Annotated in this window: 44 protein-coding genes and 2 pseudogenes (1 of these 46 running past the window's edge); 13 read left to right on the forward strand and 33 right to left on the reverse strand. The window is 32.3% G+C overall.

Annotated features, from left to right (window positions below; all coding sequences use genetic code 11):
- Positions 1 to 383: 383 nt before the first annotated feature.
- The 3 genes from P8H50_RS05290 (at position 384) to P8H50_RS05300 (ending at position 2,664) form a co-directional block, all read left to right on the forward strand.
- On the forward strand, positions 384 to 938 hold the full coding sequence (locus tag P8H50_RS05290; protein WP_300206351.1) for an NUDIX domain-containing protein: 555 nt from the start codon (positions 384 to 386) through the stop codon (positions 936 to 938).
- A gap of 18 nt (positions 939 to 956) precedes the next feature.
- Entirely contained in the window at positions 957 to 1,253 is a 297-nt protein-coding gene (locus tag P8H50_RS05295) for a hypothetical protein (RefSeq protein ID WP_300206353.1), read from the forward strand.
- Between the two features lie 211 nt (positions 1,254 to 1,464).
- Positions 1,465 to 2,664: a multidrug effflux MFS transporter gene (locus P8H50_RS05300; protein ID WP_300206355.1), complete on the forward strand. Its 1,200-nt coding sequence runs from the start codon at positions 1,465 to 1,467 to the stop codon at positions 2,662 to 2,664.
- Positions 2,665 to 2,710: 46 nt separating this feature from the next.
- Here P8H50_RS05300 and P8H50_RS05305 read toward each other — a convergent pair whose 3' ends face one another.
- Positions 2,711 to 3,676 (reverse strand): proline iminopeptidase-family hydrolase, encoded by a 966-nt coding sequence (locus tag P8H50_RS05305; RefSeq protein WP_366900956.1) that lies wholly within the window; start codon positions 3,674 to 3,676, stop codon positions 2,711 to 2,713.
- A 216-nt stretch (positions 3,677 to 3,892) separates the two neighbouring features.
- Here P8H50_RS05305 and P8H50_RS05310 point away from each other — a divergent pair, with 216 nt between their 5' ends.
- From P8H50_RS05310 to msrA, 3 genes are all read left to right on the forward strand, one after another.
- On the forward strand, positions 3,893 to 4,048 hold the full coding sequence (locus tag P8H50_RS05310; RefSeq protein ID WP_300206357.1) for a hypothetical protein: 156 nt from the start codon (positions 3,893 to 3,895) through the stop codon (positions 4,046 to 4,048).
- Positions 4,049 to 4,194: 146 nt separating this feature from the next.
- Positions 4,195 to 4,656 (forward strand): peptide-methionine (R)-S-oxide reductase MsrB, encoded by a 462-nt coding sequence (gene msrB, locus P8H50_RS05315; RefSeq protein ID WP_300206359.1) that lies wholly within the window; start codon positions 4,195 to 4,197, stop codon positions 4,654 to 4,656.
- Entirely contained in the window at positions 4,646 to 5,185 is a 540-nt protein-coding gene (gene msrA / locus P8H50_RS05320) for a peptide-methionine (S)-S-oxide reductase MsrA (protein WP_300206361.1), read from the forward strand. Before msrB ends, msrA begins: the two co-directional genes overlap by 11 nt.
- 13 nt (positions 5,186 to 5,198) lie before the next feature.
- Here msrA and P8H50_RS05325 read toward each other — a convergent pair.
- The 6 genes and pseudogenes from P8H50_RS05325 to P8H50_RS05350 all read right to left on the reverse strand — a co-directional run bounded on the left by P8H50_RS05325 (position 5,199) and on the right by P8H50_RS05350 (position 12,700).
- Positions 5,199 to 5,937 (reverse strand): annotated as a pseudogene (locus P8H50_RS05325) (acyl-CoA desaturase).
- A gap of 57 nt (positions 5,938 to 5,994) precedes the next feature.
- Positions 5,995 to 6,567, reverse strand: coding sequence for a Crp/Fnr family transcriptional regulator (locus P8H50_RS05330; protein ID WP_300206363.1), 573 nt, complete (start codon positions 6,565 to 6,567; stop codon positions 5,995 to 5,997).
- Positions 6,568 to 6,605: 38 nt separating this feature from the next.
- Entirely contained in the window at positions 6,606 to 8,321 is a 1,716-nt protein-coding gene (locus P8H50_RS05335) for a serine hydrolase (RefSeq protein WP_300206365.1), read from the reverse strand.
- 207 nt (positions 8,322 to 8,528) lie between these two features.
- Positions 8,529 to 9,353: an alpha/beta hydrolase gene (locus tag P8H50_RS05340; RefSeq protein ID WP_300206367.1), complete on the reverse strand. Its 825-nt coding sequence runs from the start codon at positions 9,351 to 9,353 to the stop codon at positions 8,529 to 8,531.
- Positions 9,354 to 9,414: 61 nt separating this feature from the next.
- Positions 9,415 to 11,322 (reverse strand): acetate--CoA ligase, encoded by a 1,908-nt coding sequence (gene acs, locus P8H50_RS05345; RefSeq protein ID WP_300206369.1) that lies wholly within the window; start codon positions 11,320 to 11,322, stop codon positions 9,415 to 9,417.
- 1 nt (position 11,323) lies between these two features.
- Positions 11,324 to 12,700, reverse strand: coding sequence for an alanine/glycine:cation symporter family protein (locus P8H50_RS05350; RefSeq protein WP_300206371.1), 1,377 nt, complete (start codon positions 12,698 to 12,700; stop codon positions 11,324 to 11,326).
- A 188-nt stretch (positions 12,701 to 12,888) separates the two neighbouring features.
- Here P8H50_RS05350 and P8H50_RS05355 point away from each other — a divergent pair, with 188 nt between their 5' ends.
- Positions 12,889 to 15,213: a T9SS type A sorting domain-containing protein gene (locus tag P8H50_RS05355; RefSeq protein ID WP_300206373.1), complete on the forward strand. Its 2,325-nt coding sequence runs from the start codon at positions 12,889 to 12,891 to the stop codon at positions 15,211 to 15,213.
- Positions 15,214 to 15,300: 87 nt separating this feature from the next.
- Here P8H50_RS05355 and P8H50_RS05360 read toward each other — a convergent pair whose 3' ends face one another.
- Together P8H50_RS05360 and P8H50_RS05365 are read right to left on the reverse strand one after the other, a co-directional pair.
- Entirely contained in the window at positions 15,301 to 16,251 is a 951-nt protein-coding gene (locus P8H50_RS05360; RefSeq protein WP_300206375.1) for a phosphoribosylaminoimidazolesuccinocarboxamide synthase, read from the reverse strand.
- A gap of 100 nt (positions 16,252 to 16,351) precedes the next feature.
- A complete protein-coding gene (locus tag P8H50_RS05365) occupies positions 16,352 to 17,308 on the reverse strand; it encodes a PhoH family protein (protein WP_300206377.1) in 957 nt (318 codons plus the stop codon).
- 132 nt (positions 17,309 to 17,440) lie between these two features.
- Between P8H50_RS05365 and P8H50_RS05370 the strand changes: the two genes are divergently transcribed.
- From P8H50_RS05370 to dnaN, 5 genes and pseudogenes are all read left to right on the forward strand, one after another.
- Positions 17,441 to 18,274 (forward strand): SAM-dependent chlorinase/fluorinase, encoded by an 834-nt coding sequence (locus P8H50_RS05370; protein WP_300206379.1) that lies wholly within the window; start codon positions 17,441 to 17,443, stop codon positions 18,272 to 18,274.
- Positions 18,275 to 18,324: 50 nt separating this feature from the next.
- Positions 18,325 to 18,617: pseudogene (locus P8H50_RS05375) on the forward strand (antibiotic biosynthesis monooxygenase family protein).
- Positions 18,618 to 18,672: 55 nt separating this feature from the next.
- The gene (locus tag P8H50_RS05380) at positions 18,673 to 19,467 is read left to right on the forward strand and encodes an SDR family oxidoreductase (protein WP_300206381.1); all 795 of its coding nucleotides are present in this window, start codon (positions 18,673 to 18,675) and stop codon (positions 19,465 to 19,467) included.
- 13 nt (positions 19,468 to 19,480) lie between these two features.
- On the forward strand, positions 19,481 to 21,874 hold the full coding sequence (gene gldG / locus P8H50_RS05385) for a gliding motility-associated ABC transporter substrate-binding protein GldG (RefSeq protein WP_300206383.1): 2,394 nt from the start codon (positions 19,481 to 19,483) through the stop codon (positions 21,872 to 21,874).
- 213 nt (positions 21,875 to 22,087) lie between these two features.
- A complete protein-coding gene (gene dnaN, locus P8H50_RS05390) occupies positions 22,088 to 23,206 on the forward strand; it encodes a DNA polymerase III subunit beta (protein WP_300206385.1) in 1,119 nt (372 codons plus the stop codon).
- Between the two features lie 150 nt (positions 23,207 to 23,356).
- On the opposite strand, the gene P8H50_RS05395 is transcribed toward dnaN, so the two are convergent.
- The 11 genes from P8H50_RS05395 to P8H50_RS05445 all read right to left on the reverse strand — a co-directional run bounded on the left by P8H50_RS05395 (position 23,357) and on the right by P8H50_RS05445 (position 31,399).
- On the reverse strand, positions 23,357 to 23,695 hold the full coding sequence (locus P8H50_RS05395; protein WP_300206387.1) for a DUF4870 domain-containing protein: 339 nt from the start codon (positions 23,693 to 23,695) through the stop codon (positions 23,357 to 23,359).
- A 102-nt stretch (positions 23,696 to 23,797) separates the two neighbouring features.
- The gene (locus tag P8H50_RS05400) at positions 23,798 to 24,214 is read right to left on the reverse strand and encodes a DUF6691 family protein (RefSeq protein WP_300206389.1); all 417 of its coding nucleotides are present in this window, start codon (positions 24,212 to 24,214) and stop codon (positions 23,798 to 23,800) included.
- A gap of 1 nt (position 24,215) precedes the next feature.
- Positions 24,216 to 24,761 (reverse strand): YeeE/YedE thiosulfate transporter family protein, encoded by a 546-nt coding sequence (locus P8H50_RS05405; RefSeq protein WP_300206392.1) that lies wholly within the window; start codon positions 24,759 to 24,761, stop codon positions 24,216 to 24,218.
- A 112-nt stretch (positions 24,762 to 24,873) separates the two neighbouring features.
- Positions 24,874 to 24,996, reverse strand: a complete 123-nt coding sequence (locus P8H50_RS05410) for a hypothetical protein (RefSeq protein WP_300206394.1) — start codon at positions 24,994 to 24,996, stop codon at positions 24,874 to 24,876.
- A 130-nt stretch (positions 24,997 to 25,126) separates the two neighbouring features.
- Positions 25,127 to 26,389, reverse strand: a complete 1,263-nt coding sequence (locus P8H50_RS05415) for an FAD/NAD(P)-binding oxidoreductase (protein WP_300206396.1) — start codon at positions 26,387 to 26,389, stop codon at positions 25,127 to 25,129.
- Positions 26,390 to 26,533: 144 nt separating this feature from the next.
- Positions 26,534 to 27,136 (reverse strand): methyltransferase domain-containing protein, encoded by a 603-nt coding sequence (locus tag P8H50_RS05420; protein WP_300206398.1) that lies wholly within the window; start codon positions 27,134 to 27,136, stop codon positions 26,534 to 26,536.
- Positions 27,136 to 27,432, reverse strand: coding sequence for a thioredoxin (gene trxA, locus P8H50_RS05425; RefSeq protein WP_300206400.1), 297 nt, complete (start codon positions 27,430 to 27,432; stop codon positions 27,136 to 27,138). The genes P8H50_RS05420 and trxA overlap by 1 nt, the downstream gene beginning before the upstream one ends.
- A 95-nt stretch (positions 27,433 to 27,527) precedes the next feature.
- Complete coding sequence (locus P8H50_RS05430) at positions 27,528 to 28,940, reverse strand: MBL fold metallo-hydrolase (RefSeq protein WP_300206402.1); 1,413 nt, start codon at positions 28,938 to 28,940, stop codon at positions 27,528 to 27,530.
- Positions 28,941 to 29,072: 132 nt separating this feature from the next.
- Positions 29,073 to 29,873: a sulfite exporter TauE/SafE family protein gene (locus P8H50_RS05435; protein ID WP_300206404.1), complete on the reverse strand. Its 801-nt coding sequence runs from the start codon at positions 29,871 to 29,873 to the stop codon at positions 29,073 to 29,075.
- Between the two features lie 63 nt (positions 29,874 to 29,936).
- Positions 29,937 to 30,569, reverse strand: a complete 633-nt coding sequence (locus tag P8H50_RS05440; RefSeq protein ID WP_300206406.1) for a Crp/Fnr family transcriptional regulator — start codon at positions 30,567 to 30,569, stop codon at positions 29,937 to 29,939.
- A 74-nt stretch (positions 30,570 to 30,643) separates the two neighbouring features.
- Positions 30,644 to 31,399: a M90 family metallopeptidase gene (locus P8H50_RS05445; protein WP_300206408.1), complete on the reverse strand. Its 756-nt coding sequence runs from the start codon at positions 31,397 to 31,399 to the stop codon at positions 30,644 to 30,646.
- A gap of 89 nt (positions 31,400 to 31,488) precedes the next feature.
- Here P8H50_RS05445 and P8H50_RS05450 point away from each other — a divergent pair, with 89 nt between their 5' ends.
- Positions 31,489 to 32,148 (forward strand): HAD family phosphatase, encoded by a 660-nt coding sequence (locus tag P8H50_RS05450; RefSeq protein WP_300206410.1) that lies wholly within the window; start codon positions 31,489 to 31,491, stop codon positions 32,146 to 32,148.
- Positions 32,149 to 32,153: 5 nt separating this feature from the next.
- On the opposite strand, the gene P8H50_RS05455 is transcribed toward P8H50_RS05450, so the two are convergent.
- From P8H50_RS05455 to P8H50_RS05515, 13 genes are all read right to left on the reverse strand, one after another.
- Positions 32,154 to 34,274 carry a thioredoxin domain-containing protein gene (locus P8H50_RS05455; protein ID WP_300206412.1) on the reverse strand — a complete coding sequence of 707 codons (2,121 nt, stop codon included), beginning with the start codon at positions 34,272 to 34,274 and terminating at the stop codon, positions 32,154 to 32,156.
- A gap of 137 nt (positions 34,275 to 34,411) precedes the next feature.
- Positions 34,412 to 36,286, reverse strand: a complete 1,875-nt coding sequence (locus P8H50_RS05460; protein WP_300206414.1) for a T9SS type A sorting domain-containing protein — start codon at positions 36,284 to 36,286, stop codon at positions 34,412 to 34,414.
- Between the two features lie 160 nt (positions 36,287 to 36,446).
- Entirely contained in the window at positions 36,447 to 39,737 is a 3,291-nt protein-coding gene (locus tag P8H50_RS05465; protein WP_300206416.1) for a VCBS repeat-containing protein, read from the reverse strand.
- A 58-nt stretch (positions 39,738 to 39,795) separates the two neighbouring features.
- Complete coding sequence (locus P8H50_RS05470) at positions 39,796 to 40,704, reverse strand: glycosyl hydrolase family 17 protein (protein WP_300206418.1); 909 nt, start codon at positions 40,702 to 40,704, stop codon at positions 39,796 to 39,798.
- A gap of 25 nt (positions 40,705 to 40,729) precedes the next feature.
- On the reverse strand, positions 40,730 to 43,087 hold the full coding sequence (locus P8H50_RS05475; RefSeq protein ID WP_300206420.1) for an MFS transporter: 2,358 nt from the start codon (positions 43,085 to 43,087) through the stop codon (positions 40,730 to 40,732).
- A 13-nt stretch (positions 43,088 to 43,100) separates the two neighbouring features.
- A complete protein-coding gene (locus P8H50_RS05480; protein ID WP_300206422.1) occupies positions 43,101 to 44,591 on the reverse strand; it encodes a glycoside hydrolase family 30 protein in 1,491 nt (496 codons plus the stop codon).
- Positions 44,592 to 44,635: 44 nt separating this feature from the next.
- Positions 44,636 to 45,904, reverse strand: coding sequence for a glycosyl hydrolase family 17 (locus P8H50_RS05485; RefSeq protein ID WP_300206425.1), 1,269 nt, complete (start codon positions 45,902 to 45,904; stop codon positions 44,636 to 44,638).
- A gap of 16 nt (positions 45,905 to 45,920) precedes the next feature.
- Positions 45,921 to 49,337, reverse strand: coding sequence for a hypothetical protein (locus P8H50_RS05490; protein WP_300206427.1), 3,417 nt, complete (start codon positions 49,335 to 49,337; stop codon positions 45,921 to 45,923).
- A gap of 63 nt (positions 49,338 to 49,400) precedes the next feature.
- The gene (locus tag P8H50_RS05495) at positions 49,401 to 50,243 is read right to left on the reverse strand and encodes a PKD domain-containing protein (RefSeq protein WP_300206429.1); all 843 of its coding nucleotides are present in this window, start codon (positions 50,241 to 50,243) and stop codon (positions 49,401 to 49,403) included.
- Between the two features lie 14 nt (positions 50,244 to 50,257).
- The gene (locus tag P8H50_RS05500) at positions 50,258 to 51,091 is read right to left on the reverse strand and encodes a glycoside hydrolase family 16 protein (protein ID WP_300206431.1); all 834 of its coding nucleotides are present in this window, start codon (positions 51,089 to 51,091) and stop codon (positions 50,258 to 50,260) included.
- A gap of 17 nt (positions 51,092 to 51,108) precedes the next feature.
- Positions 51,109 to 52,527 carry an Ig-like domain-containing protein gene (locus P8H50_RS05505; RefSeq protein WP_300206433.1) on the reverse strand — a complete coding sequence of 473 codons (1,419 nt, stop codon included), beginning with the start codon at positions 52,525 to 52,527 and terminating at the stop codon, positions 51,109 to 51,111.
- 12 nt (positions 52,528 to 52,539) lie between these two features.
- A complete protein-coding gene (locus P8H50_RS05510; RefSeq protein WP_300206435.1) occupies positions 52,540 to 55,725 on the reverse strand; it encodes a glycoside hydrolase family 2 TIM barrel-domain containing protein in 3,186 nt (1,061 codons plus the stop codon).
- Positions 55,726 to 55,986: 261 nt separating this feature from the next.
- On the reverse strand, positions 55,987 to 57,671 hold the 3' portion of the coding sequence (locus tag P8H50_RS05515; protein WP_300206437.1) for a LuxR C-terminal-related transcriptional regulator. Its footprint extends 1,138 nt past the window's final position; the window shows 1,685 of its 2,823 coding nt (coding positions 1,139-2,823); its start codon lies off the right edge, out of view; its stop codon occupies positions 55,987 to 55,989.

Genomic DNA, 57,671 nt, shown 5'->3' on the forward strand with positions numbered 1-57,671 from the left:
CGAAAGAAAATTAAGAAAACGAAAAATGACAAAAAATAGCACTTTGAAAGCTAGAAAAAAACAGTATCAAAATTTTTAACTAAATTAGCAGAAACCTCTCTTAAATTTTGAGCGAAAAAGTTCATTTTTATTTGACTACATACACTTAAAAACAAACAATCTGTAGAACGCTTTTTACGTATAGATATTTTTAATATTCAAAATAAAATTCCAGCAACACTTCTTAAAATACCATACGAGATTGTTAACCGAATAAACAGAAATAAGCTACTAAAAAACAACAAAAAGCTGGTAAATAGCATAAATCTAGACGACTATAGTCTAAAAGAATGCTCTAAAGACACTTTAGATTTTTTCTGTGTTTTAACAAAGTAATTTTACAAATGCAAGACGAATTAATAGACATAGTTACTAAATCTGGAGATCCAACAGGTCAATCGGCTTTAAAATCAAAAATCCACTCTAAAGGCTTTTATCATAACACAGTACACATTTGGTTTTACACAAGAGATGGTGAAATTCTACTCCAACAACGTGCAGCAACAAAAGCAATTTACCCATTACTTTGGAATGTAAGCGTAGCTGGACATATAGATGCAGGAGAAACTATAAAAGATGGTGCAATTAGAGAAATTAAAGAAGAAATTGGTTTAACTATTTCTAAAAAAAAATTGCACAAAATTGGTGTTTTCGAATGTTTTCAAACGTATCCTAATGGCATAATAGACAACGAGTTTCACCACACATTCATAGTTGAATTAAAAGAACTTATTTACAACTTGACACCTCAAGAAGAAGAAGTAGAAGCCTTAAAACTAGTAAACATGAATCATTTTCACGAATTGTTAGATAATTCTGAAACTAATAATCATTTTGTAGCCTCAAATAAACCTTATTATGAGAAAGTTATTGATGCAATTTTGCATGAAATAACTTAATTTTTCTAAATTCGTTTCATGGAATTAATAGTATTTGCACTTGTACCTGTAGCTATTGTTATTTTTTATATCTATTTAAAAGATAAATATGAAAAAGAACCTAAACGACTCTTATTAATTTCATTCTTACTTGGTGCTATTGTTAGTATTATTATAACAACACTTTTGTATGGTGTATTTGACCTTGCTTTACCATTAACAGATAGCTTGAGCGTTTCCCAACAATTTGTACATGTAATATTTTTAAGTAAACCGCTAATTATCGTTGCTTATATCGCCTGTATTTCCAATCTCTCTACCAATAAAATTATTTAGATTACCAATTAAATGCAAACATAAGTTACCTGCATAATTTTTAATGGTATCTCTTGTTAACCATAAATTTCTTCCATTTTGGTAAAGGTTTATTTCTAACTTTAACGTTACTAGATTTCTATTAAACAATTTTATTACTGTCTCTGTAAGCATTATCAATATTTAGTTATTATCGAGTAAAAATAGATATTAATTGGTTTACTTTTGCACGATGCAAAACAATCAATCTGTAAGATTAGAATTTATAGTTTTAATGGCGTCTTTAATGTCTATAGTTGCCTTAGCTATCGATGCCATATTACCTGCAATGTCCACTATTGGTATTAGTATTAATAGTTTAGACAGTAACAGCAATCAGCTTTTAATAACTATGATTTTTTTAGGTTTAGGATCTGGCCAATTACTATTTGGTCCACTTTCTGATAGTTTTGGGAGAAAACCAATGGTGTATATTGGACTGTCAGTTTTTGCTGTAGCTAGTATTATTTGTGTCCTTTCTCCTTCTCTTGAATGGATGATTTTTGGACGCATTTTACAAGGTATTGGTTTGGCTGCACCACGAACCATAGCTATTGCTATAATAAGAGATATGTATAAAGGTGATTACATGGCTAAAATTATGTCTTTTGTAACTACTTTCTTTATTTTAGTTCCTGTTGTTGCACCTGTAATGGGAAAATTTATTTTAAACCATTACAATTGGAGAGGCATTTTTTATGCTCAGTTAGTTATTGCGTTCGTTGTATGTATTTGGTTTTGGAAACGACAGCCTGAGACTTTAAAACCTGAACATAAAGTAAAATTTACAAAATTTGTTTTTATAAATGGTTTGAAAGAATTACTTAAATATAAAGTTTCTATTGCTTTCACCATAGTCTCTGGATTTATCTCAGGAGCTTTTATAGTATATTTAAGTGCATCGCAAATTATCTTTGAAAATCAATATGGCTTAGTGAATGAGTTTCCTTATATATTTGCAGGTCTTGCTGCTGGAGTTGGACTCTCTACTTTTTTAAATGGTTCTTTTGTAATGCGTTTTGGTATGTGGCGTTTAGCATTTTTTGCTATTCTGGTTTTCTTCTTAAATTCATTTTGCTATGTACTTTTCTTTTGGAACTCTGAAAATCCGTCATTACCAATCTTATTAGTATTTATGGCTATTCAATTTTTTACAATAGGTTTTATTTTTGGAAATTTAAGAGCCATTGCCATGGAACCTATTGGTCATATAGCAGGTATTGGTGCTGCAATAACAGGATTTATTTCTACAGTAATGGCTGTGCCAATTGCAAATTATATTGGAAGCTTTGTGAATGAGACTGCTTTACCTCTATTTATTGGATTTAGTATCTTTGGATTCTTGTCGCTCAGTATCTTTTTTTATATGAAGCGTGATGTAAAGATTGTATAAATAATGTTATTGGTTAATTCAATCTACTTTTTTAAAAACACCTATTTTATTTATTAAAAGTCCCATCATCTACACTTTTAATAAAGTCTATTAAACCGTTAAAAAACACTTTTTGATCATCAAACTGAGATAAATGACTACCATTTGGGCACAATAAAAAATCACCATTTTTAACCTCTGTACTTATCCACTCCATATGTTTAGGATCCATTGTATCATGAGTGGCTCCAATGGTTAATGTTGGTACAGTAATCTCTTTTAATCTGTCTTTTACATCCCAATTTTTAAGCCTTGCATCTCCTTTAATACCAAATTCACTTGGTCCTTGCATTGTGACATAAACTTCTGGATTTACGTGTTTAAAACTTCTGTTTATTGGTTCTGGCCACTCTTCTATTGGCATCCTAAGCACGTGTTCTGTATAATAATTATTTACAATAAGCTCCATATATCTTGGATTGGAATAATCTTCGGCATCTTCATATTTTAAAATTTCTTTTAAAACTTCTTGATTCATTTTTGGTGCCAAAACCGTATCACTATACTCTTGGTATTCTGGAATAGAAGCCACCATATTAGAAATAATTAAGCCTTTTAAATGCTCTTGATATTTTAAAGCATATTGCATGCCTAAAATACCTCCCCAACTTTGCCCATAGAGATAAAAATTATCCTTATTTAAGCCTAAAGCTATGCGCACTTGCTCTACTTCTTCAACAAAACGGTCCAATTCCCAAAGGCTTAAATCTTTTGGTTGGTCGCTGTAATACGAACCTAACTGATCGTAATAATAATATTCTATGTTTTCCTGCGGAAAGTAGCCATCAAAGCATTCGTAAATTTCATGAGTCATTCCTGGTCCACCATGTAATAACAATACTTTCATGGTAGGATTATTACCAACGCGCTTGGTCCAAACCTTGAATTCTCCTTTTGGTGTGGTAATAGGAATCATTTTTATACCACCAAGAAATTGGTCTTTCTCTTGTGGTTTTAGATAGTTTTCTTGCAAAATACGCTATGCTGGAGCATCTATTCCGTGAGAATGATTTTGTTTACAACTAAAACATAAAAGTATTAATAAACCGAGTATTATTTTAGCTTTCATAAATAAAGTAATTTAGATTACTAAGTTAATTAAATTATTTCAAACGAATAGCTATAACATTTTAGCAACAATCTATTATTAATCAAGTTATAACTAAATGATTTTCTATAACTTAGTAGTATGAAGAATACTATAGCAGAACGTATTTTAGATTTTTTAAAAAGTTTCCCTCCTTTTGACGCCTTAACTTACCAGCAGCTGTTTAGTATAGCGTCGCAAGTACTAAATCGTTCCATTCTAAGTTTGTGGTTATTTTCACGAGTGCTTTGGTTTTAATTATTTATGACTGCCTTATAAAGTTAATGAAAAATCTATTGACTTGATTAAGTATTTTTTTAGATATTTACACAAGTAAGGCTTTAGAGAAAGTTTCGACCAAGGTTTAAAGCGAACACTAATTTAATATAGAAAGAAACTACAATATGCTTAACTGGAAACATATTATAAATTATACCGTAAAAGGTAATCCTACTCCAGATAAAAGAGTAGAAAAAACTGAAAATGAGTGGAAAACTTTACTAACTCCAGAACAATTTAGAATTACAAGACTTAAAGGTACCGAAAGGCCTCATAGTGGTGCACTTTGTAGTATTCACGATGAAGGTAAATACAATTGTGTATGTTGTAACGCGCAGTTGTTTGACTCTACTATTAAGTTTAGTTCTGGTACAGGATGGCCAAGTTTTACACAGCCTATTAAAGAAAATGCTATTAAGTACACAAAAGATTCTACTTTTGGTATGGTTCGTGTCGAAGTACTATGTAATACGTGCGATGCGCATTTAGGACATGTTTTTCCAGATGGTCCAGAACCTAGTGGTTTACGCTATTGTGTAAATTCTGAAGCGATGCAATTAGAGAAAGGCATAACAAATGATAGTTAAAAACTTACAACTAGCAACCATTGGTGGTGGCTGTTTTTGGTGTACAGAAGCTGTATTTCAAGATGTTAGAGGTGTAGAAAAAGTGGTCTCTGGTTATTCTGGCGGAAACGTTCCTGGATATCCAACCTATCGTGAGATTTGCTCTGGTCTTACAGGTCATGCAGAAGTAATACAGATTACCTTTAATGCTAATGTGATAAGTTATGAAGACATTTTAGTGATTTTTATGACCACACACGATCCTACAACTTTAAACCAACAAGGTGCAGATAGAGGCACACAATACCGTTCGGTTATTTTTTATCATGATGATAAACAAAAAGAGCTAGCAGAACTTGTTATTAACGAACTTGGGCCTTACTACAAAAATACTATAGTTACAGAAATAAGCGCTTTAGATACTTTTTACGAAGCTGAGCAGGAGCATCAAGATTTCTATAGAAATAATGAAACTATGGGTTATTGCACTTTTGTAATTGAACCCAAATTAGCAAAACTAAGAAAACTGCATGCAGATAAACTTAAATAATTAAAAGACGCTCTTATTTAGCTATACTCTTTTTAAGCTTAATTATCTTTAATTTATCTAATACTAGCATAATACAATAAGTAATATCAAGCTCATGCCATTTTACACCAAAATTAGCTCTTCCGCTGTGTGTATGGTGGTTGTTATGATAACCTTCTCCCATCATTAAAAAAATCGAATGGTAAAAGATTTTTAGATGTGTCGCTCACTTTAAAATTAACATAGCCATAAATATGTGCAAACCAATTAATAATTACTCCATGAATTGGTGCCATAAAAAAAGCAATTGGTAATAAAAGCCATTGCCACCATGCTGTTGCAAAGCTTATAAAAAACACAATGTAAAATACTGCCCAAGATAATCGAGAAAATTTAGAGCTAGCAAATGTGTCGAAACTTTTCCATTGTGGTACATTTTTGGTAAACTTATCTGCTACTGCTATTCGTTTTTTATTAATGTCTTGGTAAATATTTTTTGTGCGCCACATCATAGAAAATAAATTCGCATCGTATTTGGGTGAATGTGGATCTTGATCTGTATCTGCATACGCATGATGCATTCTATGCATTACACCATAACCATAAGCACTTAAATAATTTGAACCTTGAAAAACCCAAGTCAGGAAGAAACAAATACGCTCTGTAAGTTTAGACATTGTAAAGGTTTGATGTGCTGCATAACGGTGTAAAAAGAAAGTTTGAAAAAACAAACCTGTATACCATAAAACAATAATAAAAATAACAATACTCATAGACTAGCTTTTTTTGTAAAGGTCTAAAAAGGGTGTGCTTTTTACAATGAACCTAGGTTAAGAAATTCGTTTTCTTATTCTACTTAAAGCTTGTGGTGTAACACCAATGTAGGAGGCAATGTATTTTAGTGGAATTTCTTTTATTAGTTTTGGTCGTTGTGTAAATAAATTAAGATAACGTGTCTCTGCAGATTCGTTTAAAAGCGATTGTTCTCTTTTAGATTTGATAAGAAATAAACGCTCTGAAGACATACGTCCAATTTGATTACCAACTTTGGTTTTCTGGTAAACCTCTTGTAAATCTTCATATGAAATTCTCCATACAGAGATATTTGTTAGTGCTTGTAATTGGTATAAAAATGGTTTTCTGGTAAGAAAAGAATCGTAAGCACTTACAAATTCATTTTTAAAACAAAAGCCAAAAGTAATGTCTTTTTCTTCCTCCTCCTTTGGAATTACAAAACGTGCAATACCACTATCTATAAACGAAATGTAATTTTCGGTTTCGCCTAAATCTAGAATTATGGTTTTCTTTTTAAAAATTTTATTTTCTAATTTAGAAGAGAACAGCTGCCAATCTTTATCAGAAATGGCAACTGTTTGTTCTATGTACTCTCTTATGTGTATCATATTCGCTTATCCTTTACAAATATCGCGAATTAATTTAACTATTCTACGCGTTGACCTGGTATTACTTGACCATTTTGAAATAAAGTTAAACTCTCAATTTCTCCTTTACTATTAGCATTAAACTCTACTCTTGCTTCTACTACTTTTAAGTAGAACTTGTTGTTGTCTGATGGAAAAATCTCGAATTGAGGCTGACCTGTAGCTTGCAATAATAATTTACCATCTTTAGTTGTAATTACTATATGAAACGTAGGAGCTAATTCGTATTTACCAACATAAGTATCAAGCATTTCTTGAGAGACTTCAACGACCTCTTCTTTAACCTCAGCATTAAGTTTTTTTAATACTTGTCTCGCATTTTCGTTAGCAGGATTTAATGCTAAAGATTTTTTATAGTTTGAAATTGCTAATTCTTGGTTTCCTCTATCTAAATAAGCTTCTCCTAACGAATCGTATGGATTTGAAGCGTTTGGATGCTCAGCTACATTTAACTTAAAAATTTCTAATGCAATGTCCTTTTTGCCATCTGCCATATACTGATAACCAAGAGTGTTTAGTTCTTCTTCTTTAAAATTATAATCGTTAGGTTTTTCTGCTTTTGTCTTTTTATAAAAAATAATCGCCTCTTCTATCCCTTGGTCTTTAATAGTTTTTGCAATAATTGGCGCTATAGATGGTAAAATTGGTTGCAAAGGATACGTTGGCATCATTATTTTTATTCCTACTGGATCTATACTTTCGTTATTATTAGACAAAACAATAACACCTTTGTTTTCTGCTTTATTTAAAGCAATCATGGCAGTGTAACCTCCAGTTGCTCCATTATGTAATAAAAATTTACCATTTTCAACATGCCATGCTAAAGCCATTTCTGATCTTTGCGTTTCATTTTTATACGCTGTTTTATGTGCTAAAGACATGGCGTTATGCAATTTAGAATCTATTTTGTCGCTATTTAAATTAGCTTGAACATACTTGAGCATATCATTAACTGTAGAACGAATACCTCCTGCTCCACCAAGTGAAATAATATCCCAATTATCGGTTTCAGAAAGTCCTGCATGTCCTTTTGCTAAACGACTTTTCATAGCGTCTGTAAAAACGAGTCTGGTGTCATTCATTTGCAAAGGATTTGCAATATGCTCTATTATTAATTCCTCATACGTTTTACCACTTTGAAGCTCTAAAATATGACCAAGCAAACCCATTCCTAAATTAGAATATTCACTTTTTTCGCCAATATTATATGTTAGTTGGCAACTGTTTAAAAAAGCATATAATTGTTCTGTGGTATAGTCTGCATATGGATTTTTAGGATTTTCTGGAGCAAAATTATATGGCATTCTAGGTAATGCAGAAGTGTGAGTAGCCAGATGTTTTAAGGTAATTTTCTTTCCATTACGTGTTGGCAATTTAACAGACTTTGGTAAATATTTTGAGGCAGGATCGTCTAAACTCATCTCTCCACTATTTACTTTTAGTGCTAAAAGTGTGGCAGTAAATGTTTTAGAGATAGAACCGATTTCGAAAACCGATTGCTCATTTACTTTTGTACCATTCTCTAAAGCTGTTTTACCATAACTAAAAAGTTCTATTGTATCTACATCAACATAACCAACTGCTACTCCAACATTCACTTGGTTATCGATCCTTGCCTTAATGTGTTCTTTTATTGCAATAGAAATTTTACTGTTTTGAGCTTTAACTTGAACGCTAAAAATTAACGTTAATACAATAAGTAGTATTTTTTTCATTTTTGTAATTATTTCGGTTTAATTTATTTAAATGTAAGTAAAAATTAAGATGTAACCTTTTTTAAGCGACTATTAACATCATTAGTATTTAGTTTGACGCAATAGCTGATCTAAACTAAAAACAGTTTTACACACAATAATTCGTTAGTATCCATTTTTGTTACAAAAGTATTTTCAAAAAAATAAGTTAACAATTATAATTTAAGCTTAATGTTCTTTGATAAAATTTAAAATTTCATTGTAACGTTTTGTCCAAGGAATGAAATACTGCTTCATCATTGGTACATGTTTTTTGTTTAGTATAATTGAAGTAACTTTTGGTTGAAAACCTTTTAACTTTTCTATAAACTTAGCATTTTGATTTTTAATTGAAGCATATGTTTTTTCGCCTACATATATAAGAAAGGGTGGTGTAGTTTTGTCTATAAAATATACAGGAGATGCTTTCTTCCATTCTTCAGGCTTTGTAGTCCAGGTTGTAATAAAATTGTGCTCTTTTGTTGGAGGATGTTTTTGTAAATAAGCATACATGTCTAATCCTGCAGCATCATTTAAAATGACACCTTTAACTACTTTTTTTTGCTCTAGATACTTTGGATTAGTACTAATTAAAGCTATTAAATGTCCACCTGCAGAATGTCCCATTAAAAATATTTGCTCAGGATCTCCTCTATAATTTTTTATATTCTCTACTGTCCATTCTACTGCTTTAGCTATTTCAGTAGCCATAGTACTATAATTTGCATTGGGACTTAAAGTATAAGATGGTATTACAGTTACAACATCTTTTTTAGAAAAATTACGCCCTAAAAAACCATAAATATTTTTATTGCCTTCTGCCCAATAGCCTCCATGAACAAAAATTATTACAGGTAATTTGTCTGCTTTTATAGTTCTTGGTTGGAAGACATTTAGTTTAAGTGAATCTTTAGTCTGTGCGTTTACAAAATATGGTACGTCTTTAAATTTTCTTGAAGCACAACTTGAAAAAACAATAAGTATAAGCCCTATAACACAAATTTTTTTTATCATAATAATTATAATGTACTTCGCTTATTGTTAAACATTCAAGATTTATTTAGTTTAAAATTAATTACAGGGCATTATCCATAATATCTTGTACACATTCAGGATTTAGAAGCGTACTAATGTCTCCTAAATTACTGGTATCTTTTTCTGCTATTTTACGTAATATACGTCGCATAATTTTTCCGCTTCGCGTTTTAGGTAAACCTTCTGTAAACTGAATCTTATCTAATTTAGCTATTGGTCCTATTTGCTCTGTAATAATCTGATTAATTTCTTTACGTAAATTTCCTTGATCTCTACCTTCTCCTGTTTCTTTTAAAGTTACATAACCATATAATGCGTTACCTTTTATATCATGTGGAAAACCAACAATAGCACTTTCTGCAACTGCTGGATGCTCATTAATAGCATCTTCAATTGGAGCTGTTCCTAAGTTATGACCAGACACAATAATAACATCGTCTACACGACCTGTTATTCTATAATAGCCAACTTCGTCACGAAGTGCGCCATCACCTGTAAAATACTTATTATCAAAAGCCGAAAAATAAGTGTCTTTATAACGTTGGTGATTGCCCCAAATTGTTCTTGCAATACTAGGCCAAGGAAATTTTATACACAAACGACCATCCACTTGATTGCCTTTTATTTCTTCTCCGTGCTCATCCATTAATGCAGGTTGAATTCCAATAAAAGGAAGCGTTGCATAGGTTGGTTTTGTTGGCGTTGCAAATGCTATTGGTGTAATCATGATACCACCAGTTTCAGTTTGCCACCAGGTATCTACAATTGGTGCTTTTTTCTTACCAACATTATCATCGTACCAATGCCAAGCTTCTTCATTTATAGGTTCTCCAACAGTTCCTAGAACTTTTATTGAGGATAAATCGTGTTTTTCTAAATGCTCTACACCTTCTTTTGCTAGAGCTCTAATAGCAGTTGGTGCTGTATAAAATTGATTTACTTTATGCTTCTCTACAATTTCCCAAAAGCGTCCAAAATCTGGATAACTTGGTACACCTTCAAACATAACAGTTGTGGCTCCATTACATAAGGGTCCATAAACGATATAACTGTGACCTGTAATCCAACCTATATCTGCTGTACACCAGTACACGTCTTGTTCTCTGTACTGAAAAACATTTTTAAAGGTGTAGGCTGTGTACACCATATAACCTGCTGTGGTATGTACCATGCCTTTTGGCTTTCCTGTAGAACCTGAAGTGTATAATATAAATAATGGATCTTCTGCATCCATAATTTCTGGTACACAGTCATGATACGCATCATCTAATAAAGGTTGTAACCACTGGTCACGACCATCTTTCATATTTATATCTGAATGAATACGCTTAGCTACTAAAACATTTTCAACACAGTCGCACTCTTCTAAGGCTTCATCTACAATACCTTTTAAATCTATAGTTTTTGCACCACGATACGAACCATCACTTGTAATCACCATTTTACAATCACTATCATTAATTCTGGTTGCTAAAGCTGTTGCTGAAAAACCTGCAAATACAACAGAATGTATAGCTCCAATTCTAGCGCATGCCAATACAGAAACTGCTAATTCAGGAATCATAGGCAAATAAATACAAACTCTATCACCTTTACCTACTCCATTTTCTTTAAGTACGTTTGCAAATCTACAAACACGTTCATGTAACTCTCTGTAGGTGATATGAAGCGCCTTTTCATCTGGATTATTAGGCTCAAAAATAATAGCTGTTTTATCTCCTCTGGTATATAAATGTCTATCTATACAGTTTTCAGTTATATTTAATTTAGCACCTTCAAACCACTTGACTTCTGGTTTTGAAAAATCCCAACTTAATACCTTGTTCCATTTTTTTCGCCATATAAAATGCTCTTCAGCAATTTCTTCCCAAAAATTTTCTGGATTTCTGACGGATTTTCTGTAAACTTGGTAGTATTCCTCTATATGTTTTATGTGATAATTACTCATGTTATTTGTTGTTTTCTAATCTGGTTATGTAAGCCTTTGTTTCTTTTATAGCCTTTGGTGCTAATAATAGTGTTCCAATCATTGTAGGAATTGCCATAAGCGCAAAAATGCCATCAACAAAATTAATCATCATTGCAAAAGGTGTAATAGCAGCTAAAATGATACTAAAAATATAAAAATAATTATAATAATGCTTCTTATCTGCTCCTATTAAAAAGGAGAGACATTTAGATCCATAGTAAGAATAAGAAAATAGAGATGAAATACTAAAAATTAAAACACAAACCATTAATAAATAATGACCAAAATCTGGCATGGTAGCTTTAAAAGCTGAGGCAGTTAAACTAACTCCGTTATCTGAGGTCGTTTCCCAAACACCAGTTACTAAAATTGCTAAAGCTGTTAATGTACACACAATTAAAGTATCTATAACAGGACCTAGCATGGCAACTAAACCTTCTCGAACAGGCTCGTTTGTTTTTGCTGCACCATGTGCCATAGGAGCAGTACCAATTCCAGCTTCGTTAGAAAATGCACCTCGTCTAATCCCTAATAAAATTAATGCGCCTAAAACACCACCAAAAAATGATTCTCCTTTATAAAAGTCTCCAGAAAAAGCATCGGTAAAAATCAATATAAAATACTTAGGAACTAATTGATAATTTGAAAGCAATATGTAAAACACCAAGATAAAATATAAAACCACCATTGAAGGCACCAATCTAGAAGCCGTTTTACTAATTCTATTTAAACCTCCAAAAATAACTATAGATGTGACTATTACTAAAACCAGTGCTATTATTAAATTAGTTTTAAAACCAACATCAACACCATTTGGTATTAGAATAATATCATTTATGGCTTGGGTTAATTGATTTACATTTACAACTGGCAAAGCTCCAAACATTCCAAAAACACTAAATAAAACAGCTAACCATTTCCAGTGTTTACCCAAACCTTCAACAATAAAATACATTGGGCCTCCTTGTATGTTTCCCTCACTATCCTTACCTCTAAACATGGTAGCTAAGGTAGAAGTAAAAAACTTTGTCGACATGCCTATAATAGCGCTTATCCACATCCAAAACATAGCTCCTGGTCCTCCAATTGATATTGCCAAGGCTACTCCAGCAATGTTTCCCATTCCTATAGTAGAAGATAGAGCAGTTGTTAACGCTTGAAAATGACTTATCTCTCCTGGATCGTTAAGATTATCATATTTTCCACTTAAAATTTGAATTGCATGACCTAAGTACCTAAAAGGCAAAAACCTTGAGTATATAATAAGAGATAATCCTCCTCCTATTAAAATTATCAACAAAGGAAGTCCCCAAACAAATGAAGCGAATTCAGCAACGAAATGATCTAATGATTGCAAATTAATCTTGTTTTCTATAAATGTATTAAAAGGAATTAATATGTAAACTAAATCTCTATAGATAATATTTTAAACTGCTAACAATTAATCCCATAACTCCTTGAAAATAAATAAACTACATAAACATTAAAATGTTCTATTTTTTTTTAATACTTTTAAAAAATTTTTATTTAAAAACCCAATCAATTATGATCATGAAAACTACTTTAAACATTAAACCTATACTTTTGTGTATAGCTTTTGTTGTGTGTACTTTTTCTATTCAAGCTCAAGAACGTTCTTGTGGTATGGTAGAATATATGCAAGAACAAATGGAAAACCCAGAATATGCAAAGCAGTACAAAATTACTCAAGCAAAATTCAAGGCGCAATTAAATAAGAATTTAAGTGAAAACTACGAAAGAAGAATGGATCCTATTATTATTCCAGTGGCTGTTCACTTTCCAGAAGCTCAAGAATCTGACAGAGCTTGTCTAGAAGCATTAGCTCAAAACCAAATAGATATTTTAAATGAAGATTTTACAGGAACTAATGCAGATATCTCAGGATGGGCTGCTGCTGCTCCTAACTATCCAAACACAAATACAGGTGCTGCTAATTTTTTGTTTTGTATAGCTACAACAAACCATCCAACAGGTTTAGATCCAGATCTGGTAGAAGGTGGTCCAGCTGTTACTATTGGATATAATTTTGGTAACGGAACTTCAACAGATTCAAATTGGGGAGGCTACATGAACTTTTTAGTAAAAGATATTGGAGGTGGCCTTTTGGGCTTTTCTCCATTTCCAGGAAGTGTTGCTGCAGGTCAATCTGTTACAATGAACTTAGGTGCTTTTGGATCTGGTGCTGGTTGCCCGAATTCTGGGATTGTTCCAGGTGCTCCTTATGATTTAGGTAGAACTGTAACTCACGAATTAGGACATTTTTATAACTTAGATCATGTTTTTGGATCTTGTGGAACAGATGATGGAATTGCAGATACACCAAATCAAGGAAACTCTAATGGTGGTTGTCCTGCTTTAGGCAGTCAGCCAGCTTGTAATCCAGCAGAACAGGAATTGTTTCAAAGTTATATGGATTATACTAACGATGCTTGTATGTGGATGTTTAGTGCTGGACAAACTACAGTTGCCGAAGCTTATGTAATGTCTATTGAGTCAACATTTAAACCAAATGTTGTACAATGTTCTGCTGCTCCAGACTTTTCTTTAACAGCAGCAAATACAGAAGAAAACATTTGTAATCCTACAAACAGCGTTTCATACACAATAAATTATGTTGCTACTGGAGGAAATACAGATCCAACAAATTTTTCAGCTAGTAATTTACCAGCTGGAGCAACTCAATCATTTAACCCTTCTTCATTAAATGCAGATGGTTCAACGGTATTAACATTAGGAAACCTTAATGGTGTTGCAATAGGAAATTACGCTATTACTGTAACAGGTACAGGTGTTACAACAAATTCTATAAATGTAGATTTAAATGTTGAAGGCGCAATACCTAATACACCTACTTTAACTAGTCCAGCAAATAATGCAACAGATACTGCTCTTCAACTAAATCTAGATTGGAGTCCAATAGCAAATGCTACTAGTTATACACTAGAATTAGCTACAGATTCAGCTTTTACAATGAATTATACTTCTAACAATGTAACTGGTGTTGGTTTTAATACTCCTGAACTTGCTTCTATGACACAGTATTTCTGGAGAGTAAAGTCAACAAATAGTTGTGGTGATTCAAGTTACAGTGGCACTAGAAACTTTACCACAGCTTCAATTAGCTGTGTGACTTATAGCTCTACTGAGAATAATATAAATATTCCAGCGTCTGGTAATGCTGAGCATGTATTAACATCTACAATAAATATAAGTGATGATGTTTCAATTACTGATTTAAATTCAACAATAAATATAACTCATGATTGGGCTGGTGATATGGAGTTAATGTTAACTTCTCCAGCTGGAACTTCTGTAATTATGCTTGTAAATAGTACTTGTGATGATGGAACCAATGATATTATGGTGACTTTTGATGATCAAGCTTCTGGACCAGTAGCATGTAGTACTACTGCACCTGCAATTGGAGGTGTAATTCAACCTGCAAATCCTTTGTCTGCTTTTAATGGAGAAAACACCGTTGGTGATTGGGTATTAACAGCAACAGATGGTTATCCTTCTCTTGATGGTGGTACTTTTTTAAATTATTCTATAGAAATTTGCGGTTCTGCTAATTTAAGTGTTGATGAGTTTAGTCTAAATAGCTCTTTATCTTTATGGCCAAACCCATCTCAAGGAGAAATAAATATAACGTTTAACTCTTCAAATAATGATGATGTAAACGTTAAATTATACGATTTAAGAGGTCGATTAATTAACAATCATTCTTTTGAAAACACAACTAGCGTATTTAATAAAACTATTCAACTTGGCGATTTAGAAAGCTCAGTTTATATTTTAAGTATTGAAAATGCTGGACAGGTTATAAATAAGCGTATTATTATTGAATAATATTTTTATAATTTACACTAAAAAAGGATTCCATTTTGGAATCCTTTTTTGTTTATAAATGAGTTAAAAAGTATAGACTCAACATTTTTATTCGGCTAAATAAGCCTCCACATTCTTTTCAATACGATCATGAATATTTGAAACATCTGCTTTTACAAATTTCTCACCCATAATTTGTTCGTATAATTCAATATAGCGCTCTGAAACAGATTCTATATAGTCATCACTCATAAAAGGAACAGTTTGACCTTCTAGACCTTGAAAGTTGTTTGCTATTAGCCATTGGCGCACAAACTCTTTAGAAAGCTGTTTTTGTGCCTCGCCTTTATCTTGACGTTCTTGGTATCCATCTGCATAAAAATAGCGAGAAGAATCTGGTGTATGGATTTCGTCTATTAGTACTATTTTTCCCTCTTTAGTTTTACCAAATTCGTATTTAGTATCTACTAGAATTAAGCCTCGAGATGCTGCTATTTCTGTTCCTCTAGTAAATAATTTACGTGTGTAATCTTCTAAGATTACATAATCTGCTTCGCTAACAATATTTTTTTTAACAATGTCTTCTCGCGAGATATCTTCGTCATGATCTCCCATTTCAGCTTTGGTAGCTGGCGTAATTATTGGTTTAGGAAACTTATCATTTTCATTCATACCTTCAGGCATTGTTACTCCACAAAGTATTCTTTTTCCTGCTTTATATTCTCTTGCTGCATGACCAGATAAATAGCCACGAATAACCATTTCTACTTTAAATGGTTCGCATAAATGCCCAACTGCCACATTAGGGTCTGGTGTTGCTGTTAGCCAATTTGGGACAATATCCTCAGTTTGTGCCATGAATTTAGTTGCAATCTGATTTAGTATTTGCCCTTTGTATGGAATACCTTTTGGCATGACCACATCAAAAGCACTTAATCTATCTGTTGCTACCATTACCAATTCTTGGTCGTTGATGTTATATACTGCTCTTACCTTACCTTTATAAACACTTTTTTGTCCTGTAAAGTTGAAATTTGAATCTGTTATTGTATTACTCATTATTTATTTATTTATGAGTTTATTTTGTTTTTGTTTGATTTCTCGATAGCATCTACACATATTTAATAAATCGCTAGAATTAAATGTGCTCTTAAAAAAATTAAACCTCTCTATTTTCTATATTTCTGTATGCAGCAATGACCTTTTTAACTAGTTTATGACGAACAACATCTTTATCATCTAGAAAAACAATTCCAATACCTTCAATATCTTTAAGTACCAAAAGTGCTTCTTTTAGTCCAGAAATTGTGCGACGCGGCAAATCTATTTGTCCTGGATCTCCTGTTAATAAAAACTTGGCGTTTTTTCCCATTCTGGTTAAAAACATTTTCATTTGTGCATGTGTAGTGTTTTGTCCTTCGTCTAAAATAACAAAAGCATTGTCTAGTGTTCTACCTCGCATAAATCCCAAAGGTGCTATTTGTATGGTTCCGTTTTCTATGTATTGTGCAAGTTTCTCTGGAGCAATCATATCTCTTAATGCATCGTAAAGCGGTTGCATGTATGGATCTAATTTTTCTTTTAAATCACCTGGTAAAAACCCTAAATTTTCGCCAGCCTCTACAGCTGGTCTAGTTAAAATAATACGCCTAACTTGTTTACTTTTTAATGCTTGGACTGCTAGTGCAACTCCTGTGTATGTTTTACCTGTTCCTGCAGGACCAATAGCAAAAACCATATCGTTTTTACGCATTAACTCCACCAGTTTACGTTGGTTTGCAGTTTGCGCTTTTATTAGTTTCCCATTTACGCCATGAACTATAGTTTCTCCACTTTGTGCAGATGTATTATAATCGTCGCTACTATTACTTGTTAAAACACGCTCTATAACATTCTCGTCTAGCTTGTTATATTTTGTAAAATGCTTGAGCAACATATTTAGTCGTCTTTTAAACTCATCTAAAAGTTCTTCTTCACCAAAGGCTTTAATTTCATTGCCTCTAGCTACTATTTTTAATTTAGGAAAGTGTTTTTTTAGTAACTTAATGTTTTCATTTCCTGCTCCAAAAAATTCTTTTGGAGTGATTTCTTCAAGTTGAATTATAATTTCGTTCAAAAGCGCATCATTTTAATTAAGATTTTCTATTCTATTTTCTTAGTTTTGTTCTGAGATATAAATGTATAATAAACTTAAGAAACATACATCTATATTAAATATATTAATCTAAATAAATATCAACAATTATAAATGGCTATTATCACATTAACAACAGACTTTGGTGAGAAAGATTACTTTGCTGGTGCGATAAAAGGTGCTATTTACAGCGAAATGCCAGACGTTAAAATTGTTGATATCTCACATTCTGTTTCACCATTTAATATTCCTGAAGCTGCTTACATTATTCAGAATGCATATAGTAGTTTTCCTGAAGGGACCATACATATTATTGGTATTGACTCTGAAATTAATGAAGAGAACAAACACATTGCAATAGCATTAAATGGTCATTATTTTGTATGTGCCAATAATGGAATTATGAGCATGATTTGTTCCGAAATTTCACCAAACCAAATTGTAGAAATTAATATTCACGATAAAATTGAAACGAGTTTTCCTGTTTTAGATGTTTTTGTAAAAGTAGCTTGCCATATTGCTCGTGGTGGAACTTTAGCCGTAATAGGTAAAAGCATTGATAAAATTAAGCCAATTAAAAATTTAGAACCTTATGTAAACGAAGAGAAAACTCAAATTATTGGAAGTATAATTTATGTCGATAATTATGATAATGTTATTACCAATATAAAGAAATCTTTTTTCGAAACCATACAAAAAGGGCGAACGTTTGAAGTTTTTGCTAGAAACCATAAATTTAAAAAAATACATGCTAAATATAGCGACATCGTAAACTTTAGTACTCCAGAAGAAAATAGAAACGACGAAGGCCGAGGTTTAGTTGTTTTTAACTCGTCAAACTATTTAGAAATAGCTATTTATAAAGGCAATACTGGTAGTGTTGGTGGAGCAAGTTCTTTAATGGGCTTAAAATTACGAGATACTGTGACCATAAATTTTGTAAAGTAAAATTGAAATAATAATAAAATGTCTCACAGACATAAAGAAAAACAATATACATGTTTGTTAGAATTGTAAAAATGAGTTTTGCTGAAGAAAACATTATACCTTTTCTCGATAATTTTGAAACTGTAAAACAAAAAATTAGAAATTTTGAAGGCTGCCAATTTCTTGAATTATATCGCGATAAACATAATACTAATATCTTTTTTACGTACAGTTATTGGAATACTGAAGATGATTTAAATAATTACAGAGATTCTGATCTATTCCAAAGTGTTTGGACTAAAACAAAACAAATGTTTAATGCAAAGCCTGAGCTTGGAGTGTAGATAAAGTTGTTTCTTTATAAAACACTTGTTACGAAAATTATACAAAGCATTAAAAAAATCTAGAAATAATTAACTATGAGTTTTTCTAATAAAGTTATATGGATTACTGGTGCATCCACTGGAATAGGTAAGCATTTAGCTATTGAATTAAATAGGCAAGGTGCTAAAGTTATTATTTCATCTAGAAAAATTGAAGCTTTAAAAGCAGTGAAGCTGCTTTGTGAAAATCCAGAAAATGTAGAATTGATAGTTTTAGACATCGAAGACTACACTAACTTAAAATCAAAAGTTGATACCGCTATTTCTCTTTTTGGTTCTATTGATATTTTAGTTAACAATGCAGGTATTAGCCAACGTGCTTTAGCTAGTGAAACAGATATTACTGTAGATAAACGCTTAATGGATATTAATTATACAGGAACCATAGCACTAACAAAACTAATGTTACCACATTTTATTAAAAATCAATCTGGTCAAATAGTAGTAACTACAAGTATTGTGGGTAAAATTGGCACACCTTTAAGGTCAAGTTATGCAGCTAGCAAACATGCTTTACATGGTTTTTTTGATAGTTTGAGAGCTGAACTCTGCAATGATAACATATATATAACCCTTGTTTGTCCTGGTTTTGTTAATACAAATGTATCAATCAATGCGTTAACTGGTAACGGAACTGCACTACAAAAAATGGATACAGCTACAAAAAACGGTATTGCACCAGACTATTTTGCAATTTTAATGGCTAAAGCAATATTAAAAAAGAGACAAGAAGTTTATATTGCTGGTTTTAAAGAAAAGCTAGGCGTATATACAAAACGGTTTTTCCCTAAAGTTTTATCAAAAATGATTACTAAATTAAGCGTCACATAATACTATATATTTAATGTTAGCTATCCTGAAAAAAGAAATAAACTCGTTCTTCGCTTCACCAATAGGTTATTTGGTGATAGCTATATTCCTTTTACTTAACAGCTTATTTTTGTGGCTTTTTAAAGGCGAATTTAATGTTTTAGATTATGGTTTTGCAGACCTTTCGTCTTTCTTCTTACTATCGCCTTGGATTCTTATTTTTCTTATTCCAGCTGTAACTATGCGTAGTTTTAGCGACGAAAAAAAGCAAGGTACATTAGAGTTATTATTAACCAAACCCATTTCGCATTTACAAATAGTTTTGGGTAAATATTTTGGTGCTTTTTTATTAATAATTTTAGCGCTAATTCCTACTCTACTTTATGTTTACACAATAAGTGAATTAGGTAATCCTATTGGTAATCTTGATGTTGGAAGCACATTAGGATCTTACATAGGATTGTTGTTTTTAACAGCAGCCTACACAACTATTGGCATCTTCGCTTCTACTTTAAGCGACAACCAAATTGTAGCCTTTATTATTGCGGTATTTTTATGTTTTCTCTTAAATATTGGATTTGAGGGATTAGCAGATGTTTTGGGTAGTTTTCTAGAAAACTTTGGGATGGCTTCTCACTATAAAAGCATGAGTCGTGGCGTTTTAGATACGCGAGACATTATTTACTTTTTAAGTATTACTGCTTTGTTTCTTTTTTTAACCGTTAAACGTGTAAATACAGAAGGTTCTAAACAAGTAAAATGGCTTAATATTGCGCTTTTTCCTATTGGTTTAATTCTACTAAATAGCATAAGCTCGTCGTTTTATCAACGTTTTGATTTAACTTCAGATAGTCGCTACACATTAAACAAAGCCGCTTTAAGTATTGTTAAAAATGTAGATTCTGCGATTATTATTGACGTGTTCTTAGAAGGTGACGATTTTCCTTCAGAATACAGAAGACTTCAAACTGAAACCAAACAGTTATTAGAAGAATTTGAGGCTTACAACAGTAACATAACATTCAATTTTATAGATCCTTTTGAAGACCAAGCAAACCAAGATCTTAGAATTGCGCAATTTACAGAACGTGGTTTAACACCAATGCAATTAAGTGTTCAAGACAATGGGAAACAATCGCAACGCATAATTATACCGTGGGCTTTGGCTAGTTACAACAACCAAACAGTAGATATTCCTTTAGTTAAATACAAAGTAAATGCAAACCAGCAAGAAACAGTAACCAATTCTGTACAAAACCTAGAATATGCTTTTGCAGACGGTTTAAGTAGACTAATTAATCCTAAACGTAGAAAGATTGCTATTTTAAAAGGTAATAATGAATTGCCAGACCTTAAAATTGCCGACTTATTAAAAACGTTACAGCAATACTATTACATTGCTCCTTTTACGCTAGATAGTGTAGCTACAAATCCTAAAAAAACATCAAAATTATTAAATACTTACGATTTAGTAATCGCTGCAAAACCTACAGAAGCATTTTCTGAAGAAGAGAAATACATATTAGATCAATACACCATGAATGGAGGAAAAAGCTTGTGGTTACTAGATAAAATTATTATGGAAAAGGATAGTTTATTCAATCCTGAAGGCAAGAATATTGCAGTAACGAGAGATTTAAATTTAACCGATTTCTTTTTTAAATATGGTGTACGTGTAAATCCTGTATTAACCAGTGTTAAAAGTCAAAATATTGGCAGAATTACATTAGAAACTGGACAAGATGAAAGTTTAAAACTACAACATTTTTTATGGCCATATGCTCCTCTTGCCTTGAGCGATATTAATCATCCTATTACAAATAATTTAAACTTTGTAAAGTTTGATTTTGCCAACCAAATAGACACACTAAAAAACGATATTAAAAAAACGATACTACTTAAAAGTGATAGACCAAGCCGCTTAGAGGGAACTCCAAAAGAAATTAGCTTAGAATTTGCTTTAAAAGAACCGGATTCAAAACTTTTTACCAAAGACAGACAAAACTTGGCTGTGCTGTTAGAAGGTGAATTTACTTCGGTTTATAACAATCGTATAAAACCACTTGAGCTTGAAAATGATATCACAAAAAGTACAGCCACAAAAATGATTGTAATTGCAGATGGAGATGTAATTAAAAACGATTTAGATAAAGGCAGACCAACAACTTTAGGGTTCGATAAATGGACCAAAGAAACCTACGGAAACAAAGAATTTTTACTAAACTCCGTTAACTATCTTTTAGACGATGATGGACTTATAAACATTCGAAGCAAGGAAATTAAAGTAGCCTTTTTAGATTACGCTAAAGTTGGAAAAGAAAAAACAAAGTGGCAGATTATAAATATCATCTTACCCTTATTGTTTTTAGGCTTGTTTGGGTTTATTTTTAATTTTTTAAGAAAAAGAAAATACGCTAAAAAAGCTTAAAAAAAAGCTTCAAAAACTTATCGATTAATTAGAATAAACTGTTAATAAGTTTGTTTCAGTTTTAGGCTGTTAAACAATATATTTGTAGTAATTAATTATTCAGAATTTAATAGAATAATAATAAATGAACCATTTATAATTTAAGATTATTCTTTACAATAATCTTTAAAAGGAATGCACCATTTTTCATTAAAATAAAATATAAAAGACAACATGAAGTTTATAGTTTCAAGTACGTATTTACTTAAGCAGTTACAAGTTTTAGGAGGTGTAATTAACAGTTCTAATACTTTACCTATTTTAGATAATTTTCTTTTCGACATCAATAAAAATGCATTAACTGTTTCGGCTAGCGATTTAGAAACAACAATGTCCTCTACATTAGATATAGAAAGCGATAGTAAAGGAAGTGTTGCTATTCCTGCACGTTTATTATTAGACACTTTAAAAACGTTTCCAGAACAACCTTTAACGTTTACAGTAGAAGAAAATAACACCATAGAGATTAGTTCTAACCATGGTAAATATGCTTTAGCTTATGCAGATGGTGCAGAGTTTCCGAAAGCTGTAGCGCTTGAAGATCCTTCTAGCACTACTATTTCTGGAGATATTTTAGCAACTGCAATTAGTAAAACAATTTTTGCTGCTGGAAACGATGATTTAAGACCTGTAATGAGTGGTGTATTCTTTCAGTTTTCTACAGATAACCTAACGTTTGTAGCAACAGATGCTCACAAATTAGTAAAATACACACGAAAAGACGTCTCTGCTTCTCAAGTTGCAGAATTTATTATGCCTAAAAAACCTTTAACATTACTAAAAGGTATTTTAGCTGCAAGCGATGAGAATGTAACAATAGAATATAACGATTCTAACGCAAAATTCACTTTCGAAAACACAATTTTAGTTTGCCGTTTAATTGATGGAAAATATCCTAATTACGAAGCTGTAATTCCAAAGGAAAATCCCAACAAATTAAATATCGACAGAACTCAGTTTTTAAATTCTGTAAAACGTGTAAGTATATTTTCAAACAAAACAACACACCAAATACGTTTAAAAATTGCTGGAGCAGAGCTTAATATTTCTGCAGAAGATATCGATTATTCTAATAAAGCAGAAGAACGTTTAACTTGTGATTATCAAGGTGACGACATGCAAATAGGCTTTAACTCTCGTTTTTTAACAGAAATGTTAAATAACCTTAATGCTTCTGAAGTACAACTAGAAATGAGTATGCCAAACAGAGCTGGAATTCTAACTCCAGTAGATGGTCTAGACGAAGGCGAACATGTTACCATGTTGGTTATGCCTGTGATGTTAAATAGTTAACTAATTCCTGCGATGACAGGAATCTTATAATAAAGAATTTAAATAATAAAAACGCAACCATTACTGGTTGCGTTTTACTTTATCTTAAATAAATTTCAACTAACTAATAAAATTCTAAGATAAAAATTGCCTTCACTAATATTTTACTAACTAGTTAATAAAATTATAACTAAAAGGATAGGTAGGATTTTCTCCATTATTAGCTTTTATCGCATTAATAATAGGATATATTACAGAGATTAATCCTAAAACTAACCAACCTAATAATCCTAATCCAAATAATAAGATTAACGGTACACATACGATGTATAAAACAACTAAACTTAATTGAAAGTTAACTATAGTCTTACCATGCGCATCCATCTGGTATACTTTGTCTTTTTGTGTTAACCATAAAATTAAAGGAAGAATTAAACTTCCAAACCCTATAATTAAAGTCACTAATTGACTTAAATGTGTTAATACTAATAATTGTCTATCTTCTTTCATTTTTACTTTGATTTAGGTTGATGATTGATAAAAACCATACTAATAGGCTTCTACAAATAAGACGCAAATCAAAATGTTACAACAATAAACGTTAAAACCTTGTTAATGAGGTAATTTACTTTTTAAAACACCGTATACAAAGGTGCCAAGAAGTGCACCAAACAGTAAAACAAATATGCTTACAAAACCAGAACCTAATAGCGCATACATTGGTCCTGGACAAGCTCCTGCTAAAGCCCAACCTAAGCCAAATATAGTACCACCAATAAGGTAATTAGTAATTCCTTTTTCTTTAGGTTTTATTGTTATTGACGATCCGTCAAATGTTTTTAACTCTTTACGTTTTACTAATTGTACTAATGCAAAACCTACTAAAACAGCAGAACCAATAACACCATACATATGAAAGCTTTTAAATTGAAACATTTCGTAAATCCTAAACCAAGATGCAACTTCTGATACTATTAGCAGAATTCCAAATAGAAATCCAACTATAAAAAATGCGATGTATTTTTTCATATTAAAAAATTAAAGGAAATATTAAATGAACCATTATTAAACCACCTACAAAAAAACCAATCACTGCAAATAAAGAAGGTCTTTGTAAATTACTAAGTCCCATAATGGCATGACCTGAAGTACAGCCTCCAGCATATCTGGCACCAAAACCAACTAAAAAACCAGCTATTAGTATTAAAGCAAATCCTTTGAGGGTTAATATTTGATCTAAACTAAATAACTCGGTTGGTAAATATGAAGAATTCACACTATCAAAACCATAAGCTTTTAACTGATTTACAACATCTTCATTAATTTGTGGTGATTCTACCTTTAGAACTTGAAAAGCAAATATTCCGCCAAAAACAACTCCTATTAAGACTACCAAACTCCACATATTTTCTCGCCAATTGGTTTTAAAAAATGTTGAAAAACGTCCAGCTCCAGACATTGTGCAAATGGTACGAAGATTAGAAGACATTCCAAATGTTTTACCTAAACGTAAAAGTAAAAACATGATAACTGCTATTAATGGTCCAGCAATAAACCAAGGTAAGGGATTAAGCATAATAATTTTTTTACAAAGAAATGGTTTTTTGTCAAAAAACAAAGTAACTAAAGTTACATAATAGCAAACATTGGGTTAAGTGACTAACTTTTAACTACTTATTGGATTTGTTTTAATCGCTGTTAGCCATAAAATTTATTAGAATAGCAACTAGTGTTACGCACACTAATCCAAAAATAGCAATCATTATTACTCCGTTACTCCAGCTATATAATGCAATGTTTTGAGATATCATAATTTTAAAGTTTTAGTCATTAATTTATAGGTGTAAAATTACACTAGATTTTTGATGTTAAATATGACATTTATCATCAAAAAAAGCATCTTAAAATAAGATGCCTTGTTATTAATTGACTAAAAAAGTATCACACTTCTTTACCTTTCATCATTTTATTCCAATACAAATATGGCAATCCATATTTTTTAAGCATCCATAAACGCCAATGCTCTTTTTCACTATTAAAAACAAGCATTTGTTTAAGTTTAGGATCTGGTATAAAGTTGTTATCGTAATCAAATTCGGCTAAAATCATTTTACCATATCCAGTTACTAAAGGACAAGACGAGTAACCGTTATAGGATTTATTTCCTTTTTTGTTATGTGCTATAAGTTGTAAAATATTGTCTATTACAACTGGTACTTGCTTACGTATAGCAGCTCCTGTTTTTGCAGTAGGTAATGCTGCAACATCACCTAAACCAAAAATATTTGCATATTTATTGTGTTGCAATGTATGTTTATGGACGTCTAACCAACCCGCTTCATTAACCAAAGTGGAATTTTTTATAAAATCTGGAGCACGTTGTGGTGGTGCCAAATGTAACATATCAAAAGGCATCTCTATAATAGATTCGCCAGACATAATTTCTCTTAGCTCATTATCTTCATTAATAACACAATTATTTTCACCAGTACATACAACTTTAAATGTGACAACTTTGTTTTCCCCATCTATCTTAATTGGTGCATAAAATGGTTTAAAATGAATACCATATTTACTTATCACCTGCATTAAACTTTCTCTAATTTCTTTTACACCAAAAATAACAGAACCTGGAGTCGCAAAAACAACATTCGACTTATTTTTAAGTCCATTTTTTTTTATGTAATCTGCTGCTAAATAAGCTATTTTTTGAGGCGCTCCACCACATTTAATTGGTGTAGTTGGTTGTGTAAATAAAGCGTTACCACCTTTAAAGTTTTTAAGGACTTCCCAAGTATGTTTAGGGTCTGTATAATTACTACACACGACACCTTTATCAATAGACTCGGTTAAACCTTCAATTAAAGAGGTATCCATTATTAATCCTGGAGAAACTACTAGATAATCATAAGTAATAGTTCCGTTTTCTTTAGTTGAAACCGAGTTATCTTCTGGTTTAAAACCTGTCGCAAAATCTTTTATCCAATCCACACCTTTAGGCATCACTGAAGCCATACTACGTCTGGTTTTTTCAAAATCAAAAGTACCTCCTCCAACAAGTGTCCAAGCTGGCTGATAATAATGCCAATCTGCTGGCTCAATTAATCCAATGTCTAACGATTTGTCTTTAGCTAATAGGTTGGCAGAAGTCATTATACCTCCAGTACCTCCTCCAATAACTAAAATTTGATAATGTGATTTCATGTTACTATTTTTATTAAGTTGAGTTAGTTAGTTTCAATCTTGATAAAAATAGCAGTCAACTTCTTAAAATATTGTAACTAATGTTACATAACGTGTTAAATTTTGAGTTTTTAACCTTTTAAAGGATTAATATTTAGCAATATCTTAATAAACAGTGGAAGAAATTTTCTTTTTCTGAATGATAAAAAACAACTCTTTACCTTGTCTTGGGTTTATAGAGTTGTAAGCCTCTTCCATGACTTTTATTTCAAAATAAGGTTTAAAATACTCGATATATTCTGTTTTACAGCCACCAAAAGGTGGATGTGTGTCGTTTAATGGCGCATCAAATAGTAAACCAGCTACTTTACCGTTATCTTTTAGCATTTCATGTGCTTTTACTGCATAGGCTTGTCGTAAATTTGGATCTATTGCACAGAAAAAAGTTTGCTCGATTATTAAATCGAAAGTCATATCTAAATCAAAAAAATTGTCTTGAATAAGTTGTGAAGAAGGGAAAGAAGGTACTCTGATTTTTATATTTTGTAATGCCGTTTTAGATAAATCTACAACATACACATTTTTAAACCCTTTATTATGAAGATATTCTGCTTCATAACTATTTCCACCTCCTGGAATTAAAATTTTAAGATTTTTATTTGTTAATTGATCAAAATACACTTTTAAAGGTGGAGAAATCTCGCCTAAATCCCAACCAATATCATTTGTTTTATATCTATCCTCCCAGAAATCTTTGTTTAAATCCATTAATTGGCAGTATTTATAATATTAATGATGTCGTTTTTTTGAAGCACACCAGATTGTCTCCACACTTGTTTGCCATTTTTAAAAAGTAACATTGTTGGCACACCTCTAACCTGATATTTAGCTGCTAATTCTTGATTTTTATCAACATCAATTTTAATGATTGAAACAGCATCACCTAAGGTATCTTTTACCTCTTTTAATATTGGACCTAGCGTTTGACATGGTCCACACCAAGTAGCAAAAAAATCTACTAATACTGGTGTGTCTTTATTTATTATTTCTGAAAATTTGCTCATAGTTAAATTTACATTTTAACAAATTGAATTATAACTGAAAAAGGCACTTATTATATTATAATAATAAGCGCCTTAATAAACTTAATAGCTTATCATTATTTTAAAGTCGAAGGACAAACATAGTCCGTTCTTGGTATGTCTGTTTTTTTAATTGCACCATAACCACCAGCAACATCTATTATATTATGGATGCCTCTACTTTTTAAAATGGATGCTGCAATTACCGATCGGTAGCCACCTGCACAATGGACAAAAAATGGTTTATCTTTTGGAAATGCACTTAAGTAATCATTTAAAGAATCTAGAGGTGCGTGTTTTGCACCATCAACATGCTCTGAGGTGTATTCGCCATCTTTTCTAACATCAAACACCACGTCTTTATGTTCTGGATAGCGCTTAGCAAATTCTTCTGCCGAAATAGAATCTAAAGTATCATATTCCATTCCTGCATCTTTCCAAGCATCAAAACTTCCGTCTAAATAGCCAATAGTATTATCAAAACCAACACGAGATAAACGTGTAATGGCTTCCTCTTCTTTTCCTGGCTCTACAACCAATAATAGTGTTTGCTTAACATCTGCAATTAAAGCGCCAACCCATGGTGCAAATCCACCTTGTAAACCTATAAATATAGATCTTGGGATGTGACCTTTAATAAATTCTGATTGATGACGCACATCTAAAACAAGTGCGTCAGTTTCATTTGCTGCTGCTTCAAATGCTTTAGGCGAAAGCGCTTCTGTCCCTTTCTTGATGACGTCTCCAATGTCTTCGTAACCTTCTTGATTCATCTTAACATTTAAAGGGAAGTATTTTGGAGGTGGCGCCAAACCGTCTGTTACTTCTTTAATAAATTCGTCTTTTGTCATGTCTGCGCGTAACGCATAATTTGTCTTTTTCTGGTTGCCTAGAGTATCAAACGTCTCTTTACTTAGGTTTTTACCACATGCAGATCCTGCACCATGTGCTGGATATACAATAATGGAATCCTCAAGAGGCATTATTTTGTTGCGTAAGCTATCAAACAGGAATCCTGCCAAATCTTTTTCAGTGATTTTACCAACTTTTTGTGCTAAGTCTGGACGACCAACATCACCAATAAATAAGGTGTCACCACTAAAAATTGCGTGGTTTTTACCATCTTTATCTTTTAGTAAATACGTTGTGCTTTCCATAGTATGTCCAGGAGTGTGCAAAGCTATAATGGTAATATCGCCTAACATAAACACTTGATTGTCTTGTGCAATTAAGGCTTCAAAATTGGTTTCTGCACTTGGTCCATAAACAATTGTTGCGCCTGTTTTTTTGGCTAATGTCACGTGACCACTCACAAAATCAGCATGAAAATGTGTTTCAAAAATATATTTAATTTTCGCATTATTCTTTTCTGCTTTGTCTATGTAAGGCTGTACTTCTCTTAATGGATCTATTATAGCGACTTCACCATTACTTTCTATATAATAAGCACCTTGTGCTAAACATCCTGTATAAATTTGTTCTATTTTCATCTTTATTCTGTTTTTAATTATTGTAAAATGTATTCGGCTTTTGGCTTCGTTCATTTTAACTCTATTATTGTTTTTTTGGCTCTACAAAAATAGTTATGATTTTTATGTTACGCAGTAACAAATGTTACACGCCTATTTGGTTAATTCTCTGAAAATGATATAAATACCCATTACTAAAACAAACCAACCGAATCCTTTTTTAAGTTTTTTACCTTCAATAAAATTAGAAATATACATTCCTAAAAATATTCCGACTACAGACATTGCTGTAAAGCTTAACAAAAATACCCAATCTATTTCTAAATTTTCGACATCACCAATAAATCCTATTAAGGACTTGATAGCTATAATTAATAGTGAGGTGGCTACTGCTTTTTTCATAGGCAATTTAGCTAATAACACCAACGCTGGAATAATTAAAAAACCACCACCTGCTCCTACTATTCCTGTTAACGTACCAACTACAAATCCTTCAATAATAATTAATGGATAGTTGTACTTTATTGCTGTTTCTTCTCCTGAATCTTTACGATTACTCTTAATCATAGAGATTGAAGCTACCAACATCACCAAAGCAAAAAATAGCATGATTGCAATGTTTTTTGTGACCAAAAAGTCGCCAATGCTAAATAATTGTTCCGGAATTGCAGGTACTAAATATCTTCTGGTCGCGTACACTGCAATAAAAGCTGGAAAGGCAAAAACGATAGCTGTTCTAAAATCTACTAAACCTTTTTTTATGTTGCTAATAGCACCAACTAATGCAGATACACCTACTACAAATAAAGAATAAGCAGTGGCTGTTACAGGGTTTAAATACAATAAATACACTAAAATAGGAACTGTTAGAATAGAGCCTCCTCCACCTATCAATCCTAAGACCACACCAATTACTAGTGCGCCTAAATAGCCTAAAATTTGTTGTACGTCCATGTTTTAAATTTGATGCAAATATACTACTGTTTTATAAAGCTGAATGTAACAATCGTTACCTAACTATAACTCTAAAATTTTAATGTTATTACGATGTAACTCTATTTTTCCGTCAATTTCTAAGGTTTTTAATAGCCTGGAAATGACCACTCTGGAGGTGTGTAAATCACTCGCGATTTGTTGGTGTGTGACATGGATGACATCATTATGATTGACCATTGCTTTGTCTTTTAAATATTTAAATAAGCGTTGATCCATTTTTAAAAAGGCAATTGTATCAATCGCTTCCAACAATTCTGACATCCTGTTGTGGTAACTTTGTAATACAAATTTTTGCCACGATTTGTATTTACCTAACCATTCTTCCATTTTGGTGACTGGTATCATAATAAGTCTGGTATCGGTTTCGGCAATTGCCCTAATTTCACTTTTCGCATTTCCTAAACAGCAGGATAAGGTCATGGCACAAGTATCGCCTTGTTCTATGAAATATAAAATAAGCTCGTCACCCTCTTCGTCTTCTCTTAAAATTTTGATAGCACCACTAACCAAAAGTGGCATTGATTTTATGTAGTCGCCAATTTCAATCAATTTGAAGCCTTCCGGAATATCTTTATAAGTACCAACATTATTGATTTCTTGAAGTAAATCTTCTTCAAATAAATACCCGTATTGTTGTTTAAGTTCTTCTAACATTTTTATTTTTTGTAAAGATAAAACTAAGTTAATTTGTAATGTGTAACTTTTGTTACGCTATTACTTATCTATACCTAAGCGTTGAAGCATTGCTTAAGCATACGGTATAGTTCTGGATGTTTTTGTCTAAATAATTTTGGACGCTCAAAAAAATATTCTGAAGCTACCGCAAAAAACTCGGTTGCAGAAGTACCTCCATATTTTCTTATGTCTGATACGTCGTTATTTATGGCCTCCATTTCTTTATGCATTAACGTTAACCATGGTTGGATGTATTCCTTTCCTAGAAAATATTCTGGGATACCATCGGTTTCGCCATCCATTTTATCTAATAAATGTAAAAATTCATGAATAGGTGTGTTATGCTTATCGGTTTTGTTGTTAAAAGCTAATCTAATCGCTTTTTTAGAAAGTATCATTTGATTTTTGAAACGACCAGTACCAACCATACCTAATATTCGTTTATTTTTATTAGAAAATTGCAATTCTTCATTAAAACTATCTGGATAAACTATTATTCCTGTAAGGTTATTATAACTCCAGTTAGGAAAATTAAACACCGGAATAATAGCACTAGATGCGATTAATAATTTATCTAACTCATCGATTTCAGTATTTACACCATCTATATTTATTTCATTTAAAAATAATAAAATTCTGTTTCTAAAAATAGCTTGATGATTTGGAGTTAACTTCTTGTAGAAGAGGACTTCTTTTATTAATATATTATGCCAATGTTTGGGTATTTGCTTAACTTTTTTTGCATTTACTATATAAAAAGCATAGCCAATAAAGATTACAATTACTATAAAAATAAATATATAAAGCATGTTATTAAATTGTATTTGCAAAATATTCTAAAAATGAGAGAGAAAAAAATAAATGCTATAACTTATCTTAGCAAAAAAATCTAATAGAGATGTTAAAGGCAATATTATTTGATATGGATGGTGTTATTGTTGATACTGAGCCCTTACACAAGAAAGCTTATTTTTTAATGTTTAAGTATTACAATATAGATGTCTCGGAAAGACTTTTTGAAAGTTATACAGGTCAATCTACAATTAATGTTTGTAAGCAACTTTGTACTGCTTTTAGTTTAGAAATTCCAGCTGAAACATTAATGGCAAAAAAACGTGAATATTTTAAAGATTTGTTTTTTAATGATCCAAGCTTAAAACTAATTGATGGCGTTTTAGAACTTATAAAAAATTACTACCAAAACGGTTTAACTTTAGTACTTGCCTCTTCGGCATCAATGCTAACTATTAATAATGTTTTTACGCGTTTTGAGTTAGACCAATATTTTAAAGCTAAAATTAGTGGAGCAGATTTAAAAGCTTCTAAACCACATCCAGAAATTTTTGAAAAAGCAGCAGAATTAGCTGGCTTTTTAAGAAGTGAATGCTTAGTTATAGAAGACTCTACCAATGGTATAAAAGCCGCGCATGCTGCAAGTATTTATTGTATAGGTTATAATAGTTATCATTCAAAAAATCAAGACTATAGTTTAGCAAACCATGTGGTAGATGATTTTACTTCTATTTATTTTGATAAAATTAGTACTATTTTAGATTAATAAATTTACTTCAACAACTGATCTATCGCTTCTTTAGTGTTAGTAACAGGCAGCTTACAACTACCATCTACACATACATATATATAAGTGTCTGCTTCAATAAATCTGTTTTCCATAATTGGTAACTTACTTTCTTGTGTAGCTCCTGCAATTAAAATATTTGGCAAATAATAAATATTAACTTCTTTTAATTTTTCTTTAGCATTAGCTCCAGAAATTGCAAGCTCGTAATATGGATTAGAATAGTTTAAATATAGAGAAAGCCAGTTAGAATAGCTAGATGGTGCTTTATCAATATTAACTATCATATTATTTAGCATTTGTTTAGCTAATTCTAAATAGTTTTTATTTGAATAATAGTGTCCTAATTTGAAAAGATTATCTGCTAAAATCGAATTTGATGAAGAAATAACATTGTCATAAACCTCTACTTTTCTTGTTATTAAATCTGTTTCAGAATCTGCTGTAAAATAAAACATACTATTATTTTTATCTAAAAAATGATTTATTGAATAATCCATTAAATCCTTAGCTAAGTTTAACCATTTTTCATCTAAAGTAATTTGATATAAATCTATATAAGCCGAAATAACATGCGCATAATCTTCTGAGAAACCATTAATAGTTGCCTTTCCATTTTTATAGTTATGAAATAAAGAGCCTTCTTTTGTAAGTAGTTTATTTTTTATAAACTCGGCATTTTTAACTGCCTTATTTAAATAATTAATATCTCTAAAAACACGATAAGCATCAACATAGCCTTTTAGCATAAGTGCATTCCAAGAAGTTAAAACTTTATCATCTGTTCGTGGTCTAGGTCTTTTATTTCTTACCTTATTTAAGGATTGTTTCCACTTACTTACTTTAGCATCTAGTTCTAAAACACTAATATTATTGGATTTAGCAAAGGCTTCATCTGTTATAGTTTTAAATAAAATATATTGATTGTTTTCCCATTTACCTGTAAGGTTTATATTATAATAAGATGAAAACATTGAAAATTCTTCTTTAAGAATAGACTTTAACTCCTCTTCATTCCAACTGTAAAACACACCTTCTTCTAATTGGTTTTCATCATTTAAACTATCTGCATCAATGGAAGAATAAAAAGCGCCTTCGGTTTGTAACAATTCTCTTTCTACAAAGTTAAGAGTTTCTAAAACTACCTTTTTATAATTTTCATTTTTGGTAATTAAATACGCTTGAGAATAAACACTTACTAGCTGTGCATTATCATAAAGCATTTTTTCGAAATGAGGAATGTGCCATTTTTGGTCTACAGCATATCTAGAAAAGCCTCCTCCAACTTGATCATAAAGACCTCCATTTGCCATTTTTGTTAATGTAGTCGATACATAATCTTTTAACTCAATGTCATCATTTTGATAACTATATCTCATCAAAAAGTTTAAGTTGTTTGGCAGTGGGAATTTTGGAGCATTTAAATTTCCTCCTAATGTATAATCTAAATTTTTTTTCCATGATTGAACATATTGCTGAAGACTTTCAGTTTTAAATGGAATATTTTGTTGATTTAAAGTAATTAAATCTGAAGTTTTAACACCTTCGGTGAGTTTTTCTGCAAAAGCAATCACTTTTTCAGGATTTGTTTTATAGAGTTGTGATATGTCTTTTAAAATTTTCTCCCATTGCTCTTTTTCAAAATAAGTTCCTCCAAAAACAGGCCTTCCATCTGGTAAAGTAATACAATTTAAGGGCCAACCACCACTACCTGTCATTAGTTGTACAGCATTCATGTATACTTGATCTACATCTGGACGTTCTTCTCTATCTACTTTTATGTTAATAAAATTAGCATTCATTAATTTTGCTACAGAATCGTTTTCAAAGCTTTCTTCTTCCATAACATGACACCAGTGGCATGCTGAGTACCCTACTGATATAACCATAAGTTTATTGTCTTTTTTTGCTAATGCTAAGGTTTTAGCATTCCATGGTTTCCAGTTTACAGGATTGTAGGCATGTTGTAGTAAGTAAGGACTGGTTTCGTGTATTAATCCATTAGCAGAGTTTTCTATAGCGGAGTGTGCCAGCTGTTTCGTTTTCTCTTCACAACTTATACTTAAACCTATGAGAATACTAAAAACTATTATCTTCTTATACATATTACTTTGCGGTTTTATACCATTTTGTAATGCAAATTGGTATTACTTATGTAAAAATAAACTTTGAAAAAGATATTGCATAAAAAAAGACTGCCTTTTTAGACAGTCTTTTAATAAAATATATTTTGAGATCTAAATTATTCTCTGATAAGTTTCACGGTTTTAGAACCATTAACGCCATCAATTCTTGCAAAATAAACTCCTGTTTTAAGGTTAGAAGCGTCAATTGAAGTTTCTAATGTATTAGGACTAACAGATATTACTTGTTTTCCTAAGATATCATAAACAGAAATAGTGTTTATTACTGAGTTACTAATAACGTTCCAAGTAGCGTTTGTTGGATTAGGGAAAACAGAAAATTTAGCATCTGTAAAATTAGCTGTAGACAGCAAATCACCGTTAGTGAAAAGGAAATTATCTATGTATAATATACTGTTGTTATCTACTGAAGACGCAAAAGGGTCTATTTTCCACTGGAAAAACTCTGCTTGATCAAAACCTAAATTAGTAAAATAGGTTAATGGAATTGATACTTTAGTCCATTGCTCTGTAACAACAGCCTCATTTGTACCTATTTCATAAGTTACTTCTGTTACTGGTGTAGTATTATCACTAATTAATACAAATTTAAATCCTGTAGCTGTTGCGGCAGAATTTGTAGGTGCAAATATATAGTAATCAAAAGTTACATGATCATAAGCGTTAATAGCTCCTGTTGTACCTTCTTCACCTTGTCCGTAACCACCATTTCCTAAATTAAATTTCCATGCGTTATTAACATTAGCTGACGGATCTAAATCAACTTGAGAATCAAGACCTCCACCAAATTGATATGCAAATGGAAATATTGTTGAATAACTATTAGTGTCATTATAAACACTATAAACATTAGCATCTGTTGCATCTGGTATTGGTGCTGCTGGTATTGCTGGAGGTGTAACTACTATTGCAGCACCTGCCGTACCTTGTATATTATCTACATATACAGTTCTTTCAATTTCTGGATCGTGCCATCCGCCTCCATTCCAGTTTGGAAATAAAGCTATAGTATCATACTCACCATTTGCAGAACCTGTATTATCAAGGTTTTCATTAAACGTAAATGTAAGTGTTTCCCATCCAGATCCTGTATGCGCAGCATCTGCGGCAGAATCTATTGCACCATTTTGACCACCATCTAACCTTGCTAAAATATTAAATGGAGTTGTAGAGTATGCGTCTATAGTTACAATGTTTGTTGTTGGATCTGATACATCTATGTAATTGTCTTGCATTACTAAATTTGCACCTTGCCACGGATTACCAGCTTGCACTACAATTAACTCTCCTGCTGTAGCAGAACCATTGTTAGCATCTACACTTGGATTTGCAACAACGTTTGCTCCGCCTAGACCTTCAAAACCTACGAAATCTATAGGTGTTGTTTCAAAATCCTCTAACATATCTAATACAACTGGTATTGCAGCACCTTGTGTACCACTTAAATTATCTACATACACTGTTCTTTCAATTTCAGGATCGTGATATCCGCCTCCATTCCAGTTTGGAAATAATGCAACTGTACTATACTCACCATTTGCAGAACCTGTATTATCAAGGTTTTGATTAAACGTAAATGTTAGTGTTTCCCATCCAGAACCTGTATGCGCAGCATCTGCAGCAGAGTCTGTTGCACCATTTTGACCACCAGCTAATCTTGCTAAAATGTTGAACGCAGATGTAGAATACACATCAAGAGTTACCGTGTTTGTAACAGGATCTGATACATCTAAATAATTGCTTTGCATAACCAAATTAGCGCCTTGCCATGGGTTACCTGCTTGTACTACAATTAGCTCACCTACTGTAGCAGAACCATTGTTAGCATCTACACTTGGGTTTGCAACAACGTTTGCACCACCTAGACCTTCAAAACCTGAAAGGTTTGGCGAAGACTCAAAGTCTTCAAGATTTGTCTGTGAGTAGCCAAAAGCAAACATCACAAGAGCGAATAAAAAAGGAATTTTTCTCATAATTTTTAGTTTTTAATTTGTTAAAAATAGTTGTTTTTATTGTAATTAAACATCTTAACACCTATACAAAAACAATACACCTAAACGTTTTAGGCTATTGAATGCATATAAGCGTATTAAATATTATCTTACAATGGAATTATTATAAAGTTTCGTTTTTTTAATTGTTAATTTTATAAAGTGTTGGTTTGTAATTATTATTAGTTATGACAATCATAGGATTGTGCTTTTTGTTTAATATATTGATACTTCTACTATCAAAAGGAACATAAAATCCACTTTGTGTTGGTGTAATATATTTAAAATTATTAAACCCATCTCCTAAAAATACTGTACCGAAACCGGCATCGTAACGTGTGGTTTCAACTTCTACACCATAATGATTTCCTACGGTAATAATATCTTTATTTCCGTCTTGATTTATATCAAACACAAGGGTAGATTTAATTGGTGAAATTTGAGCTTCGAATGGTAACGGTTTTTTTATAAACTTACCATTATCGTTAATTAAAATGATACTTTCAAAGTTTTTAATCTCATAAACAACTGCATCTTCAACTTTATCTTCTGGAAGAATATCTATTAGTTTGGACGAAGCAAAACTGTGATAGTCTTTAAATTTATCTGCAACATATGGCATTTGTTGACTTGTACATTCTCTCCCACGAAGTGGAACATAATTGTTTTTATAGTATTTTGCTAAAACTACATCATTAGTACCATTATTATCAAAATCATTAGTATATACTTTAAAAGGATGTTCTTCTGAAGCTTTAAACTTATTGTTTTTACCTAAGTTACCGATAATGTAATCATCATCACCGTCATTATCTAAATCACTTGCTGTTATTGACCACCAGAAGCCTCGAGTGTCTTTTAGATTATAATCTTCAGTGGCTTTTACAAAACGTCCGTCGGTGTTTTTAAGTAGTGTTATTTCCATCCACTCACCAACTATCATTAGATCCTCATCGTTATCATTGTCTATATCTGTGAATACAGCATCTGTAACCATTCCTATTTCATTTAAAGATGGAGCTGCCTTAGAAGATAATTTTTTAAATTTTCCGTTTTCATTTACAAGTAAGTAACTTGTAGACGGATACGTGTAAGCACCAGGAATTAGACGTATCCCAACAAATAAATCTAAATCCCCATCTTTATCTATATCTGAAACTTTTACACATTGAGAACTCTGTTTAATTGGTGGCAAAGTATTCTTGGATTTGGTAAAAATGCCATTACCATTGTTAAGATATAGTCTATCTTGTAAATGCGGGCTTCCAATTTTAAATTCGCTACCACCACTTGCAATGTAAAGATCCATATCATTATCATTATCAACGTCTAAAAACACACACCCTAAATCTTCGGAAATTTTGTCTTTTTCCCAAGGCTGAGAGGCACTCTTGATATACAAATTGTTTTTGTTTTGTATATAAAGTACGCCACTTTGGTCTTTTGCGCCTCCGATAAAAATATCATCCAATCCATCACCGTTAACGTCTGCATTAGCTGAGAAAGGTCCGTTTTGAGAGATGTTATGTGGAAGTAGTATTTCTTCTACAAATTCATCAAATTCATTTTCTATATGTTGGTAATCAATACCAATAGTTTTTGGATTTATTTCTGTAACTAATGGGTTTGGTTTAGTGTTAGTGTTTGTTTTAGGTTTTGCATCTGACTCACGCGCAATAAGCACCGTATTAGCAGACACATTTGTATAGCTATTGGAAGTACCGTTTGGCCAAATCACCTCAACGTTATCAATAACTTTGTCTTTCCCTAATCCAAAAAATATACCGTGCTCTACAGAAGAAATAAAACCTCTTGTTACTGTATTTTCAGCAAATTGTTGTGTTCCGTTGTGTGTAATTTTTGCTTTTGCACCTATACCTAATGTGTTTTTATCTGAGCCTTGTACGTTAATTTTTAAAAAATTACCCGTGGCTTTATTTTTATAAATGAAAGCTGTGTCATCTATATTATTTATTACTACATCTAAATCACCATCATTATCTAAATCCCCGTATGCCATACCATTTGAAAAACTTGGTGTTTCAAAACCCCAATCTTTTGTTACTTTTTCAAATTGATAGTTCCCTTTATTTTTATAAGCATAGTTTGGTATTCGTTGAGAGGGAGTTTCTTTGCTTAATTCAAATAGTTTTTCTGCAGTAGTTTCTTTACCCAGTTTACTAACTTTAGTTCTATAATCATTATTATCTACGTCTTTTTTTATACCATTTGAAACAATAATATCTTTAAGACCATCATTATCTAAATCTACAATAAGACTTGCCCAACTCCAGTCTGTAAATGCAACACCAGCCATATTTGCTATATCAGAAAATGTTCCTAGACCTGTATTAATTTGTAGTGTATTTGTCATGTATTGGTAGTGAGCACCAGCTTTTACGTAATTTCTAAACTGCTCTGTACTCATGGACGCCATATTTGTTTTTGACCTATAGTGATCTTCTGGTGTCATATCTGTGGTAATTAAATCTAATAAGCCATCATTATTAATATCTCCAGTATCTGTACCCATACTTAGTTGTGTAATATGTTTTAGCTTTTCGTTTATAACATTTGTAAAAGTACCATTACCATTATTGTAGTACATAAAATCTGGCTCTGCATAGTCATTGGAAACATATAGATCCATCCATCCATCATTATTTAGGTCTGAAGCATTAACACTTAAACCATAAGCAACATTAGTGGATATACCAACGTCTTTAGAAACATTTGTAAACTTACCATTGTCATTTCTATATAGCCGATCTCTAAAAAATTTGTATTGACTTTTAGGTATTTTATTGAGTAATAATAATTTTTTATCTGGTAATTGATTGACTTGGTACATGTCTAAATCACCATCGTTATCCATATCAAAAAACACAGCTTGTGTAGAAAAACCAACATCTGCTAAGCCATAAAGCTGTGCAGACTCTGTAAATGTTAAATCTTGATTATTAATGTATAATTGATTTCTGCGATCCTCGGGTTTTGTTGAGTTTCCGTTGCGACTCACATATATATCTAAATAACCGTCTGCATTAACATCTGCCATAGTAACTCCCCATGTCCAACCATTATTTTTAGCAACTTTAGATGTTTTAGTAATATCTTCAAATTTAAAATCTCCTTTGTTTAGATAAAGTCTATCTGAAACTTGATTTCCCCCAAAAAAAACATCTGGTAATCCATCATTGTTTATATCTCCTATAGCAACACCAGATCCAATGTATATTTGACTGTAAAAGTGGTGATTAAAATATGTAGATTCTTTTATAGTGTTGTTGAAATCTATTCCTGTTTGGTCTGAAGACAATAACTCAAAACCACCAACTAATTCTTCAGGATTTAGGTCTCTCTTAGTTTCGTTTTTACAGTTAAAAAAAACTGCAATACTAGCACATATCATTAAAATATTAATATACCTCATTAAAAATAATATTAGTTATCGCTATGCTTTAAAAGTGTCTTGTAAAACGCTTTATTATCTAAAACTTTAATTTTTCATGTTTATCCCATAATCCCCAATAGGCGCCAACATCTCCTTCGTCTCCTGTTTTCCAGGATTCATCAAAAGAAGAGAAATAGAAGGTTTTTATGTTTGCTTTTTTTGCCCAAGCCTGTGTGTTTATAAAGTATTTTATGGCGTTTTCTTCTGATGAAAATGCACTTTTTAAACTACCTCCTTCACTTGGCCAACCTGTTTCTGTTATTAAAATTAGTTTTCCTTGTGCAACAGATTCTACTTGTGCATACATGTGTTGCATATGGCCTAATGCTCCGTCTATATGTGTGCCTTCCCAATAAGGGTAGCAATTGCTTAAAATAATATCACTATGTGCTACAAGTTCTGGGTGAACCGAAAACTCGTAATATGCATCTACATAACCAACAGGTGTGTTTGGTAATGCTTTTTTTACACGTTTTATATAGCCAAGCAATTCGTCTAGGGTGAGTTCATTTCTGTATAACACCTCATTACCAACAGCCGCTATATCTACAACTCCTTCTTTTGCTAATTGTATTAAACCTTCTATTTCCTTTTCATTATCGGCTTTGTTATCACTTAACCAAGCCCCAACTAGAGTTTTAAGTCCGTGTTTTTTAGCCATTTTTGGCACATGCTCGTTGCCTTCTATACAAGAAAATGAGCGTATCCATTTGGTGTAGGGTTTTAAAATTTTAACGCGTCTTTCTACTTGTGCTTCAGTAATTTTATCTCCGGGCTGTTGCCCATCTTCGTACATACTAAAACAAATGCCGTGCATACCTTGTTTTAAAGTAGCATTCCATAATTTTTTTAAATCTTCTAAACTGTATTTACTAAAATCAGTTCCGGAATGTTCGGTAAAATTTATACCGCTGTACAAATGATAGGCTTCGTCTCTGTATGACATGGTTATTGTTTTTTAAATACTTGTTTTATTTCTCGTATTTTAGTGTTTCATCTTTGTCCCAGATGCCCCAACGTGCACCAACCTCTCCTTCAATAGCAACTTTCCAAGATTCATCAAAAGATGAGAAATGGAATATAGCTACACCTTCGGTTTGTGCCCAATTTTGGGTGTTTATAAAATACCTCATGGCATTGATTTCCGATGGCGCTGCGTCTAATACAGCTTCGCCTTTACTAGGCCAACCTGTTTCAGAAATAATTACGGGTTTTCCGTTTGCAGCTTGCTTGGTTATGGCATGCATTTTTCTTAAATTAATAAGTGCATCATCAATACTGATTCCTTCCCAAAATGGATAACAATTAGACAGAATTACATCTGATACTTCTACAATTTTAGGACGCTTATGAAATTCATAATAAGTATCTACATAACCAACAGGAATATTTAAACCAGTTAATGCTTTTTTAACGCTGTTGATATATCCAATGAGTTCTTCCTCAGAGCAATCGCCTCTTAATAAAACTTCGTTTCCTACGGCTGCAATATCTACTAAACCTGCTTTTGCAAGTTCAATTAAGCTTTGTATTTCCTGTTCGTTTTTGTCTTTATCAGCACTTATCCATGCTCCAACAATAGTTTTAAGACCATTTTTGTGTGCATTGTTAGGAATTAACTCATTACCAGCTGTACATGAAAAAGAGCGTACCCATTTGGTGTAAGGAAAAATAATATCCATACGGCGATTTATTTGTGATTCTGTTAAAATATCACCAGTATTTTGACCTTCTACATAAGGACTAAAACATAAGCCGTGTAATTGATTGTTTAGTGTGGTTTTATAAGTGGCTTTAAGATCTTTTTCAGTGAGTTTACTAACATCTGTTGGAGTGTATGATTTTAGATTTAACTCTAAATTTGAAAGTGATGTTAAATTACCTGATCCATAAGCAGATGAGGTTTTACTCACATCATTTTTTCTTTTATTTAATGCCGTTCTAATTTCATTTGCACGAGCTTCATCTATACTGTAATCTTTCATTATATACATGGCAATCAGCGTCCCAATGGCCGGGAAAAAACAAAAGAACGCATGCAGTCCATCAACAGCTCCTTGTTGCTCTGTTGAAGGTATATCGGCAGTAAAACCAACTATCCATATTATTAAACCACTTAACGCTCCTGCAATTGCAAAGCCAACTTTTACCATCCACCAATAGATAGCACCAAATGTGCCTTCTCTTCGTTTGCCTGTATTTAACTCATCTACATCTATAACATCTGCGGTCATTGACATCATAATCATAAATAAGCTTCCAATACCAAAAGAGAAAAATGGAAGTCCTATGATATACATCCATGGTTTACCTGGTATAAATAAAAAGTAGAGTAATATATATCCAAAAAGCGATATGCTTTGTGCAATCATAAATGCTTTTTTCTTTCCAAATTTTTTAGATAGCCAAGTTACTGTTGGTATCACTAAAAAAGTTGTGCCTAACGCCCCAAAACATCCAAATAATGACACCCAAATACCTGAAGCACCTGCGTTTCCATTAAATAACTTGTAAACAATAACAAAAAAGGTAAGCGACGCTACAGTGTTAAATGCATTAAAAATTAAAAAAGTTGCACCACAAAGTTTTCTAAAGGCTTTAATTTTAAACGCTTCTTTAAAACTGGTTAGTATTTTGGTTAAACTACTTCCAATATTTGCTAGGTTTAAAGGTTCATAATCTTTATTTAGTGTAGAACCTTCTTTAATAAATAATGCAGGTACCATGGCACATAGTGCACAAGGTATGGCAACCCAAACTGCTAGTGTTCTTACAGCTTCTTCGGCGGAAGGAAACCACTCTGGATCGTACATGATTACCCAGAACCATGGTGCAATTACCCAAGCCCATTGTCCCATCCATTGTGCAACAGCCATAATGTTAGTACGTTCATGAAAATCATCACTCATTTCATAACCCATAGCAACATAAGGCACACTAAAAAACGTAAGTCCTAGATAAAACACAACCGACCACAAAAAGAAGTACCAGAAGTTGTATTCTAATGAATTTTCTTTAAAAAGTTGCCACATAAAAATGTAAGCCACACCCATAATTAAACCTCCAATAACTACATATTGGCGACGTCTTCCCCATTTAGATTTTGTATTGTCTGAAATAAAACCCATGATAGGATCTGTAATAGCATCAAACAACCTAGGAAACAGGTATATCATTGCCCACATTAAACCTGTAAATTTTAAGTCTTCTACAAGTACCACCATGAAAATTCCAAGAATGGCAGGAAACATTTGGTTAGCAAACATACCTGCTCCAAATGCAATTTTTAAACCTATTGGTACTTTTGAAGAACTACTTGTATTACTCATGGTTTTACGTTGATTAGTTAGTTGGTATTATAATAGTTTGTAAAGTATGTTCATCTATTTTAATAGCTACAGTTTTAGCACTTAGTTTAAGATTAAAGGTTTTGTTGTTTTCACCTTCGTTAAAAACAACTATTGCTATGCTGCCATCTGTATTTTTTGCAGCGGTTACTTGTAATGTTTCGTCTGTGTTTTCTAACCCAATAACTTCTGCACCAGGACGAATAAATTTACTAAAATGAGCCATTGTGTAGTATAATGGTGTAAAGTACACTTCATCTGCTTCTGGATCTACAATAACCGGCGCATGACACCAATTTTTAAACCAATTTGGACCTCCTTGGCGGTCTAAAACCATATTCCAATCTACCCAACCATCTACCCAATTGTTAAGGCAGCCAATAATGTCTCTAGCATAACGGTTTACTGGGGCATATTTTGGATGTAGGTATTTTTTTTCAGCCTCGCGCCAATCATAACCCCAATCTGTGGACTCTTTACTCCAATACCAATTGTCGTCTTTCCATTTTGGTACTTCAGAATCTATACAGCCTTCGGTTTCAATTAAATATTTATGGGGTGCTTTGTTGTGTGCGTATTGCAGTGCTTTTGGAAAAACGTCATAAGTACTTTCATACCAATGTATGGCTGTACCCGCAAAATATTTTGAGGTGTTTTCATCTTTATACATTGCATCTACCCATTCTTTTATGCCATCTCTGTTTTGGTCATAACCTAATATTTTAATATCCCCAAATCCTGTTTTTTCTAGTTTTGGTCCTAAATGATGCTGAACAAAATCGGTTTCTTCTTCTGGTGAAAAGTGCATACTTTCCCAATTATTACCATTACCATGAGGTTCATTAACTGGTGTTAATCCCCAAATATTAATGCCTTCTGCTTTATAAGCTTCTAGATATTTAGTAAAATAGAGTGCAAATGTGCTGTAGTATTCTGGTAGTAATTTTCCGCCAACATACTTATTGTTATCTTTCATCCAAGGTGCTGCACTCCACGGTGATGCTATAATCTTAAAGCCCTCTTTAGAAATTTGGATGGCCTCTTTAATCATAGGAATTAAATCGTCTTGATCTTCTTTTACTGAAAAATGTTGAAGCTCTACATCTCCTTCAACTGGTGCGTATGTATAATTATTTAATGAAAAATCACAGGAAGCAATGTGAGTTCTTGTGAGTGAATAGTTTGCTCCGTCTTCACCAAAATAAGCCTCAAGTACTTTAGTTCTATTGAATTTACTCAAACGATTTAGTAAGTAAGCAGAAGATTCTGTAAAAGAACCACCAATACCAGTTATGGTTTGAAACGTTTTGTTTGGTAACAAGGTTATGGTATCATTAGTAGCCTCTGCCTCAAAGTTTGTGATTTGTGTTAGTTTATGTCCACTTTTTGAAGTTTCGTAAACAGTTATGCTTAGTTTGGTGTCTTCACAACCCATTATTAGTAGTGCTAGAGTGAAAATTAGTATGATTGGTTTTATGGTTTTCATATTACAAATGATCAAAATCACTTTAAATTTGTTTTTAGATCGTTTTATTGTTTTAATGGTGGTACTGCAACTCGTTTTAATAGTTGGTTTTTATTACCATTATAGGTTTTTGTAATTGGTTTTCCATCGCGGGTTAAGCCTTCAAATTTTCCTTGATCTACCAAATCCCAAATAGCATATTTGGCTTCGCTTTTAAGGTTAATTAATCCAAAATGATTTTCTGAACCTTGTGGGTTTTGAGCATCTTTCCATTGTTCATCAAAAGCTTCAAAATAAAAACACGAAATACCAGCGCTATTGGTCCAGTTTCTAATTAATTCATAATATCTACCGGATTTATATTCATCTGTAGCTTTAGAGCCATTTTCTCCATAAAAACCATTTGAAACTGTTGCCCAACCCGTTTCTCCAATATGTAAGGTTTTGCTACTATCTATACTTTCTACATATTTTTTTACTGCACGATATTGATTTTTTGCAAATTTATAAGCACGTTGCATTGCAGCTTCAATTTGGTCTTCTTCAGAAAGGTTTTTTTCGTAATTAGGGATTAACCAAAATTGCGGATTGTAATGTGTATTATGCATAGGGTATGTATGCATTGACACATAATCTACAGCTTTAATTAATTTTTCTAAATCTTCTGTACGGTAACTTAAGTCGCCACCACCCCAAGAAGAAAAATCATCTGAACTGGTAATCCATAGTTCTTTTGGTAAATCGCCTTTATTTTTAAGTGCTTGTAAATGCGTAACCCATTTTAAAATTACGTTTGGACGCACAAAATAGCTGGTTGCCCAGCGTACCATAGCTTCATTACCAACTGCAATAATTTTAACAATTTCTGGATATTGTTTGGCCAGTGCTACCGCTCTATCTACCTCACCTGCGTTTGCTTCGCTTTCAATGTCGTGGTTTGGCTCTTGGACTGTCCATGCATCTTTGCAGTCTATCCAAACGCCAAGCATGACGTACATCTCGAAATTAGAATCTTCTTTTTTTAACTCTGTTATAGCCTTTAGAATATTTGGCGCTTGTGCTAATTGTAAATTATAAGTTCTTAAAAGCTTAATACCCATAGCAGCCAAAAGCTTCATATCGTCTTTTAGCTCTGAGATAGTAGGTTGTACGTCTCTTGTTTTTTGGCGATAGCCACCATAAGAAATTGCTAAATATTCTGGGTTACCTAATATGTCTTTAGCAGATACCATGTTTTGTTTTGGTTGTGTGGCATTATTTTCTTTAGTATTAGTATTACAAGACCATAGCATTGAAGCCAAAAATAGACTTATGATGATGATTTTGTTTTTCATTCTGAATTTCTAAAAATTATTTAAGTATTTCAGGCTTTATAGTGACGTTAATTTGAAGGACTTCGTCTGTACGTTCAAATAATTTTGTGCTAGTTTCTAAATCTAAACTTAAATCATTTAGGGTTGTTTTACTACCATCATTTAATGTAACAACACAACTATTGTCTACACCTATTTTGTAAATAACAGGCACTTGGCAATAGGTAAAGCACAATTCGTCTTTATTTAATTTTATTTCCTTTTTTTCTGAATTTACTGTTGTATAATCAAATGTTTTTGGGTGACTTAAAAATTCATTTTTTCGAAGTAAACATGGGTGAAATTGCAACTTTCCTTTTCTAACAAACACACCAAGTTCTCCAAATCTGCTTAAGATATCTTCTTTAACTTGCCCTGTCATACCAGGTTGCTGCGCACCTTTACCTGCTGGTGTGTGGGAATATGGATCTGTTGGAAACGCACCATATAATTTTGGTGTTTTATGTAACCCTATCCCTGCATTAATTTCGTAATAATGTTCTAAAAGACGACCAATAACCTCATCACTTTCATTATCATTCACAGCTTTTAAACAACACTCTTGTACTGCTAAAAGTAATTTAGATACCATATGCCAGTATATAGATCCCAAACCTTCATAACCATAAAATGTACCAGATCTTCCTGTAAATTCTTTATGGTTAAAAACGTCTTCAAAAATATCTAAAACTTGTTTTTTATCTGTTTCAGAAGTTTCAACGGTTTCTAATGCCGCTTCTAAATCATTTGCATTTTTAAAGTTACCATTAAAATGAAAGATTCCGTTTACAGCCTTTTTAATAATAGTAGTATCTCCAGCCTTTACTAATGTTTGTAATAAACTAGAGTTTGAAACCGCTTCTGTAGGTATTGTATTTCGCTGCAAAAACCCTTTTAATTCTTTATATGGATATAAAATATAACTGTATTGGTCTGGTCTAAAAAGTTTACTTGCTTTTAGTGCATCTAAAACTTCCAGCGCTTGTTTAGAAGTGATATAACCAGAGCTTAAAACCGCAACTTGCCCTTCTAACATTTCGTTGAGATACGAAATTGAAATGTCCGAATTATCCTCTACAGTCATTAAATTATAAGCATGGTATAATTTATCTTCACGTTGGTTAGCCTCTATAGCGTGTTCCAGGTATTGAAGACTTAGGGTAACAAAGCTTTTAATTTCACTTATACTAAGTGTATCTTTTCTACCAGAAAAGGGGTTATTGTAAATTTGATTTCTGTATGCACTTGCTGCTAAACCTAAACCATCTAATATTGCACGACGCTCAGTATCATTTATTTTACCATTTAATACACTTTTGTGTGCCTTAAATGTTGTGCTTATAGCATTGAAAAACTCTAAGAGTTCTTTTGAAATTTCTACATTTTCAGTATTTGTATTTTCAAAAATAGTATCAAAAAACTTTAAGAAACGTCTGAGGTAATAAAGTGTTACCATTGACACACCGTTACCAACAAGTGCATTGTTAGCATCGTTCCATTCTGGACGTTGGGTATTCATCCAAATACCACCTTCTGGAATAAAGTTAGAAAGTTTTGCTAGTGTTGTGGCTAAGATTTTTTCAATGAAATTAACTTTAATGATAAATCTGTTTTCATCTCTTAGAAGTGCGCCATCTACACCAAGTTCTTTACGCTCTTTTCGAATTTTTTCGTCTAAAGCCTCGTCAAACTCAATAGTATCTTTTGGGTTTTTGATTAAATCTTTGTGGCTTTTTATTTTGTACGGAACATTAGCGTACACAAAAAGATCTTGATTAAAAAAGGTTTCTAATTTTCCAGGTTTATGTTTTTCTAAAAACTCTAAAAACTTAAGTAAATATATAATTTGGTGGTCTCCCCAATACCCAATGTAAGACCACGGATCGTCTGGTTCTATAGTTTCCCAGTCGAAACCGCCTTTGGTAACGCGGTATGGGTTGTAGCCATCAAAAGTTGTTGCGTTTAAAAACTTATGAATCATACTTTCAATAAACTCTGGGTAAGCGTGTGCTAATGCTTCCCAATTTTGAAAGATATCGCGCCAGTTGCCCTCGTAATCTAAAATTTTTGAGCCATCAATTTCACTACGTGTGTTTATTGAAAACTTATTCCATGGCCTGCTTGGATCACCATGACGACGGCTAAATTTTAGCGGCATATACTCTAAACATAGTCGTTTAAAATTTTTGTTATCGCTGTTTTTAGCTAGTTCTTTTAACTTAGATAACGAAAATAACTCTGGCAGGTTATTAATAGTTTCTTCAGTAGTTCTTGCTACTTTTTTATTTGCATTTAGAAGGTAATTTTTAAAATCCCATTTTTCTATTTGATAATTCTTATCAAAAATACCACCACGCATTATGTTGAATAATGTGTTTGAAAAATGTCTGGCATCTCTAAACTTATCATCTGTAAGTTGTAAGCCGTCTGACCCTGCATTTAATTCAATAAGGCGTTTTGTGCCTAGGTTTATACTATCTTGAATTTTACTAACTAAATTTTCGTTGTTTGTAATACTTTCAGACAGTTCAGCAATGGCTGCATGGTCTAAATTTACATCAGCAACAATATGCCAATTTTTAGTTTCAGAAGGATTTAAGCTAATGGTACCGCAAATAAAGTAAGCCCCTTTCTCAGCTTTTACATCTTCTTCTTGGGTTATGTTATTACCGTTACGAAAATTTTTAAGCTGTAAAGACGATAATAAGTACTTAGGATTTTCTAAACCCACAGACCAAACCACATTTGCTTTTAAAGCCTCACTAGGTTCTGCTTTATCAACAATTATGGCACTTAGAGCAAAGATACCCATACCGGTTTCAGCATCTAATTCGTTACGTTTGTAGGCGTCTACAAGGTTACTGCAAGCGTTTTGTAAATCACTTCCAACACCATAAGGTAATATGTTTTGAATACCATCTAACAAATTAATATTCTGAGTTGTGTTGGAGGTATTTATTAGTGTTGCTGTTTTAACAAATCCAAAACGGTCACTGGAATTCCATTGGTATCTAAATGTTAACCCAAGATCGTTATTAATTTCCTCAAAAATTACTTTATTTCCGTAGCTGTTTTTGTAAAGGTTTCTTTTAATACTGTACAACCCATCAAAACGTTGCGAAAATGGTTCCCAAAGTTGTGTTTTACCATTAGCGGTCACTTGAAAAATAGATTTACTTCCTGTAATTTCCGCAGACTCAGTAATTTTATCGTCAGTGTAATATGGAAAAAGTGCGTATTCAGAATTTTTTCGTCCTGCGGTTAATCCACCATTACTTGAAATAAACATCCAGTGGTTGGAATCGCTAATTATACTCATAAAAAATGGACGCATTTCATTACTATCAGAAATTTTGAAATACGCTTCGTTATCTATGTGTACTTGTTCTAAGTATTTATGTTCTGGTTGAGACACTATATTTTAAAAGGCTTGGTATGGGTTGTTATTTTAATTTAATATTGAAATCTATGACAACTATTATTCTTGAATAAGGCCGTCAAAGTAATAAACGTCTCCATCACATGGAGCATTTCTTTCAAAATAGATAATAATACTCTTATAAGTTCCAGTAGTTACAGCTGAAAAATCAAAAGTAAGCTCTTGCCAATCGCCTAATTGCGTAATACTAGCAATACGCTCTTGAGATGGTTCTGTTGCAGGAAATGGCAAACGCTCTAAACGCAGTGTAACATTTGTTAGTTGTGTTTCTGCTAACACTTTCATTTTAAAAATTTTATTAGTTGCTGCATTTTCAAAGTCTAATGCTGTTTCAATTTCTACTCCAACACCAGACCACGTTTGGCAACCGTTAAATTTTTCGTATTTAAATACATTACAACTTGTATTCACCCCGTTTGCAGTTGGATTTGGCACAATGCCGCCACCGATATCTCCAAAGGCATCAAAATTGGCACTACCATCTGTAGATAAAAAGGTCCAATTTAAATCGCCTTTTGCAGGGTCAATATTTTCATCACATTCTACAGCACACGGCAAATCTATTACTACAGTGCTTTGAAAAGTATCTGACGCACCAGATCCATCATAAGCTGTAAGCGTAATATTGTAAGACCCGTTATTGCAATATGTTTTTTCTTCGTTTATAGACGTTGACTGTGTACCATCACCAAAATCCCATAAATAGCTGGTAGCATTGTTAGACACGTTTATATATTTTACAACGTTAAGGTTTGAATCTGTTATAAACTTAGCCTCTAAACCAATTATGTCTATACCGCTTTCATTATCTTCACAAGAGGTTACTCCAAGTAGTAAAATAATGACGTAAAGCAGATTTATTTTATTTTTAAATAATTTCATAGTTTCATTTTTATTTAATTATATACTCTCACATAGTCAACTAACATCCTTTGCGGAAATAAAGTATCTGCATTTGGTGGCCCAGGAAGGTTACCGCCAACTGCTAAATTAAGAATCATGTAAAACTCACGGTTGTCAAAAACCCATTCGCCATTTCCATTAGTTTCAGCTTCTACATTTTCTGGTTTTAGGGTGTGGTATAGTTTATCATCTACATAAAAATTAATTTGAGAAGGTGACCATTCCATACCAAAAACATGAAATCCGTTATCGAAACGGTCGTTTTCTAAAACATAACTTTTAGAAATTGACTCGCCACCAGAATATCCTGGGCCATGTATGGTACTAAAAACAGTAGTAGGAGCATTTCCAAGATATTCCATAACATCTATTTCGCCAATTTCTGGCCAAGAGCTGCCATCGCTATCCTCACCAAGCAACCAAAATGCTGGCCATAAACCTTGACCTGTTGGTACCTTAATGCGTGCTTCAAAACGGCCATATTGCTGCTGAAATAAATTTTTGGTAATTAATCTTGCAGAGGTATAATTTGAACCATTAAAGGATTCAGATCTGGCTGTAATTACTAAAAGACCATTTTCTACTTTTACGTTTTCTTCTCGGTTTGTGTAATACTGTAATTCATTATTTCCCCAACCTGGAATGCCTTGTGCTGTGCCATCGCCAATTTCAAAAGCCCATTTGGTTGGGTCTGGCGCGCCATTGGTATCAAAATTATCTTCCCAAACAAGATTGGTTAAGGTTGCTACTTCTTGAGTTTCGTCCAAATTACAGGCCATAAGGCATAGACCAAAAATAATAAGTGGTATTATTTTTATATGTTTCATGTTATTTTTTAATTAAATTAATTTTGATAGAAATAAATATTATCTAAGTAAAAATTCTCTATAGATGATGTTGTTGGATTATTGATGTTTTCATAAATAATTTGTCCAATATTATTTCTATTAGCAATAGTTATAGGGATCTCTAAAGTAGCCCAAGTATTGGCTTGAAAATCATTAGCATAAAAGAATGCCTGTTGTATAGTATCATCTCCGCCACCATCTGCTTGGTCTGCACCAAAATCTTTTATTGTGATTAAAAAGTCTAAATCTGCAGGAATGTCGGCAGGTATAAACATATTAACGTGTAAATTAGATTGTACTGTAGCATCTACAGTAGGGCTAGAAAACTGATGACCAACAAAATTAAAATTTGTATAGCTTAAAATATTATCCCCGTTTACAGCAAAATCTGCGGAAAGTGTTGTTTGAAAAGGCTCCCAATAGCCATTAAAGAAATCTACAAGAATACTTGTATAGTGGTCACTAAAAATAGAGGTTACATTATTTGGATCTCTTGTTGGTGTTGGTGCAAATTCAAAACTACCAACAGAATTAATAGTTACAGAACCCTCCGCATCCATATTATTTAAGGTTGCTGTAATTACTGTTGTTCCGTTAGTAAGAATTGTAACTTCGCCAGCTGCGTTTACAGAGGCAACACTTGGGTCTGAAGATGAAAAGGTATAATAGCCTGGCGCAACTTGTACGGTTTGATTATTGCCATTAGCTAAATTAAAAGTTTCTGTAAAGCCATTTATAATTACTGAAGCTCCAGCAAATGTATCTACAACAATATCATTACCGTTTGCAATAGCAGGTCTAGGTTGTGCAATAGTTCCTAGTTTTTCAAACTTAATTTCGTCTAACCATATTGTATAACCAAAACCTCCTGTGCTTTGAGTACCTGCAGAATATCTAAACATGCCTCTTTCTTCTGTTAATTTAGAAGCATCTGGAATTGGAATAATATACTTTTCCCAACCCGTTCCTATACTTAAATTTGTAATAGACGTAACGTAGTTGTTTTCTAAAAAATCTTCACCAAAACCAATTTGATCTAAGGTTATTCCTTGAGAAGCTTTTGCATAAAATGTTAAGGCATCAAAACCAGATAAATCTCGCCCAGCGCCATCTACTCTAAAAATAGCACCTGCATAATTTCCGTTTACATTATCAGCATTTGGGACATTAATTTCTATTGAGGCATTACCTTGATAAGTATCTGTACCTTGAAAATTAATGACTTCGAAATTTGAATTCCCGTAAGGAAAATAAAAATCCTCGCCTAAACTAACCGGTGTATCATTAAAAATATCACCTGTTGTAGAAAACCCTGCTAAAGGGGCATTGTCATCTAATTCTCTTTCACAGCCTAGTGCTACAAATAATAGCGTAAGCAGTGCCATTTTGAATGTTTTAAATTTTATAGTTTTCATAATTACAATTTTTTATTTTCCAATATTTATATGAACATAAGTTCTAATTTCCCATTCTGATCCGTCAGGAAAGCCTGTTGGACTTAATACTGGTATTGCAGGAAATGTATTTGCTGGTACTGATGTTGGAGAATATCTTGGCGAAAAATCGTTTAAAGATCTCCATGTCCCTCTAATACCAATTTTTGTGCTTGGTAGTATAAACCAATCTGGTTTTCCAACGCTTGTAGATAAATCTAACATTAATTGTAGTGGGAATGTTAGGTTAAAATCTCTGTGATAATCAAATGGACCCCAATCGTTAACTTTTACATGAGCTTGTAACATATTCTTTCTATAAATAGCTCTTACATCTCCACCAAAACGTGTAATTGTTCTGTCTGAGTCTCCATTACCTTGACCATTTCCATAGTAGAAATTACCAATAAGACCTAAATCTGGATTTAACTTAGACACCACTCTAGAGTGCACTTCCCATAAGTCTTCTGCTGGTGCAGAATTAGGAAACGCAAAAAACTGTCTGTTTGCTAAGAAACCAATATGCGCATCCATAGTTGTTGGTAAACGGCGGTACACAAAACCTAAATTCATAGCCAATTTTGCATCTTCTGCTCTATCGTTATCCCACTCATACATCCATGTACCGGGTGTTGGATCAAAAGTTACAAGCATTTCGTAACCGTACATTTCACGGTTACCGTTACGTACTGCAAACGGATCGTCAATTACATTACGTAATCTTGCTGCCCCACCAAAGTTATTAGGAATTGCTGCTAAAAGTGGTTCTTGATACATAAAGTTTGGTGCTACTTGAATATTACCAAATGAATATGTAAACCCAGTTAATGCATTTACCATATTACCACTACCACTGTCTTTTAATCTCCAACCTGTGTACGTTTGTGTTTGGTCTGCACCACCACCAGCAACTAAGCCCATGTAAGACGCTTGTCCGTACCAGTTAAAACGCCCGTTTTGATAGGTAAATTTTGCTTTACCACCCCAATTATCACTACTTGTAATTTTATCTTCTACAACATCTTGATTGTCATTAATACCTTGGAAAACACTGCCGTTTAAAGGACTTCCTCCCCATATACCACCTAGTGTTAATCCAAAATTACCAAACTTACGTTCTAAAGCAATTGTAGCACGTTCAGTTGGCCATGCAGGGATAATACCTGTTCTTACTTGGTTTTCATTTAAAACACGCTGACCTGTTTCATCAAAATTTAAACCTGTATCTAAATCTCTGTGGTAAATACCAGCAACATCCCATTTACCAAATGTGCGTTGGTATTTTAATAGTGCTGTTGGGTTTGCTCCCCACCATAATTGTGGACCAAAGGCTGCTTTTAAGCCTTTAAGCACTCCTTTACCATCTATTTCTGCACCAAAAATTTCACCATTATATAAATCTAAATTTGGGCCGTAATTAGCTTCTGGATAAAGGTTGAAAAAATCACCTTCGTAACCCCAATGGTAATGCCCTGTTCTGTAAAACCCTCTTAGGTCAAAATCTTTTGCATTCCACTCAAATTCTGCTTGGTACACTCTCAGTCTATTAACATCTGTCATTACAACCTCTGTATTAGTAACGCCATCTGTACTTATAACGGTAACAGGTCTGCCAACGTTTTCGTAAAATATTTCGTCTATTGGATTACTTGCAACGTTTCCTAGTACGTTAAAATTAACTTGAGCTCTCATATTAGATGCTGGTTTACCTTCAATACCAACAAAATAAGACTGCATATGATCAAACCCAAGTTGATTTGGAAAATTGTTTGCATCCGGATCTGGTGTATCTGGTGTAGTTATTAAACTGCCACCAGTATTAAATGTTGTAAAACGTGCAGAAAGTTGACTTATTCTTAATTTTTCAGAATCTCCTCCACCTAATGCAGCTTTATCTCCACGAGCTCTTAATACCGCATCCATTAAATTAATATTCTTGAAGTAATTTTCAACAAAGTCTGCAGTTACACCATCGTCATAAGGATTTAAGTTATGTGCTTCTTTAAGTGAATAATATGCTGCTCTTGGATAAAGTGTATATAAACCACGCTCGTTATTTGGGCCTTTTGCGCAAATACCAAACCATTCTTCATTCATATTATTATCACCTGGTTTACCAATATCGTGTGGATAACCACCATTAGACCAAGATGCATTAGTATCATGTATATCTAAATTTTTTGTTTGTCCGAATTTCCACCAACCATCACTAAATTGAAATGTAAAACCACCTATAGCGTTACCTGCCTTTCCTAAACCTGACGCATTTTGATAAATTTCTTTCCAATTTCCAACCATATAATACGCTTGGGCTTTTTGATCTTCGTCATTTGTTACTGCATTAAAAGCATCTGCTCCAAACTCGGTAAACAGAATTGGTTTATTTAATTTGTCTTTAACCACCTGAAATGCGTTGCCAAAAGAGACACCACGATACATGTTTGTACCATAGATATCTACATCTTTACACTCTTCTGCAATAATATCAATGAATAAAACATCGCCATTACATATAGCAATTGGAATGGAAGAATTAATAGACTTCATTTTAACCGCTGCATCATTCATAAGTTTATACATTGGTCTCCCACGTTTTTCACCTACTTCTCTTCTTTGATCTTCTTCATCTGGAAAGTCTTCGGTTTCAGATCCTGCCCAGAACAAACCGTAGTTGTTTTCGTTACCTAATAAAAACATTAAAAGACCTGGCGTGTTTTTATAGTCCTCTGCTAGTTTTGTTATTTCAGACATTAGCAATTTCTTGGTTTTACCATCTCTGTAATCAGTTACTGGAACCCAAGTTCCCTCAATAGTAAGACCGTAGCGCCCAAATGAATGATTAAGCATTGTATATATACCATAATTCTCATAAATGTAAGTTATCCATTTAGGTTGTATGCCAGTATATTGTCTTATTGCATTAACTCCCATGTTTTTTAGAAGTCCCATTTCTGCATCTAAGGCCGCTTTAATAACATCATCGGATTGTTTCCATAGACTGTAATTGTAATTAGTACCTATTGGAACATAGCCCCAGTTCATACCATTTATCATGAAGTCTTGTCCATCAACAAGAAGCTTCATTCCATCTTCATTTTTTTGAACAGTGACTTTATTTACTTGAGCGAACGCCAATGTTGCAAATAATAAAAATGTTAATCTTAGAAAATTGTTTTTCATTTCTTTTTATTTTTTAATTTGGTAAGTGATTAGATGTATCTAAATATCAATATTGTAAAAATAATGTTAAAAAATATGAATTCTATGTAATATGCCTCTACAAAAAACATACATATCAGTATTTAACTATTAAAAATAAGAAATCCTCAATAAACATCTTTAGTAAGAGGATAATTATAAATCAAAATAAAAAGACAAAAACGGCAAATCTGATATAATTGTATTGGTGTTGTATAGGTTGATTAGGGTTTAGTATTGGAATTATAATTCAATGATGTAGTTTGCTAAACTTGTTTCATGAGGCAAATTCATTTTTTTTCTTAAACGATATCGTTTAACTTCCACACTCCTTGCAGAGATATTTAGCAAAGGCGCTATTTCTTTAGAAGATAGATTTAGCCTTAGATAAGCACATAATTTAAGGTCATTTGGTGTTAAAACACTGTGTTTATTTTTGAGTTTTTGTAAAAAATCTTTATCAGCATTATTAAAGGCTTCTTGAAAGAATTTCCAATCGTCTGTATTGTTAATGTTTTTATCAATTATTTTGATTACAGACTTTATATTATCATCTGTATCTTTACTTTTTAGTTCGCTTTTTATAGAATTTAAGAATTCATTCTTTTTAATTAAACTCATAGTAGATATTGCTAACTCCCTACTTTTGTTATCTATATCTTGTTGCAACTTTAAGTTTTCGAAATGCATTTGTTGCTGTCTATTCTCTAATTCTTTATGTTGTAAGTCTCTCTCAGCTTTAATTATTAGCATTCTACGTTGTTTTTTATGATAGCCATCATAAAAATGATGCAATAAAAATATTAATAAAACTAACCCAATAACATAAATAACAACTGCTAAGTTTGAGGCATACCATGGTTTATTAATATAGAATTGATAACTCGCAATGTTTTTTGAAATATTTTCTCCAACTCTTGCTCTTACACTAAAAGTATAATCGCCTGGTGGTAAATTTTTATAAAGTACATTTGGCGAATTTGACCACTCACTCCAATTGTTGTAAATACCTTTTAGTTGATGCTGGTATTCTAATACTTTAAATTTGTTAAACTGGGTTAAACTATAAAAGAATTCTATATTATTATCTTCTGGTTTTAAATCTGCAATTTCATTTAAATTTAATAATTTATATTCTCCCGAATGCTTGTTACTATTTATTGAGTTAATATTAATTTTCTCTATTGTATTGTTAAAATTGTCAATATCAATAATTAAATATCCAGATGTGGTACCTAAAAGATATTTACTATCCTTTATATTAATAATGTTTTCATAGCTAGTTACACCAAGCCTTAAACTTTTAGGTAGTGCTATTTTTCTAATTTGCGGTTTATTTGATAGGTTTCCTGGTTTAACTTGTATTATGTCTGTATTTGTAAATCCCCAAAGCGTGTTAGAGTTTGCTTCATGAATTAACTTACCTGATGTGTAGTTTGAAGGCTTAAACGTTTGACTTAATAAGCTGTCTTTAATAAATTCTTCTTTATTAAAATCATATTTATAATAACCCTCGCTGTAAACATAATAGACATTATCATTATAGTTAAAAAGGCTTGAATATAAACCCTTATTAAAAGTATCTATTTTAATGTTTTTTGCTTTGGTAAACTCCTCGTTCACTTCTATTTTATAAACACCTTTATATTCATGGCTTACAAAAATTGTAGTATTATTCACCAATTCGAAAAATCTTGCAGAAAGATCAAATCCATCAATCTTGTTTTTTAAACTCCAATTATTATTAAGCTTTTCTAGCGTGTATAAGCCATTATAATTCCCTTGTAATAGCATATTCGATTTGCCTTCTATGGGTTTAATTGACCACGTTCCTTTAATATTAGCTATCTTCTTAGCTTTATTGTTAGCTATTAAAAAAGTTCCTGAATTATGTCCACAAAATAGTTCATCGCTAATTACTTCTATAA

This window comes from Lacinutrix sp., assembly GCF_029238095.1.
Lineage (GTDB): Bacteria > Bacteroidota > Bacteroidia > Flavobacteriales > Flavobacteriaceae > Lacinutrix.

What these genes read in the sequence shown, in the direction of transcription:
- P8H50_RS05290 (WP_300206351.1), top strand. Translation starts at nt 384, where the DNA reads ATGCAAGACGAATTAATAGACATAGTTACTAAATCTGGAGATCCAACA.
- P8H50_RS05295 (WP_300206353.1), top strand. Translation starts at nt 957, where the DNA reads ATGGAATTAATAGTATTTGCACTTGTACCTGTAGCTATTGTTATTTTT.
- P8H50_RS05300 (WP_300206355.1), top strand. Translation starts at nt 1,465, where the DNA reads ATGCAAAACAATCAATCTGTAAGATTAGAATTTATAGTTTTAATGGCG.
- P8H50_RS05310 (WP_300206357.1), top strand. Translation starts at nt 3,893, where the DNA reads ATGAAGAATACTATAGCAGAACGTATTTTAGATTTTTTAAAAAGTTTC.
- msrB (WP_300206359.1), top strand. Translation starts at nt 4,195, where the DNA reads ATGCTTAACTGGAAACATATTATAAATTATACCGTAAAAGGTAATCCT.
- msrA (WP_300206361.1), top strand. Translation starts at nt 4,646, where the DNA reads ATGATAGTTAAAAACTTACAACTAGCAACCATTGGTGGTGGCTGTTTT.
- P8H50_RS05330 (WP_300206363.1), bottom strand. Translation starts at nt 6,567, where the DNA reads ATGATACACATAAGAGAGTACATAGAACAAACAGTTGCCATTTCTGAT.
- P8H50_RS05335 (WP_300206365.1), bottom strand. Translation starts at nt 8,321, where the DNA reads ATGAAAAAAATACTACTTATTGTATTAACGTTAATTTTTAGCGTTCAA.
- P8H50_RS05340 (WP_300206367.1), bottom strand. Translation starts at nt 9,353, where the DNA reads ATGATAAAAAAAATTTGTGTTATAGGGCTTATACTTATTGTTTTTTCA.
- acs (WP_300206369.1), bottom strand. Translation starts at nt 11,322, where the DNA reads ATGAGTAATTATCACATAAAACATATAGAGGAATACTACCAAGTTTAC.
- P8H50_RS05355 (WP_300206373.1), top strand. Translation starts at nt 12,889, where the DNA reads ATGATCATGAAAACTACTTTAAACATTAAACCTATACTTTTGTGTATA.
- P8H50_RS05360 (WP_300206375.1), bottom strand. Translation starts at nt 16,251, where the DNA reads ATGAGTAATACAATAACAGATTCAAATTTCAACTTTACAGGACAAAAA.
- P8H50_RS05370 (WP_300206379.1), top strand. Translation starts at nt 17,441, where the DNA reads ATGGCTATTATCACATTAACAACAGACTTTGGTGAGAAAGATTACTTT.
- P8H50_RS05380 (WP_300206381.1), top strand. Translation starts at nt 18,673, where the DNA reads ATGAGTTTTTCTAATAAAGTTATATGGATTACTGGTGCATCCACTGGA.
- gldG (WP_300206383.1), top strand. Translation starts at nt 19,481, where the DNA reads ATGTTAGCTATCCTGAAAAAAGAAATAAACTCGTTCTTCGCTTCACCA.
- dnaN (WP_300206385.1), top strand. Translation starts at nt 22,088, where the DNA reads ATGAAGTTTATAGTTTCAAGTACGTATTTACTTAAGCAGTTACAAGTT.
- P8H50_RS05395 (WP_300206387.1), bottom strand. Translation starts at nt 23,695, where the DNA reads ATGAAAGAAGATAGACAATTATTAGTATTAACACATTTAAGTCAATTA.
- P8H50_RS05400 (WP_300206389.1), bottom strand. Translation starts at nt 24,214, where the DNA reads ATGAAAAAATACATCGCATTTTTTATAGTTGGATTTCTATTTGGAATT.
- P8H50_RS05405 (WP_300206392.1), bottom strand. Translation starts at nt 24,761, where the DNA reads ATGCTTAATCCCTTACCTTGGTTTATTGCTGGACCATTAATAGCAGTT.
- P8H50_RS05410 (WP_300206394.1), bottom strand. Translation starts at nt 24,996, where the DNA reads ATGATATCTCAAAACATTGCATTATATAGCTGGAGTAACGGAGTAATA.
- P8H50_RS05415 (WP_300206396.1), bottom strand. Translation starts at nt 26,389, where the DNA reads ATGAAATCACATTATCAAATTTTAGTTATTGGAGGAGGTACTGGAGGT.
- P8H50_RS05420 (WP_300206398.1), bottom strand. Translation starts at nt 27,136, where the DNA reads ATGGATTTAAACAAAGATTTCTGGGAGGATAGATATAAAACAAATGAT.
- trxA (WP_300206400.1), bottom strand. Translation starts at nt 27,432, where the DNA reads ATGAGCAAATTTTCAGAAATAATAAATAAAGACACACCAGTATTAGTA.
- P8H50_RS05430 (WP_300206402.1), bottom strand. Translation starts at nt 28,940, where the DNA reads ATGAAAATAGAACAAATTTATACAGGATGTTTAGCACAAGGTGCTTAT.
- P8H50_RS05435 (WP_300206404.1), bottom strand. Translation starts at nt 29,873, where the DNA reads ATGGACGTACAACAAATTTTAGGCTATTTAGGCGCACTAGTAATTGGT.
- P8H50_RS05440 (WP_300206406.1), bottom strand. Translation starts at nt 30,569, where the DNA reads ATGTTAGAAGAACTTAAACAACAATACGGGTATTTATTTGAAGAAGAT.
- P8H50_RS05445 (WP_300206408.1), bottom strand. Translation starts at nt 31,399, where the DNA reads ATGCTTTATATATTTATTTTTATAGTAATTGTAATCTTTATTGGCTAT.
- P8H50_RS05450 (WP_300206410.1), top strand. Translation starts at nt 31,489, where the DNA reads ATGTTAAAGGCAATATTATTTGATATGGATGGTGTTATTGTTGATACT.
- P8H50_RS05455 (WP_300206412.1), bottom strand. Translation starts at nt 34,274, where the DNA reads ATGTATAAGAAGATAATAGTTTTTAGTATTCTCATAGGTTTAAGTATA.
- P8H50_RS05460 (WP_300206414.1), bottom strand. Translation starts at nt 36,286, where the DNA reads ATGAGAAAAATTCCTTTTTTATTCGCTCTTGTGATGTTTGCTTTTGGC.
- P8H50_RS05465 (WP_300206416.1), bottom strand. Translation starts at nt 39,737, where the DNA reads ATGAGGTATATTAATATTTTAATGATATGTGCTAGTATTGCAGTTTTT.
- P8H50_RS05470 (WP_300206418.1), bottom strand. Translation starts at nt 40,704, where the DNA reads ATGTCATACAGAGACGAAGCCTATCATTTGTACAGCGGTATAAATTTT.
- P8H50_RS05475 (WP_300206420.1), bottom strand. Translation starts at nt 43,087, where the DNA reads ATGAGTAATACAAGTAGTTCTTCAAAAGTACCAATAGGTTTAAAAATT.
- P8H50_RS05480 (WP_300206422.1), bottom strand. Translation starts at nt 44,591, where the DNA reads ATGAAAACCATAAAACCAATCATACTAATTTTCACTCTAGCACTACTA.
- P8H50_RS05485 (WP_300206425.1), bottom strand. Translation starts at nt 45,904, where the DNA reads ATGAAAAACAAAATCATCATCATAAGTCTATTTTTGGCTTCAATGCTA.
- P8H50_RS05495 (WP_300206429.1), bottom strand. Translation starts at nt 50,243, where the DNA reads ATGAAATTATTTAAAAATAAAATAAATCTGCTTTACGTCATTATTTTA.
- P8H50_RS05500 (WP_300206431.1), bottom strand. Translation starts at nt 51,091, where the DNA reads ATGAAACATATAAAAATAATACCACTTATTATTTTTGGTCTATGCCTT.
- P8H50_RS05505 (WP_300206433.1), bottom strand. Translation starts at nt 52,527, where the DNA reads ATGAAAACTATAAAATTTAAAACATTCAAAATGGCACTGCTTACGCTA.
- P8H50_RS05510 (WP_300206435.1), bottom strand. Translation starts at nt 55,725, where the DNA reads ATGAAAAACAATTTTCTAAGATTAACATTTTTATTATTTGCAACATTG.